52 protein-coding genes, 1 tRNA gene and 1 pseudogene (1 of these 54 running past the window's edge) are annotated in these 57,671 nt (G+C 71.8%); 38 read left to right on the top strand and 16 right to left on the bottom strand.

The genetic code is table 11. The features are described from left to right. Positions 1-530: the 5' portion of a DNA recombination protein RmuC gene (locus tag C7C45_RS05665; RefSeq protein WP_110562585.1), read on the bottom strand. The gene continues 634 nt to the left of window position 1, outside the view; only the first 530 of its 1,164 coding nucleotides appear in the window; it begins with the start codon at positions 528-530; the stop codon falls past the left edge of the window. A gap of 54 nt (positions 531-584) precedes the next feature. Here C7C45_RS05665 and C7C45_RS05660 point away from each other — a divergent pair, with 54 nt between their 5' ends. Next, a complete protein-coding gene (locus tag C7C45_RS05660) occupies positions 585-1,439 on the top strand; it encodes a hypothetical protein (protein ID WP_110562584.1) in 855 nt (284 codons plus the stop codon). Positions 1,440-1,507: 68 nt separating this feature from the next. Here the strand turns inward: C7C45_RS05660 and ppc are convergent, their stop codons facing one another. Then, positions 1,508-4,294 (bottom strand): phosphoenolpyruvate carboxylase, encoded by a 2,787-nt coding sequence (gene ppc / locus C7C45_RS05655; RefSeq protein ID WP_110562583.1) that lies wholly within the window; start codon positions 4,292-4,294, stop codon positions 1,508-1,510. A 234-nt stretch (positions 4,295-4,528) separates the two neighbouring features. Here ppc and C7C45_RS05650 point away from each other — a divergent pair, with 234 nt between their 5' ends. After that, positions 4,529-5,569 (top strand): S66 family peptidase, encoded by a 1,041-nt coding sequence (locus C7C45_RS05650; RefSeq protein ID WP_110562582.1) that lies wholly within the window; start codon positions 4,529-4,531, stop codon positions 5,567-5,569. Between the two features lie 59 nt (positions 5,570-5,628). Here C7C45_RS05650 and C7C45_RS05645 read toward each other — a convergent pair whose 3' ends face one another. Next, positions 5,629-6,540, bottom strand: a complete 912-nt coding sequence (locus C7C45_RS05645; protein WP_110562581.1) for a cyclase family protein — start codon at positions 6,538-6,540, stop codon at positions 5,629-5,631. 596 nt (positions 6,541-7,136) lie between these two features. Here C7C45_RS05645 and mfd point away from each other — a divergent pair. From mfd to C7C45_RS05625, 4 genes are all read left to right on the top strand, one after another. Next, a complete protein-coding gene (mfd, locus tag C7C45_RS05640; RefSeq protein ID WP_110562580.1) occupies positions 7,137-10,772 on the top strand; it encodes a transcription-repair coupling factor in 3,636 nt (1,211 codons plus the stop codon). 63 nt (positions 10,773-10,835) lie between these two features. Next, entirely contained in the window at positions 10,836-11,732 is an 897-nt protein-coding gene (locus tag C7C45_RS05635) for a hypothetical protein (RefSeq protein ID WP_146247272.1), read from the top strand. A 2-nt stretch (positions 11,733-11,734) separates the two neighbouring features. Continuing rightward, positions 11,735-12,733 carry a nucleoside triphosphate pyrophosphohydrolase gene (locus tag C7C45_RS05630; protein WP_110562578.1) on the top strand — a complete coding sequence of 333 codons (999 nt, stop codon included), beginning with the start codon at positions 11,735-11,737 and terminating at the stop codon, positions 12,731-12,733. 104 nt (positions 12,734-12,837) lie between these two features. Beyond that, positions 12,838-14,457, top strand: coding sequence for a DUF885 domain-containing protein (locus C7C45_RS05625; RefSeq protein WP_110562577.1), 1,620 nt, complete (start codon positions 12,838-12,840; stop codon positions 14,455-14,457). A gap of 239 nt (positions 14,458-14,696) precedes the next feature. Here the strand turns inward: C7C45_RS05625 and C7C45_RS05620 are convergent, their stop codons facing one another. Continuing rightward, a complete protein-coding gene (locus tag C7C45_RS05620; protein ID WP_110562576.1) occupies positions 14,697-15,389 on the bottom strand; it encodes a hypothetical protein in 693 nt (230 codons plus the stop codon). Between the two features lie 213 nt (positions 15,390-15,602). On the opposite strand from C7C45_RS05620, the gene eno reads away from it, so the two are divergent. Genes eno through C7C45_RS05600 form a run of 4 tightly spaced genes read left to right on the top strand, consistent with a single transcriptional unit; the run spans position 15,603 to position 18,676 of the window. Then, positions 15,603-16,886: a phosphopyruvate hydratase gene (eno, locus tag C7C45_RS05615; protein WP_110562575.1), complete on the top strand. Its 1,284-nt coding sequence runs from the start codon at positions 15,603-15,605 to the stop codon at positions 16,884-16,886. Positions 16,887-16,909: 23 nt separating this feature from the next. Beyond that, entirely contained in the window at positions 16,910-17,551 is a 642-nt protein-coding gene (locus tag C7C45_RS05610) for an FtsB family cell division protein (protein ID WP_110562607.1), read from the top strand. A 34-nt stretch (positions 17,552-17,585) separates the two neighbouring features. Beyond that, positions 17,586-18,143 (top strand): DUF501 domain-containing protein, encoded by a 558-nt coding sequence (locus C7C45_RS05605; RefSeq protein WP_110562606.1) that lies wholly within the window; start codon positions 17,586-17,588, stop codon positions 18,141-18,143. After that, a complete protein-coding gene (locus tag C7C45_RS05600) occupies positions 18,140-18,676 on the top strand; it encodes an amino-acid N-acetyltransferase (RefSeq protein ID WP_110562574.1) in 537 nt (178 codons plus the stop codon). The genes C7C45_RS05605 and C7C45_RS05600 overlap by 4 nt, the downstream gene beginning before the upstream one ends. Here C7C45_RS05600 and C7C45_RS05595 read toward each other — a convergent pair whose 3' ends face one another. Next, complete coding sequence (locus C7C45_RS05595; RefSeq protein ID WP_244200254.1) at positions 18,677-19,567, bottom strand: CE1 family esterase; 891 nt, start codon at positions 19,565-19,567, stop codon at positions 18,677-18,679. It lies immediately after the preceding gene. Positions 19,568-19,663: 96 nt separating this feature from the next. On the opposite strand from C7C45_RS05595, the gene C7C45_RS05590 reads away from it, so the two are divergent. From C7C45_RS05590 to C7C45_RS05530, 13 genes are all read left to right on the top strand, one after another. Beyond that, the gene (locus tag C7C45_RS05590; protein WP_110562572.1) at positions 19,664-20,704 is read left to right on the top strand and encodes an ArsR/SmtB family transcription factor; all 1,041 of its coding nucleotides are present in this window, start codon (positions 19,664-19,666) and stop codon (positions 20,702-20,704) included. 22 nt (positions 20,705-20,726) lie between these two features. Then, entirely contained in the window at positions 20,727-21,662 is a 936-nt protein-coding gene (locus tag C7C45_RS05585) for a Ppx/GppA phosphatase family protein (protein WP_110562571.1), read from the top strand. A 182-nt stretch (positions 21,663-21,844) separates the two neighbouring features. After that, positions 21,845-22,177, top strand: coding sequence for a PadR family transcriptional regulator (locus C7C45_RS05580; RefSeq protein WP_074316865.1), 333 nt, complete (start codon positions 21,845-21,847; stop codon positions 22,175-22,177). After that, positions 22,174-23,184 (top strand): HAAS signaling domain-containing protein, encoded by a 1,011-nt coding sequence (locus C7C45_RS05575; protein ID WP_110562570.1) that lies wholly within the window; start codon positions 22,174-22,176, stop codon positions 23,182-23,184. The genes C7C45_RS05580 and C7C45_RS05575 overlap by 4 nt, the downstream gene beginning before the upstream one ends. A 130-nt stretch (positions 23,185-23,314) precedes the next feature. Then, positions 23,315-23,872 (top strand): LppU/SCO3897 family protein, encoded by a 558-nt coding sequence (locus C7C45_RS05570; RefSeq protein WP_110562569.1) that lies wholly within the window; start codon positions 23,315-23,317, stop codon positions 23,870-23,872. Between the two features lie 197 nt (positions 23,873-24,069). Further along, complete coding sequence (locus C7C45_RS05565) at positions 24,070-24,756, top strand: dienelactone hydrolase family protein (protein WP_110562568.1); 687 nt, start codon at positions 24,070-24,072, stop codon at positions 24,754-24,756. 19 nt (positions 24,757-24,775) lie between these two features. Then, entirely contained in the window at positions 24,776-25,489 is a 714-nt protein-coding gene (locus C7C45_RS05560) for a uracil-DNA glycosylase (RefSeq protein WP_110562605.1), read from the top strand. A 21-nt stretch (positions 25,490-25,510) separates the two neighbouring features. Then, complete coding sequence (locus tag C7C45_RS05555; protein ID WP_110562567.1) at positions 25,511-26,296, top strand: DUF4129 domain-containing protein; 786 nt, start codon at positions 25,511-25,513, stop codon at positions 26,294-26,296. After that, positions 26,293-26,877, top strand: a complete 585-nt coding sequence (locus tag C7C45_RS05550; protein WP_110562566.1) for a hypothetical protein — start codon at positions 26,293-26,295, stop codon at positions 26,875-26,877. Before C7C45_RS05555 ends, C7C45_RS05550 begins: the two co-directional genes overlap by 4 nt. Next, on the top strand, positions 26,877-27,884 hold the full coding sequence (locus tag C7C45_RS05545; RefSeq protein ID WP_110562565.1) for an AAA family ATPase: 1,008 nt from the start codon (positions 26,877-26,879) through the stop codon (positions 27,882-27,884). Before C7C45_RS05550 ends, C7C45_RS05545 begins: the two co-directional genes overlap by 1 nt. Continuing rightward, positions 27,884-29,326: a DUF58 domain-containing protein gene (locus C7C45_RS05540; protein ID WP_110562564.1), complete on the top strand. Its 1,443-nt coding sequence runs from the start codon at positions 27,884-27,886 to the stop codon at positions 29,324-29,326. Before C7C45_RS05545 ends, C7C45_RS05540 begins: the two co-directional genes overlap by 1 nt. Before the next feature lie 28 nt (positions 29,327-29,354). Further along, entirely contained in the window at positions 29,355-29,915 is a 561-nt protein-coding gene (locus tag C7C45_RS05535; protein ID WP_425271115.1) for a hypothetical protein, read from the top strand. A 102-nt stretch (positions 29,916-30,017) separates the two neighbouring features. After that, the gene (locus C7C45_RS05530; protein WP_110562563.1) at positions 30,018-31,349 is read left to right on the top strand and encodes an NAD(P)/FAD-dependent oxidoreductase; all 1,332 of its coding nucleotides are present in this window, start codon (positions 30,018-30,020) and stop codon (positions 31,347-31,349) included. Between the two features lie 60 nt (positions 31,350-31,409). On the opposite strand, the gene C7C45_RS05525 is transcribed toward C7C45_RS05530, so the two are convergent. Then, positions 31,410-33,269 carry a DUF6311 domain-containing protein gene (locus tag C7C45_RS05525; protein WP_208641076.1) on the bottom strand — a complete coding sequence of 620 codons (1,860 nt, stop codon included), beginning with the start codon at positions 33,267-33,269 and terminating at the stop codon, positions 31,410-31,412. A gap of 101 nt (positions 33,270-33,370) precedes the next feature. On the opposite strand from C7C45_RS05525, the gene C7C45_RS05520 reads away from it, so the two are divergent. The 4 genes from C7C45_RS05520 (at position 33,371) to C7C45_RS05505 (ending at position 35,655) form a co-directional block, all read left to right on the top strand. After that, positions 33,371-33,454, top strand: a tRNA-Leu gene (locus tag C7C45_RS05520). Between the two features lie 104 nt (positions 33,455-33,558). Next, positions 33,559-34,374, top strand: coding sequence for a Bax inhibitor-1/YccA family protein (locus C7C45_RS05515; protein WP_110562561.1), 816 nt, complete (start codon positions 33,559-33,561; stop codon positions 34,372-34,374). Between the two features lie 155 nt (positions 34,375-34,529). Beyond that, positions 34,530-35,288 (top strand): Bax inhibitor-1/YccA family protein, encoded by a 759-nt coding sequence (locus tag C7C45_RS05510; protein WP_110562560.1) that lies wholly within the window; start codon positions 34,530-34,532, stop codon positions 35,286-35,288. Positions 35,289-35,334: 46 nt separating this feature from the next. Beyond that, positions 35,335-35,655, top strand: a complete 321-nt coding sequence (locus tag C7C45_RS05505) for a hypothetical protein (protein WP_110562603.1) — start codon at positions 35,335-35,337, stop codon at positions 35,653-35,655. Between the two features lie 38 nt (positions 35,656-35,693). On the opposite strand, the gene C7C45_RS05500 is transcribed toward C7C45_RS05505, so the two are convergent. The 3 genes and pseudogenes from C7C45_RS05500 to C7C45_RS05490 all read right to left on the bottom strand — a co-directional run. Further along, positions 35,694-36,956, bottom strand: a complete 1,263-nt coding sequence (locus C7C45_RS05500; protein ID WP_110562559.1) for an acetyl-CoA C-acetyltransferase — start codon at positions 36,954-36,956, stop codon at positions 35,694-35,696. Positions 36,957-37,033: 77 nt separating this feature from the next. Further along, positions 37,034-37,822, bottom strand: coding sequence for an SGNH/GDSL hydrolase family protein (locus tag C7C45_RS05495; RefSeq protein ID WP_425271114.1), 789 nt, complete (start codon positions 37,820-37,822; stop codon positions 37,034-37,036). Continuing rightward, positions 37,814-38,895: pseudogene (locus C7C45_RS05490) on the bottom strand (SGNH/GDSL hydrolase family protein); the annotation flags it as partial. The pseudogene C7C45_RS05490 and the gene C7C45_RS05495, both read right to left, overlap by 9 nt. A 150-nt stretch (positions 38,896-39,045) precedes the next feature. Between C7C45_RS05490 and C7C45_RS05485 the strand changes: the two are divergent. Then, on the top strand, positions 39,046-39,402 hold the full coding sequence (locus C7C45_RS05485) for a YkvA family protein (protein WP_110562556.1): 357 nt from the start codon (positions 39,046-39,048) through the stop codon (positions 39,400-39,402). A gap of 72 nt (positions 39,403-39,474) precedes the next feature. Beyond that, positions 39,475-40,845: a cystathionine beta-synthase gene (locus C7C45_RS05480; protein ID WP_110562555.1), complete on the top strand. Its 1,371-nt coding sequence runs from the start codon at positions 39,475-39,477 to the stop codon at positions 40,843-40,845. A gap of 231 nt (positions 40,846-41,076) precedes the next feature. On the opposite strand, the gene C7C45_RS05470 is transcribed toward C7C45_RS05480, so the two are convergent. The 5 genes from C7C45_RS05470 to C7C45_RS05450 all read right to left on the bottom strand — a co-directional run bounded on the left by C7C45_RS05470 (position 41,077) and on the right by C7C45_RS05450 (position 44,518). Further along, the gene (locus C7C45_RS05470) at positions 41,077-41,586 is read right to left on the bottom strand and encodes a GNAT family N-acetyltransferase (RefSeq protein WP_110562554.1); all 510 of its coding nucleotides are present in this window, start codon (positions 41,584-41,586) and stop codon (positions 41,077-41,079) included. Beyond that, on the bottom strand, positions 41,583-42,512 hold the full coding sequence (locus C7C45_RS05465; RefSeq protein WP_110562553.1) for a ribonuclease Z: 930 nt from the start codon (positions 42,510-42,512) through the stop codon (positions 41,583-41,585). Before C7C45_RS05465 ends, C7C45_RS05470 begins: the two co-directional genes overlap by 4 nt. A 324-nt stretch (positions 42,513-42,836) precedes the next feature. Further along, positions 42,837-43,199, bottom strand: coding sequence for a YciI family protein (locus C7C45_RS05460; RefSeq protein WP_110562552.1), 363 nt, complete (start codon positions 43,197-43,199; stop codon positions 42,837-42,839). A 158-nt stretch (positions 43,200-43,357) separates the two neighbouring features. Further along, positions 43,358-44,020 (bottom strand): peptide-methionine (S)-S-oxide reductase MsrA, encoded by a 663-nt coding sequence (msrA, locus tag C7C45_RS05455; RefSeq protein ID WP_110562551.1) that lies wholly within the window; start codon positions 44,018-44,020, stop codon positions 43,358-43,360. Positions 44,021-44,086: 66 nt separating this feature from the next. Continuing rightward, positions 44,087-44,518, bottom strand: a complete 432-nt coding sequence (locus C7C45_RS05450) for an HIT family protein (RefSeq protein ID WP_110562550.1) — start codon at positions 44,516-44,518, stop codon at positions 44,087-44,089. 91 nt (positions 44,519-44,609) lie between these two features. Between C7C45_RS05450 and C7C45_RS05445 the strand changes: the two genes are divergently transcribed. From C7C45_RS05445 to ilvA, 3 genes are all read left to right on the top strand, one after another. Next, entirely contained in the window at positions 44,610-45,752 is a 1,143-nt protein-coding gene (locus tag C7C45_RS05445; protein ID WP_110562549.1) for a cystathionine gamma-synthase, read from the top strand. A gap of 13 nt (positions 45,753-45,765) precedes the next feature. Further along, on the top strand, positions 45,766-47,175 hold the full coding sequence (locus C7C45_RS05440; RefSeq protein WP_110562548.1) for an amidase: 1,410 nt from the start codon (positions 45,766-45,768) through the stop codon (positions 47,173-47,175). Between the two features lie 90 nt (positions 47,176-47,265). Continuing rightward, positions 47,266-48,486: a threonine ammonia-lyase gene (gene ilvA / locus C7C45_RS05435; protein ID WP_110562547.1), complete on the top strand. Its 1,221-nt coding sequence runs from the start codon at positions 47,266-47,268 to the stop codon at positions 48,484-48,486. A gap of 61 nt (positions 48,487-48,547) precedes the next feature. Here ilvA and greA read toward each other — a convergent pair whose 3' ends face one another. Together greA and C7C45_RS05425 are read right to left on the bottom strand one after the other, a co-directional pair. After that, positions 48,548-49,045, bottom strand: a complete 498-nt coding sequence (gene greA / locus C7C45_RS05430) for a transcription elongation factor GreA (protein ID WP_110562546.1) — start codon at positions 49,043-49,045, stop codon at positions 48,548-48,550. Between the two features lie 156 nt (positions 49,046-49,201). Then, the gene (locus tag C7C45_RS05425; RefSeq protein WP_110562545.1) at positions 49,202-49,642 is read right to left on the bottom strand and encodes a DUF4307 domain-containing protein; all 441 of its coding nucleotides are present in this window, start codon (positions 49,640-49,642) and stop codon (positions 49,202-49,204) included. A 200-nt stretch (positions 49,643-49,842) separates the two neighbouring features. On the opposite strand from C7C45_RS05425, the gene mca reads away from it, so the two are divergent. From mca to purE, 6 genes are all read left to right on the top strand, one after another. Beyond that, a complete protein-coding gene (gene mca / locus C7C45_RS05420) occupies positions 49,843-50,724 on the top strand; it encodes a mycothiol conjugate amidase Mca (protein ID WP_110562602.1) in 882 nt (293 codons plus the stop codon). 48 nt (positions 50,725-50,772) lie between these two features. After that, on the top strand, positions 50,773-51,066 hold the full coding sequence (locus C7C45_RS05415) for a hypothetical protein (RefSeq protein ID WP_110562544.1): 294 nt from the start codon (positions 50,773-50,775) through the stop codon (positions 51,064-51,066). A 179-nt stretch (positions 51,067-51,245) separates the two neighbouring features. Then, a complete protein-coding gene (locus tag C7C45_RS05410) occupies positions 51,246-53,777 on the top strand; it encodes a putative bifunctional diguanylate cyclase/phosphodiesterase (protein WP_110562543.1) in 2,532 nt (843 codons plus the stop codon). A gap of 28 nt (positions 53,778-53,805) precedes the next feature. Then, positions 53,806-55,842 (top strand): thioredoxin domain-containing protein, encoded by a 2,037-nt coding sequence (locus tag C7C45_RS05405; protein WP_110562542.1) that lies wholly within the window; start codon positions 53,806-53,808, stop codon positions 55,840-55,842. Between the two features lie 111 nt (positions 55,843-55,953). Continuing rightward, on the top strand, positions 55,954-57,129 hold the full coding sequence (locus tag C7C45_RS05400; protein ID WP_110562541.1) for a 5-(carboxyamino)imidazole ribonucleotide synthase: 1,176 nt from the start codon (positions 55,954-55,956) through the stop codon (positions 57,127-57,129). A 26-nt stretch (positions 57,130-57,155) separates the two neighbouring features. Further along, positions 57,156-57,647: a 5-(carboxyamino)imidazole ribonucleotide mutase gene (gene purE, locus C7C45_RS05395; protein WP_110562601.1), complete on the top strand. Its 492-nt coding sequence runs from the start codon at positions 57,156-57,158 to the stop codon at positions 57,645-57,647. Positions 57,648-57,671 lie beyond the last annotated feature (24 nt).

Here is a 57,671-nt window from a genome sequence, read left to right as displayed (position 1 = left end):
CCGTGCAGTCGAACCACCAGATCCGGTCGGACGACCTGCTGGTCGGTGGCGGACGTGACCTGCTCGGAGAAGTCGCAGTGCTCCAGCATCCCGGCCGCCTCGACGATCCGGCGCAGCTGGTGCTCGCCCCAGCGGCCCCGCACCTGCGGCGCCCGCAGCGCCGCCACCAGTTGCTTGGTCTCGGTGCGCAACTCACCGGAGACGGCGGTCATCGAACGGACCTGCTCGCGCAGCTCGGCATACGCGTCGACCCGGTCGTGCTCCAGCTCGGCCACCCGCTGCTCGTAGCGGCGCAGGGTGTCGTGCAGCGGCGCGACCGCTCGGGCCACCGCCTCCTGGGACTGCGCGGTGGCCTCGTAGCCCAGGGCCCGCATGGACTGCTCCAGCCGGCCCTCGCCCTCCCGGGTGGCGGCCAGGGTGGCATCGAGTCGGGCGATGTCGGCAGCCGACCGGGACCGGGCCGCGAGCCAGCCCACCGCCCCGCCGGCACCGAGGCACACGATCACCAGGAGCAGGGTCGAGACGTCCATCACCGGAGCTTGCCAGACGGCTACGACGAGACACCCGGGAGTACGGTCGGAGATATGGAACTTGTGTTGTGCCTTGCCGTCGTGCTGGTCGGCGCCCTGGGTGCCGCGGCGCTCATCCGCGCCCAGGCCAGCGCCCGTCAGCGCACCCAGCTCGGCGACGCCCGCGCGGAGGCGCAACGGTGGTACGAGCGCCTCGGCGGCCAGTTGATGAACCTGCACGGCGAAGAGCCGGCGGTGCGCCAGGCACTGGCCGATGCCGGTGAGCGGTACAACGCGGCAGGTTCGCAGCTGGAGCAGGCGCGTACGCCGCACCAGTTCGGGCTGGCCCGGGAGACCGCGCTGGAGGGGCTGGCGTACATCCGGGCGGCGCGTACCGCGCTCGGCATCGACCCGGGTCCCGAGGTGCCGACGCTGGCGGCTGCCCGCGGCGTCGGGCAGCTCACCAAGGAGCGCGAGGTCGACGTGCAGGGGCAGACCTTCCGGGCGGGTCCGCAGCCCGGCCGGGAAACGCCCTACTACTACCCCGGTGGGCGTTATCAGGGTCGACCGGTGCCGGCCGGCTGGTATTCGACACCGTGGTGGAAGACGGCGCTGGGCGCCGGTGCGGGTGTGCTCGGCGGCATCCTGATCGCCGACGCGCTGTTCTCGCCCGCCTTCGCCGACCCCGGGTACGGCTACGACGCCGGCTATCAGGAGGGCTTCGGCGACGGCGCCGAGCAGGGCGGGGACGGTGGCGACCAGGACTTCGGCGGCGGCGACCAGGGCGGCGACTACGCCGGTGGGGACTACGCCGGTGGGGACTACGGCGGCGGCGATTACGCCGGTGGGGACTACGGCGGCGGCGACTTCGGTGGCGGCTTCGGTGGTGGCGACTTCGGCGGTGGGGATTTCGGCGGCGGCGACTTCTGACCGTCGTTCGCAGACCTACGGAACGGGCCCCGGTCGCAGCGACCGGGGCCCGTTCTCGTACCTGTTGGTCAGCCGGTGTTGCGCATTCCGGCGGCGATGCCGTTCACCGTGGTGAGCAGTGCCCGCTCCAGGGCGGTGCCGTCGCTCGGTGCGCGTCGGCCGCCCGGTGCGGTGGCCACCGCCCGTCCGGCGGCGCCGGACTCCCGGTACTGCCGCAGCAGTGCCACCTGAAGGTGGTGCAGCGGCTCCAGGTAGGTGTCGCGTACGGCCAGGGTGCGCTGCAGCACCGGCGAGTTCTCCAGCAGGGCAGGTGAGGCGGTCACCGCCAGCACCTCCCGCTTGGTCAGCTCGTACTCCTGCTCGATCTGCTCGAAGATCGGGTGCAGCTTCTTCGGCACCAGCGTCTCGACGTACCGGCGGGCGATGCTCAGGTCGGTCTTGGTCAACATCATCTCGACGTTCGACAGGAACGTGCGGAAGAAGTGCCAGTTGCGGTGCATCTCGGCCAGTACGTCCGCCAACCCGGCCTCGCGGGCGGCGGCCAGCCCGGAGCCGACGCCGAACCAGCCCGGCACGATCTGCCGGGTCTGCGTCCACCCGAAGACCCACGGAATGGCCCGCAGACCGGAGAGCCCCGCGCCGGTGTTCGGGCGCTTCGCCGGCCGGGAGCCGATGTTGAGCGCGCCGAGCAGCTCGGTGGGGGTGGACGCCCAGAAGTACGCCGGGAGGTCCGGGTCCTCGACGAGCGACCGGTAGGACCGGTACGCCGACTCGGAGACCACGTCCATCGTCGCGTCCCAGCGTTCCAACATCTCGGCCGGCTGCCGAGGTGCGGTGTGCAGCAGAGTCGCCTGGAGCACCGCGGCGAGGGTGAGTTCGAGGTTCTCCCGGGCCAGTGACGGCAGGGTGTACTTGTCGGAGATCACCTCACCTTGCTCGGTCACCTTGATCGCGCCGTCCAGCGTGCCGTACGGCTGCGCCAGGATCGCCTCGTGCGTCGGCCCGCCGCCACGCCCGACCGTGCCGCCCCGGCCGTGGAACAGCTGCAGGTGCACCCCGTGCCGGGCGGCCACGTCGCGCAGCGCGCGCTGCGCCCGGTGGATCGACCACTGGCTGGTGGTGATCCCGGCCTCCTTGTTGGAGTCGGAGTAGCCGAGCATGACCTCCTGCACGTCGCCTCGCGCGCTCACCAGCGCCCGGTACGCGGGCAGCGACAGCAGTTCGTCGAGGAGTTCGCCGCCGGCATTCAGCTCGGCCGGGGTCTCCAGCAGCGGCACGAACCCGATCCGTGCCCGCCTGCTGTGGACGTCCACCAGGCCGGCCTCGCGAGCCAGCACCACCGCGGCCAGCACGTCGTCGACGCCCATGGTCATCGAGATGATGTACGACTCGATGACCTCGGTGCCGAACCGGTCCTGGGCCTCTCGGATGGTGCCGAACACGTCGAACGTCTTGCGGGCGGGCTCGGAGAGCGGAGTGTCCAGGGTCGACAGCGGCCGGCGGCCGGTCAGCTCGTCGGCGAGCAGTTTGGTGCGTTCCAGCCTGGTCAGCGCCGGATAGTCGGAGACCTCACCGACGGCCTCGTAGAGCTGGGCGAGTACCGCGTGGTGCGCCTCGGCGTGCTCACGGACGTCCATGGTGGCCAGGTGCAGGCCGAACGCGGAGACCGTACGGATGGTGGAGGCCAGCCGGCCGACGGCGGTGAGCTGCCCGGAGTTGCGGGCCAGCGAGGCGCGCAGCAGGTCCAGGTCGGCGATCAGCTCGGCGGAGCCCTGGTAGTCCCGGCCCGGCACGTGCGCGGTGCCCTGGCGCAACCTCTGCCGGGTGTTGGCGAGCTTCGCCTTCACACAGCGTGCCTTGAGCCGGTACGGCTCCTCCGCGTTGACCCGGCGGAACCGCGCGGCCACCTCGGGCAGCGCGTCCAGGTCCGCGGCGAGGCTGGCGGAGAGGTCCAGGGACACCCCGCGCAGCCGGCGGGAGACCGAGACCTCGTCGATCAGGTGGTCCATCGCCTTCTCGGTGGCCGCGATGCCGTGCTCGTGCTGGATGGTCAGCACCTCGCGGGTGACCGCCGGGGTGACGAACGGGTTGCCGTCGCGGTCGCCGCCGATCCAGGTGCCGAAGCTCAGCGGCCGGGCCGTCGGTGACGTCTCCACGCCGAGCGTGCGCAGCGTGTCGGCCAGGTCGTCGAGCACCTGGGGGGCGGCCTCGGCGTACAGGTCGCGCAGGTAGTAGATGGCGTTGCGGGCCTCGTCGGTCGGGTCCGGCCGGTCGAGGCGCAGCTCGTCGGTCTGCCACATCAGGTCCAGCAGCTCGGCCAGCCGGCGGTTGGCCGGGCCCTCGTCGCTGGCGCCGTAGAGGATCGCGTTGGCGGTCTCGGTGTCCAACTCGTCGGCGATAGCCCGCAGCTTGGACAGGATCGAGCGGCGGGCCGCCTCGGTCGGGTGCGCGGTGAAGACCGGCCGGACCGCCAGCCGACGTGCCGCGTTGGCGATCTCGTCGGCCGGCACCCCGCGCTCGGCGATCATCTTGGCTGCCTGGTCCAGCCAGCCACCCTGCACCGCGCGGCGTCGGCGCAGATCCCGCGCACGGTGCACCTGTTCGGTGATGTTGGCCAGGTGGAAGTAGGTGGAGAAGGCGCGGGCCAGCTTGGTGCCGGTGGTCACGTCGAGCCCGCCGAGGCGCTGAGCGGCCGCCGGGACGTCGGAGCGGACCTGTGCGCGGATCTCCTCGACGAGGTCGAGCAGCGGGCGGCCCTCCTGGCGGGCCAGGGTCTGCCCGAGCAGGGTGCCGAGTCGGCGGATGTCGGCACGCAGCGCGGCGTCCGGGCCGTCATGGTCGTGCTGGTCGGTCACGATGCGCTCCCTTGCGTGGGTACGAAGGACAGCGCTGTCCGACTTACTGGATGGTATCCGCGCGGACCGGTGGACTGGAGGGCCCCCGGGTGATCGAGTGTCCGCAAGACGGCGTTTTCCGACGTGATCTCAGCCACCGTCCGCGGCCCGGCCCAAGGCCGAAGCGGGCCGCCTGTGGTCCGTTTTGTGAATCACCGGGCGGAAATCATTTGGCCGTGCGGCTAGCGTTCGATCATGAAGTCGCTGAACTACCCGACGAAACCGCGGCCGGGCGACCGGGTCGCGGTCGTCTCGCCGTCCGCCGGCCTGCCCGCCCTCTTCCCCCACGTGTACGAGTTGGGGCTGCGCCGGCTGCGCGAGGAGTTCGGCCTGGAGCCGGTGGAGTACCCGACCACCCGGGTCATGGGGGCGGACCCGCGTGACCGGGCCCGTGACCTGACCGCCGCGTTCGCCGACCCGAGCATCACCGCCGTTTTGGCCACGGTCGGCGGGGACGACCTGATCACGGTCACCCCGCACCTCGACGACGACGTGCTGCGGGCCAATCCGAAGCCCTACTTCGGCTACTCCGACAACACCAACGTGCTCAACCACCTGTACCGGCTGGGCATCGTCGCGTACCACGGCGGCTCGGTGCTGGTGCACCTCGGCCGGCCGGGTGCACCGCACCCGCTGACGTTCGACTCGCTGCGCGCCGCCCTGTTCGGCTCCGACTGGTACGAGCTGACCCCCGCGTCCGCCTGGGGCGACCGGCCCAACTCGTGGACCGAGCCCGAGACGCTGGAGTACGAGCCGGAGATGCTGCCCGGCGAGGGCTGGCGGTGGCAGGGGCCGCAACGGGTGGTGCGAGGGCGCACCTGGGGTGGCTGCCTGGAGATCCTGCACTGGCTGATGGCCACCGACCGGGTGCCGACCGCCGCCGAGCTGGACGGGTCCGTGCTGCTCTTCGAGACCTCCCAGGAGATGCCCAGCGCCCAGGAGGTGTTCCGGATCGTGCGGAACATGGGGGAGCGAGGGCTGCTCGCCGCCTTCCCGGCGATCGTGGTGGGCCGGCCGAAGGCGTGGGACTTCGACCGGCCACTGTCGGTGCCGGAGCGGTCGGCGTGGGGCGCGGCCCAGCGGGAGGCGGTCATCCGCGCACTCACGCCGTACAACCCGGACGCGGTGGTGGTCTTCGACGTCGACCTCGGACACACCGACCCGCAGTTGATCATCCCGTACGGCGGCGAGATCCTGGTCGACGCGGTCGACCGCCGGATCGCGGTGCGTTACTGACGCGTTCGGCGCGTGGGGGCTCCGGGATTGCACCGGGGCCTCCGGGATTGACAGCGGCCTCAGGGGTTGACGGCGGCGAAGGCGCGAACGGGGAAGGTGCCCATGCCGCTCACCATCGGTGGGGCGGCGGTGAACCGGAACCCGCTCGGCGGCAGCGCGTCCAGGCCGGTCAGGTGCTCCACGATCGGGATACCGGCGGCGAGCAGTGTGCTGTGTGCGGGACGTACGCCTCCGGCCGCCGGGCTCATGTCGTCGATGTTGATCGAGTCGATGCCGACCAGGGCCGCGCCGGCGTCGGCCAGCGCCTGGGCGGCGTCCCCGGTCAGGTACGGCGCCTCCGGCCCGCCGTACCGCTCGGTGCCGAAGTGCACATCCCACCCGGTGTGCAGCAGCACCGCCCGCCCGGCCACCTCGTACGGTGCCAGCATCAGCCGGTCCACACTGCGGGTGCCGGCCGGCACCCGGACCACCACCCCGGGTAGGTCAGCGAGCCGGTCCAGCGACACCCCGGCCAGGTCGTCGCCGCCGGCCCAGCGGTGGGCGGGAGCGTCCAGGTACGTGCCGGTGTTGGCGATCATGTTGATCCGGGCCACGTGGAACTCGGTGCCCGGCGCGTACCGCTCGCGGGATGCCGCGAAGGTCAGCCAGTCGGTGATTTCCGGTGCCGGCCAACCGGGCAGGGTGATCATCCCGTCGCTGATCACATGACTCAGCTCGACCAGCCGGCGATCGGAGCCGGACTCGTCGGCGGCGATACCCCGGCCGCCCTTGTGCGGCTCTTCGATGATCGTCTTCGCGCTGATCCGAACCTCGGCGACCATCAGCAGCCCGAGGTGCCGCACGAACAACGCCGCCAGGTCGTCGTCGGTGATCTCCGGACCGGGGATGTCCAGCCGGAACCCCTCGGTGTTCAGCCCGCCGCCGTTGGCGAAGCTCACCTCCGCGTCGAACTGTGCCCGCCACTGCACCATGACAAGACCCGACCACAAAGGTCACCTACGGTCAAGATCCACGGTCGTTCTGGTCGCCGCTGGCCCCGTCGGCGGTCGCGCGAACGCCCTCGCCAGTGGGTACGCGCCGCCCGGTCGGGGAAGATCGCGCTCGATCCAGGGAAGAGTGCGTTCCCCCGGCATCGAGGCCACTAGTTCCTGGACCGAGCATGATCTTGATGGCGATGCACGCTGGCGGCAGTGCGAGCGGCCCTCCCAGGGCGGCTACGTGTGCGCTGGCCGGCAAGATCCGCACAACATCGGGGCAGTTGCTGCCTCCCGGGTCCCGGAAGCAGCAGATTCGGGGAAGTTGCGCGGATCTTGGGACGGGCGTAAGGCGCGGGGTAGCGCGTGATGCATGCGCATGAGGCGGGCGGGGCGGCCGTGAGGCGGGCGGGGCGGCCGTGAGGCGCGCGGGGCGGCCGTTAGGTGCGTAGGACGCGGGAGGTGCGACCGCGACGCGTACCTGGGCGGAAGGGGGTGCGTGTCGGTGGACGGGGATAGGCTGGTCGTCGTGCACCCCCCGTCCGTCCTGGACGCGGGGTGATCGTCGTGCCATCCGTGGGAAGTGATCTCGCATGCTCACCGGTCTGTTCTCCGCTGCCCTGGCCGATCCCGGGCTGACCCGGGCGCGCGACCTGGCGCGCTCCGGTGCCGCCCAGGTCGACGGCCTCGACATCACCGCCCCGGCGGCGCTGCGCCCGTTCGCGGTGGCCGCCGTCGCGGCCGATTCCGACGGCGGCGGGGCCGGGCGACCGGTGCTGGCGGTGACCGCCACCACCCGCGAGGCCGACGACCTGGCCGCCGCGCTGGGCGGATTGCTGCCGGCCGAGCAGATCGTGGTCTTCCCCTCCTGGGAGACGCTGCCGCACGAGCGGCTCTCCCCACGCTCGGACACCGTGGGTCGGCGGCTGGCCGTGCTGCGCCGGTTGGCGCACCCGGAGTCGACCGACGCGCACGGCGGCACCGGGCCACTGCGGGTGGTCGTGGCCCCGGTGCGTTCGCTGCTCCAACCGCAGCTCAAGGGCCTCGGCGACCTGGAGCCGGTGCAGCTCGCCGCAGGCGAGGAGGCCGACCTGGAGGAGGTCGCCCGCCGTCTGATCGACATGGCGTACGCCCGGGTCGACCTGGTCACCAAGCGCGGCGAGTTCGCGGTGCGCGGCGGCATCCTGGACGTCTTCCCGCCCACCGACGAGCACCCGTCCCGGGTCGAGTTCTGGGGCGACGAGGTGGAGGAGATCCGCACCTTCGCGGTCGCCGACCAGCGGACCATCGAGCAGGTTCCGCTGCTCTGGGCGCCGCCCTGCCGGGAGTTGCTGCTCACCCCGTCGGTCCGCGACCGGGCCGCCGCACTCGCCGAGCAGCACCCCGAGCTGGCCGAGATCCTCGACAAGCTGGCCGAGGGCATCCCGGTGGAGGGGATGGAGTCCCTCGCTCCGGTGCTGGTCGGCCCCGACTCGCTGGAGCTGCTGCTGGACGTCATGCCGGCCGGCACCCACGTGCTGCTGTGCGACCCGGAGCGGATCCGCACCAGGGCGCACGACCTGGTGCGTACCTCGGAGGAGTTTCTGCAGGCCAGCTGGGCCGCCGCCGCGGTCGGCGGCCAGGCCCCGGTGGACGTCGGCGCCGCCGCATTCCGGACCCTCGGGGAGGTCCGCGCCACCGCGGGCAAGCTCGGCCAGCCGTGGTGGACGCTGTCCCCGTTCGGTCTCATAGAGGCGGAGACCGCCGACACGCGGCAGCCCTGGGAGGACGCACCGGAACAGGGCTCCGTCACCCCGGACGACGCCATCGCGGTGACCCTGTCCGCTCAGCCGGCCCCGCTCTACCACGGTGAGACCACGCGGGTGGTCGACGACCTCAAGCGTTGGGCCGGCGAGGGCTGGTCGATCGCGCTGGTCTTCGAGGGGCACGGCCCCGCCCAGCGGGCGGTCGAGGTGCTGCGCGACGCCGGCCTGGGCGCGCGGTTGACCGAGGAGGTGCCGACCGCGCCCGTCCCCGGCGAGTTGGTGGTCACCTGCGGGGCGCTGAGCAGCGGGTTCGTCGACGAAGCGTCCCGCTTCGTGCTGCTCACCGGCAACGATGTGACGGGTGGTCGGGGCACCTCGACCCGGGACATGCGCAAGCTGCCGAGCCGGCGGCGCAACACCATCGACCCGCTGGAGCTGAAGGCCGGCGACTTCGTGGTGCACGAGCAGCACGGCATCGGCCGCTACGTCGAGCTGGTGCAGCGCACCGTCAACGGCGCCAGTCGCGAATACCTGGTCATCGAGTACGCGGCCAGCAAGCGGGGCCAGCCTGGCGACCGTCTCTTCGTCCCCACCGACCAGCTCGACCAGCTCTCCCGCTACGTGGGCGGCGAGCAGCCGACCCTGCACAAGATGGGCGGCTCGGACTGGCAGAAGTCCAAGGCCCGGGCCCGTAAGGCGGTCCGGGAGATCGCCGCGCAGTTGATCCAGCTCTACGCCGCCCGCAAGGCGTCCAAGGGCCACTCGTTCGGCCCGGACACCCCCTGGCAGCGGGAGTTGGAGGACGCCTTCCCCTGGCAGGAGACGCCGGACCAACTCGCCGCGATCGACGAGGTCAAGCGGGACATGGAACAGACCGTCCCGATGGACCGGCTGATCTGCGGCGACGTCGGCTACGGCAAGACCGAGATCGCCGTCCGGGCGGCGTTCAAGGCGGTGCAGGACGGCAAGCAGGTGGCGGTGCTGGTGCCGACGACCCTGCTGGTGCAGCAGCACTACAACACGTTCGCCGAGCGGATGAGCCAGTTCCCGGTGCAGATCCGACAGCTGTCCCGGTTCCAGACTCCGAAGGAGACCGAGCGGACGCTGGAGATGGTCGCCGACGGCACCGTCGACATCGTCATCGGCACCCACCGGCTGTTGCAGACCGCCACCCGCTTCAAGCAGTTGGGGCTGGTGGTCGTCGACGAGGAGCAGCGCTTCGGTGTCGAGCACAAGGAACACCTGAAGACGCTGCGCGCGTCGGTCGACGTGCTGAGCATGTCGGCCACCCCGATTCCGCGCACCCTGGAGATGGCGATCACCGGCATCCGGGAGATGTCCACCATCGCCACCCCGCCGGAGGAGCGGCACCCGGTGCTCACCTTCGTGGGCGCGCAGGACGACCGGCAGGTGGCCGCCTCCATCCACCGCGAGTTGCTCCGCGACGGGCAGGTCTTCTACCTGCACAACCGGGTCGAGTCGATCGACCGGGCGGCGCGGCGACTGCGGGAGCTGGTGCCCGAGGCCCGGGTCGCGGTGGCGCACGGCCAGATGACCGAGGACGCCCTGGAGAAGGTCATGGTCGGCTTCTGGGAGAAGGAGTTCGACGTCCTGGTCTGCACCACGATCGTCGAGTCGGGCATCGACATCCCGAACGCCAACACGCTGATCGTGGAACGGGCCGACCTGCTCGGCCTGGCCCAACTGCACCAGATCCGCGGCCGGGTCGGCCGGGGCCGGGAGCGCGCGTACGCCTACTTCCTCTACCCGCCGGAGAAGCCGCTCACCGAGCACGCCCACGAGCGGTTGGCGACCATCGCCCAGCACACCGAGCTGGGCGCCGGCATGTACGTGGCGATGAAGGACCTGGAGATCCGGGGTGCCGGCAACCTGCTCGGCGGCGAGCAGTCCGGGCACATCGAGGGCGTCGGCTTCGACCTGTACGTGCGGATGGTCGGCGAGGCGGTCTCCGCGTTCAAGGGTGAGCGGGCGGAGGAAGAAACCGATGTCAAGATCGACCTGCCGGTCGACGCGCACCTGCCGCACGACTACGTGAGCGTGGAGCGGCTGCGCCTGGAGATGTACCGCAAGCTCGCCGAGGCGCGCGACGAGGAGCGGCTGCGCGAGGTGGTCGCCGAGATGACCGACCGGTACGGCGAGCCGCCCGCCCCCGTGCAGAACCTGGTGGAGGTGGCCCGGTTCCGGCTGCTGGCCCGCCGGTACGGCCTGACCGACGTGTCCATGCAGGGCAAGCACGTACGGTTCGGCCCGCTGCCCCTGCCGGACTCGAAGCAGTTGCGGCTCAAGCGCTACCACCCGGACGCCGTCTACAAGCTGGCCACCGACCAGGTCAGCGTGCCCCGGCCGACCACCCGTCGCGTCGGTGGCGAGCCGTTGCGTGACCAGGCGCTGCTCCAGTGGTGCGCGCAGTTGCTCTCCGATGTGCTGGGTGCCCCCGCCCCGCTCGCCGCCGCGGCGGGCTGAGGCGGGGCCTGGGTGAGGTGGGGGCCGTCACAGCGTGGGAGAGGGCATGAGAGAGTGACGGGCATGCGTGCTCGCCGTGTGATCGCCGCCGCCAGCGTCGCGGCCCTGGGTGTCCTTTCCCTCGCTGCCTGCGGCAGGTCCGCACCGGGCGTCGCCGCGTACGTCGGTGACACCGCCTATTCGGTGGAACGGATCGATGCGATTCACGCCGAGGCGCAGGCGAAGTACGAGACGACCGTCCGGGCGGCGTTCCAGCAGCAGAACGGGCCGTCCGCGTCCCCCTCGCCGGAGATGCTCCAGATCGGCGCGACCAAGCAGGACATGCTCAACCTGCTCGTCGGGATCGACCTGGCCAAGCGGATCATCGCGGAGAAGAAGATCCCGGTGCAGGACCAGCTCAAGGCCGAGGAGTTGGGTGAGAGCTTCGGGGCCCCCGGCACCGAGTACGCGAAACTCGCCGCCGACTGGTACGACCTCTTCCTCTCCCTCCAGGCGGGCCTGCCGCCGGCCGAGCTGACCGACGACCTGCGCGCCACCATCTACGACAAGCTGGTGGAAGGTAAGGTCGCCCCTCCCGGCTGGACGGCCGAGCAGCAGCGTGAGGCGTTCTCCGACCCGGCCATCGCCCAGCAGGTGGCGGCGGTGGTGGCCCTCAGCGCGGCCTTCCAGGAGGAGGTGAAGCGGGAGGACGTCTCCCTCAACCCTCGCTACTCCACGCTGGAAATTCCGGCCCTGCTCCAGGTGCCGAACAGCGGCTTCGGCAGGTACAACCTGCCCTACCTCGACCAGGACAGCACGGTCACTGACATCTCCACCCCGGAGCCGGTGCCGTCGGCCACCGGCTCGGACGCCGGCCCGGAGGCTGGCCCCGACGCCGGACCGGAGGCTGGCCCGGATGCCGGCCCCGGCACCGGACCGGAGGCCGGCCCCGGCCCGGGCACCGAGGGCACGGCAAGCTGAGGATGACGGCACGGATCGTCCTTCTGGTCACCTCGCCCCGGCTACCGGCCGGCCTGCTGACCTCGGCGGCGTGGGACGTCGTACGCCAGCACCCGGTGTTGACCGGCGCGGAGAGCGAGTTGGCCACGGCCGTGCGCCAGGCGGGCGCCGAGGTGACAGTCGTGGACGGGCCGGCGACGCAGCCGTTGCTGGATGCGGTGGCGACGCACGGCACTGCGGTGTGGCTGGCCGGCCCCGCGGGCGACGAGGCGCTGGCCCGCGAGTTGGGTCTGCGGTTGGCCCGGCAGCCCGGGTTGGCCGAGATGGAGTTGATGTACGGCTCGTGGGATCCGCCGGGCGCCCGGCTGCTCGACGCGGTGGCCGTGCTGGACCGCCTGGCATCCCCCGGCGGCGACCCGTGGAAGCGGGCGCAGACGCACCGTAGCCTCGCCGGTTACCTGCTGGAGGAGAGCTACGAGGCGTACGACGCGATAAGCGCCGACGACACCGACGCGTTGCGCGAGGAGCTGGGCGACGTGTTGTTGCAGGTGGTCCTGCACGCGCGGCTCGCCGAGGAGTTGCCCGAGGACGAGCGCTGGACGATCGACGACGTGGCGGGTGGCCTGGTCGACAAGATGATCCGCCGCAATCCGCACGTCTTCGCCGGCGCGGAGGTCGGCACGCTGGACGAGATCACCGAGAACTGGGAGCGGATCAAGCGCGCGGAGAAGGCACGGAGTTCGGTGCTGGACGGCGTGGCGCTGAGCCAGCCCGCCCTGGCCCTGGCCGCGCAGATCCTGGGCCGCGCCGCGCGCGCCGGCCGAGCCGTCCCGCCACCGCTGGCCGACACCCAGGTAGACCCGGAGGCACGGCTGGGCGCCAGCCTCCTGGCAACGGTCGCAGCAGCCCGCGAGGCGGGAATCGACCCCGAAGCAGCCCTCCGCCGCGCCACCCTGGCCTACGCCGAAGCCGTCCGCGCCGCCGAACCCCCACCCCCACCCCCACCCGCCAGCCCGCGTTGATCAAGAGGTTTGCGTCAAGATTCGGCTCGCACCTGACGCAAACCTCTTGATCAACGCGACCGTGCCGGGGGGCTGGACGGTGGGGTGGTCGGTAGGGTGGGCGGGTGGAGGCGTTTGAGGTACTGGCTGAGCGGGTTGTCGAAGCTTTGCTGGAGTCGCGGCCGGGGGTTGCCACCGCGGCGGGGGATCACCGGTATGACGACCGGCTGCCTAATCTGTCAGCCGACGCTGTGGCCGCCGACCGGGCGATGCTCTCCGACGCGGCCAACGCACTGTCCGAACTGGACCCGGACTCGCTCGACGTCGACGAGCAGGTGGACCACGCGCTGCTCACCTCATTCGTGGATCGGGAGCTGTTCGAGCTGACCGAGATCCGGTCGCACGAGTGGGATCCGCTGCGGCACAACCCCGGCCCGCTGCTGCATGCGCTGATGGCCCGCCCGTACGCCCCCGCGGAAGTGCGGTTGACCCAACTGGCCGGCCGGCTCGCCGCCGTACCGGATGCTCTCGCCACCGCCCGCGCGACGCTGCGGGACATGCCGCGGATCCACGCGGAGACGGCGGTCGGCCAGTTCACCGGCACGGCGGCGCTGATCCGCGACGAGCTGCCGGCGCTGCTCGCCCAGGCCCCGAGCCAGCTCGACCGGGTCGAGCCGGCCGCGACCGCGGCGATCGCCGCGTTGGAGGAGTTCGTCGCCTGGCTGCGGGTCGGCCTGGCCGCCGACACCGGCCCTGGCCGTGACCCGCGACTGGGCCGGCGCCGCTGGGAGGCCCGCCTCTGGCACACCCTGGACACCGAGCTGGGCGCCGCCGAGATCCAGCGCCGCGCCTGGGCCAACCTGGACCGGGTCACCGCCGAGATCCGCGAGGCCGCCGTCGAGCTGGTCGGCGGTCGGGCCGACGACGCGACGGTACGCCAGGCGCTGGACCTGCTCGCCGCCGAGCACCCGAACGACGGGACCATCGTCGAGCTGGCCGGAGTGACCCTGGACGAGGCCACCGACTTCGTCCGCGCACACGACCTGATCACCCTGGTCGACGACAAGTGCGTGATCCAGGAGATGCCGGAGTTCGCGCGTGGTGTGGCGGTGGCGTACTGCGACTCGCCCGGCCCGCTGGAGACGGCGGCCGTGCCGACCTTCTACTGCATCGCGCCCACCCCCTCGGACTGGCCGGCGCACAAGGTCGAGTCGTTCTACCGCGAATACAACGACCACATGATCCGCAACCTGACGGTGCACGAGGCGATGCCGGGGCACTTCCTCCAGCTCGCGCACGCCCGCCGCCACGTCGGTGGCACCCGGGTCCGGGCACTGGCCGAGTCCGGCCCGTTCATCGAGGGCTGGGCGGTGTACGCGGAGGAGCTGATGGCGGGGCTCGGCTTCGGCGGCCTGCCGGTGCGGTTGCAGCAGCTCAAGATGCAGCTGCGGATGACCATCAATGCGCTGCTCGACCAGTTGGTGCACGCCGAGGACCTGTCCGAGGCCGAGGCGATGGCGTTGATGACCGGCCGCGGCTTCCAGGAGGAGGGCGAGGCGGCCGGCAAGTGGCGCCGGGCGCAGCTCACCTCCACGCAGCTCTCCACCTACTTCGTCGGGTACAGCGAGGTCGCCGAGATCGCCGCGGCCCGCCCGGACGGAGTGTCGGTCCGCGACTGGCACGACGCCATGCTCGCCCACGACTGCCCGCCCCCGCGCCACCTGCGCACCCTGCTCGGTCTCTGAGAAAAGCACGCCCGCGCAAGGCTCGCCCCGCGCCCGCGCTCTGCGCGCTCCGCGCGCAAGGCTCGCCCCGCGCCCCGCGCCCCGCGCCCGCGCGCTCAAGATTCACACAACGTCGCCGATGTTGCTGTTTCCATCACGCCGGAAGCAGCAACATCGGCGACCCTGTGCTGATCTTGAGGGCAGCGGCGCAGAGGGCAGCGGCGCCGCCGCGCCGCGCGCGGCTCAGCGCTGTCCGGCGGTCACGAGCCGCCGGGGCGACGGTCCACGACACCGGCGCCGGCGGGCGGATCGAACGCCCTCGTGTCGATCGTCTCGGAGTAGCGGCTCAGCGCCAGGTCCATCGGCTTGCCGTCGACGGACCCCGTGAAGCTGCCGAGCACGCCCTCGGTGGTCACGCAGGCGGTGAAGTCGCCGGGTGAGCCCTGCACCTCGACGCAGGCGGCGTGGTGCCCGGCGACGGTGGTGTCGCTCTGCTTGATGACCGCCTGCGGGTCGAGCGCGGCGGCGCTCAGCAGCCCGACCACCACCGGTGGTGTGACCAGGCCCTGCCGGTTGGCCTCGCCGAAGAGCGTCACGGTGGGCTTGCTGCCCGGGGTGGGCGGGGCGACCAGCGTGCACTCCGGGCGGGCGCCGGTTGTCGTACACCGGGTGATGGCCTCCGGGGTGACGGTGAGCCGCCCGCCCGGGTAGGTGTACGCGGACCGGGCCGGGTCCTGCGCCTGCACGATCGCGGCGCTCTGGCCGCCGGGGAGCTGGTAGTCGGCCGAGTAGGTCAACTCCAGCGCCCGGTCGAGACGGGCGGCGAGGTCGTTGACGAGTTCCGAGCGACCCATGGCGACTCCGGCGTCCTCGAATGTCTGACAGCCGGTGACCGTGAGCGACGCGATGACCGACACGGCGAGCATGCGGAGGGTGGTCGAGGCGGCGGGCATGGCGAACAGCCTGGTGGATCTGGTCCGCGCAGCGCAAACCCGTTGCCGGTTGACGCCCGGAAATCCGGGAATGTCCGTCAGTGCGGGGCGACTCGGGTGCGCGGGCGACGCCGTGTCCGTTCCTGCGGCCCGATACGCTGCGTTCAACACCTGCCTCAGCCGCACCGTCGCGGCCCACCCACGGACCGGATCACAACAACGAGGAGCGACTTAGTGGCAACCATCGAGGGAATCGTCGCCCGGGAGATTCTCGACTCGCGGGGCAACCCGACGGTCGAGGTCGAGGTCGGTCTGGACGACGGCACGGTCGCCCGTGCCGCCGTGCCGTCCGGTGCCTCCACCGGCGCCTTCGAGGCGATCGAGCTGCGCGACGGTGACGCCGACCGCTACCAGGGCAAGGGCGTGGAGAAGGCGGTCTCCAACGTCGAAGACAAGATCGTCGACCAGATCATCGGGTACGAGGCCAGCGAGCAGCGCCTGATCGACCAGAAGATGCTCGACATCGACGGCACCGACAGCAAGTCGGAGCTGGGTGCGAACGCCATCCTCGGCGTCTCCCTGGCCGTGGCGAAGGCCGCCGCCGGCAGCGCCGAGCTGAGCCTCTTCCGCTACCTGGGCGGCCCGAACGCGCACCTCCTGCCGGTGCCGATGATGAACATCCTCAACGGTGGCGCGCACGCCGACTCGAACGTCGACATCCAGGAATTCATGGTCGCACCGATCGGCGCGCCCACCTTCCGTGAGGCGCTGCGCTCGGGCGCGGAGGTCTACCACGCGCTGAAGTCGGTGCTGAAGAAGAAGGGCCTGTCGACGGGGCTCGGTGACGAGGGTGGCTTCGCACCGAACCTGCCGACCAACGCGGCAGCCCTGGACCTCATCGCCGAGGCCGTCGAGAAGGCCGGTTACCGGCTCGGCACCGACATCGTGTTCGCGCTCGACGTGGCGGCCACGGAGTTCTTCGACAACGGCACCTACACCTTCGAGGGTGCCGCGAAGTCCGCCGAGGACATGAGCAACTACTACACCAAGCTGGCCGGGGACTACCCGATCGTGTCGATCGAGGACCCGCTGGCGGAGGACGACTGGAGCGGCTGGCAGACGCTGACCGCCTCGATCGGCGACCGGGTGCAGATCGTCGGTGACGACCTGTTCGTGACCAACCCGCAGCGCATCGCCCGCGGCATCGCCGAGAAGTCGGCCAACGCGGTCTTGGTCAAGGTCAACCAGATCGGTTCGCTGACGGAGACCCTGGACGCGGTGGACCTGGCCCACCGGGCCGGCTTCAAGTGCATGATGAGCCACCGCTCCGGCGAGACCGAGGACACCACCATCGCCGACCTGGCGGTGGCCACCGGCTGCGGCCAGATCAAGACCGGCGCACCGGCCCGCTCGGACCGCGTCGCGAAGTACAACCAGCTGCTCCGGATCGAGGAGGAGCTGGGCGACGCGGCGCGCTACGCCGGCGCTGGCGCGTTCCCGCGCTACCGTTCGGCCTGAAGCCTCGGGGGAGGGGTGTGACGATGCAGCAGCGCCGCACACCGGGTGGTCAGCGTCCCGCCCGCCGGCCGGGTCAGTCCGGCCGGCCGGGTGGTGGCCGGGCCACCCGGGGATCGGTCCGCGACACCGGCGTACGCGCCGAGCCGCGTGGCGCCGCTGGTCGGGCGCCGGGCGCGGCCCGGGGCGCCGAGGGCGTCCGCTCCGCGAATCGTCCTGCCGCCGCTCGGCGTACTGCCGCCGGTGGTGCGGTCAAGCGGCTCGCCGCACCCCACCCACGTCGCTTCACCGGTCGGGCGACCGTGCTGTTCGCGGTCCTGATCGCGCTCGCGCTGGCCTACACGTACCCGGTCCGGGTCTACCTGGACCAGCAGGCCGACATCGAGCGGATGGAATCGGCCCAGGCGGTGCAGCAGGCGGAGATCGCCAAGCTCGCCGCCGAGGCCGCCAACTGGCAAGACGACGAATACATCAAGACGCAGGCTCGGGAGCGGTTCTTCATGGGCCCCCCGGGCGAGAAGATGATGGTGGTGCTGCACGACCCGGAGGGCGCCGCCCGGGACGCCGGGAAGTCGGCCGGTTCGGCCGCCCCGGCCGGGCCGTCGACCTGGTACGACACGCTCTGGTCGAGCGTGCGGGCGGCGGACAGCCAGCAGCCGGGCAAGTGATCCACCGATCAGCACACCAGGAGAGATGGGCACCGTGACTGTCGTACCACCGTCGGAGCCGGCGGCGGATTCCGTACCCCTGCCGCAGCGTGAGCCGGCCACCGAGGCCGACCTGGCCGCGGTGGCCGCGCAGCTCGGCCGGACGCCCCGCGGCACCCGGGCGGTGGCCCACCGATGCCCGTGCGGTCTCCCGGACGCGGTGGAGACGACTCCCCGCCTCTCCGACGGCACCCCGTTCCCGACGCTCTACTACCTGACCTGCCCCCGGGCCACCGCGGCGTGCAGCCGGCTGGAGTCGGCGGGGCTGATGAAGGAGATGGCGGACCGGCTGACGACGGATCCCGAGTTGGCCGCGCACTATCGGGCCGCGCACGAGGACTACCTCGCCCGTCGGGAGGCGATCGGTGCGGTGCCGGAGATCGCCGGTATCTCGGCCGGCGGGATGCCGGGTCGGGTGAAGTGCCTGCACGTGCACCTGGGGCACGCGTTGGGTGCCGGCCCCGGGGTGAACCCGTTCGGTGACGAGACGTTGGAGCTGGTCGAGCCCTGGTGGACGGCCGGGCCGTGCGTGGATGTGCCGGCGGGCGAATGAGCGCGCAGGCCGAGTCGTCGGCTCCCGAGAGTCAGGTCCTGGTGCGGCGGGCCCGCACCGGGGATGTGCGCGGCATCCGGCGGCTGATCGACACGTACGCCGACGACCGGCGGCTGCTGAGCAAGGCCACCGTCACCCTCTACGAGCAGGTGCAGGAGTTCCGGGTGGCGGTCCGCCCGTCCGACGGCACCGTGGTGGGCTGCGGCGCGCTGCACGTGATGTGGGAGGACCTGGCCGAGATCCGTACGGTGGCGGTGGATCCGTCCTGCCGGGGCCGGCGGATCGGGCATCGGCTGGTGGGCGAGCTGATCGACGCGGCCCGCGAGTTGGGTGTGGCACGGATCTTCGTGCTCACCTTCGAGACGCAGTTCTTCGGCGCGTTCGGTTTCCAGGAGATCGACGGCGCGCCGGTGCCGCAACCGGTGTACGAGCAGTTGCTGCGCTCGTATGACGAGGGTGTCGCGGAGTTCCTGGACCTGGAGCGGGTCAAGCCGAACACGCTGGGCAACACCCGGATGCTGCTGCGGCTGTAGTCAGGCCTTGCGGGGGTGGGCGGCAAAGAACTCCCACATCAGGTCGGTGGCGGACACGCCTGCGGAGGATGCGGCGAGCTGGCCGGTTTTTGCCCCCGGCCAACTGTGGCCCATGTCGGCGATCGTGTAGACGCTGACCTCGCTGCCGTCCGCGCAGCCCGCCACCGTGTGCGTCACACCCGCCACACCGGACGCCTTCGGGCTGGGTCGGCAGGTGAGCCGCTGCTGCCAGGTCTTGATGCCCGTCTGGAAGGTGGAGGCGTGCTGGTCCTGGCCGCCGATGAAGGTGATCACGGAGACCGGGCTCTTCGGCACGTAACTGTCGGCGGTGGTCAGTTTCCCGCTGTAACCACCGCTGACCACCCCGATCGCGGCGAACGTGCCAGTGGTCTCCACCGCCGCCCGGAAGCTCATTTCGCCGCCGTTCGAGATGCCGGTGAGGAAGACCCGGTTGGGGTCGGCGTGCCAGGTCTGCACCAGGTGGTCGGTGAGGGCGGTGAGGAAACCGACGTCGTCCGCGCTGCCGCAGCAGACCAGCGCGTTGAAGCCGCCGTCCACCCCGTCGGGGTAGGCGACCAGCACGTTGTCCTTGTCAGCTCTGGCTTCCAGGCCGGCCAGCTCCCGCATGGAGGTGGCGGAGCCGGGGTAGTAGTGCAGCGCGATGATCAGCGCGGCCGCTCGGCTCGGGTCGTACCCGGGTGGGGCGTGCAGCAGGTAGGTGCGGTCGAGCCCGTTGTGGCTCAGGGTGAGGTCGTGGTCGCCGGCAGCCGGGCGTTCGCTCGACGCGGAGGGTTCCGCCGATGGGGCCGACGAGGGCCGCCCCCGTTCACCACAGGCCGCCGCGACGATCATGAGGCAGAGCCCCGTCAACACTGCCACCGTTCGCCGCACGTCGGCCTCCCCCGTCGACCCCGCGTCCACACTGGAGGTGGTCCGCCGACGGATCAACCCTTTCGGTCCTGGGCGAAGGCAGGCAGGCTGTCGGTCATGCTTCGCCTCCAGCTCGGGCCGGCGGACCTCTGTCGGGTGCGATTCGCCGACCGGTTGCACCCGGTCGGCACCGCGCTGCTCGCGGGGCAGTGGCTGCGGGACCCGACGGTCGCGGCGATGGCGCCGGCGTTGGCCGAGCAAGCAGCGGCGGTCGAGCGGGCGGGCGCCGCGCAGGCCGCCACCGCGACGCTGCGGCACCTGCTGCCCGCCCGGGGGCGTCTGCCGGACTTCGTCACCCCCTTCTCCGGCCTGGAATCGGTCGAGGCTGGTCTGGAGGCGATTCGGGCCACCCCGGCTCGGCGGATCCGCGCCGAGGCCACCGCGGCGTACGCGAACGCGGCGGCCACCCCGCTGCGGCGACGGTTCGCGGCCGCTGACCCGGAGGTGTTGGACCTGTTCGGCGAGGCTGTCCGCACCTGGTTCGACACGGTCCTGACCCCGCACTGGCCCGATCTGGTCTGCGCGTACCGCCAGCAGGTGACCTGTGCCAGCCAGCGGCTGGCGCAGCATGGCCTGGGCGGCCTCTTCGCGGGGTTGCACCCGGCGATCCGATGGCGGGAGCCGGTGTTGGAGGTGCGGACGTGGTGGGGCGGAGACCTGCCCGGCACGGGCCACGGCCTCATCCTGCTGCCGTCCCCGTTGGCCGGGCCCCGACCTCGGGTGCTGGCCGAGCCGGGTCGTCCGATCCTGCTCGTCTATCCGGTGGTGATGGGTGCACATGGGGCTGCCGCCGGAGGCGATTCCCTCGGTCGACTGCTCGGCGTCACCCGGGCGTTGGTGCTGCACCGGTTGGCGGCCGACGGCGGGTTGACCACCACCGTGTTGTCCCGGGCCGTCGGAATCAGTCTCTCCTCGGCCTCGGAGCACGCCACCGCGTTGCGCTCCGCCGGCCTGGTGGCCAGCGAGCGCGAGGGTGGGGCCGTGCGGCATCACCTGACCGCGCTCGGCGCGGAGTTGTTGCGGGGCTCGTCGGGCGACTCGACCGAGGGGTGGCTGCCGCCCGACCAAGCCGCAGGCTGGCCGTCCGTCCTGCCGTAAGGTTGCTGCCGTGACAACGCGTGTGGCGGCCATCGACTGCGGGACCAACTCGATCCGACTGCTGGTCGCCGACCTGCCCGAGGAGTCGGCCGGGCCGCAGGCGCCGCTTGTCGACCTGACCCGACGGATGGAGATCGTCCGGCTCGGGCAGGGGGTGGACCGCACCGGCCGGCTGGCACCGGAGGCGATCGAACGGACCCGGGTGGCGCTGGCGTCGTACGCCGCCGACATCGAGAAGTTGGGCGCCGAGCGGGTGCGGATGTGCGCCACCTCGGCCTCGCGGGACGCCGCCAACGCGGCCGACTTCACCGAGATGGTGCTGCGCACCCTCGGCGTCGCGCCCGAGGTGGTCACCGGCGACGAGGAGGCCCGGTTGTCGTTCACCGGTGCCGTGCGTGGGCTGCCGGCCGACGCGAAGGAGCCGTTCCTGGTCGTCGACATCGGCGGCGGTTCCACCGAGTTCGTGGTCGGTGACCGGGCCGGTGGGGTGCGCGCGGCAGTCTCGGTGGACATCGGCTGTGTCCGGATGACCGAGCGGCACCTGCCCGGCGACCCGCCGACGTCCGAGCAGGTCGCGGCGGCGCAGGCCGACATCGCCGCCGCCGTCGACCGCGCGCTCGCTGTGGTGCCCGGCCGCGAGGCGGCCACCCTGGTCGGCCTCGCCGGGTCGGTCACCACCGTGGTCGCCATCGCTGAGGGCCTGCGGGAGTACGAGCCGGAGCGCATCCACCACGCCCGGGTGTCGTACGAGGCGGTCGCCCAGGTGACGGCGGACCTGCTGGGTCAGACCCGTGCGCAGCGGTTGGCGAACCCGGTGATGCACCCGGGTCGGGCCGACGTGATCGGCGCGGGCGCGCTGGTGCTCCGCGTGATCATGGAGCGAGCGGGGATGCCATCGGTGGTCGCCTCGGAGCACGACATCCTCGACGGCATCGCGTGGAGCCTGCAGCCGGCCTAGAGCTCGGCGCATGACCCTGATCGACTCCAACTCGCCGCCATGGCGGTATCCGGCCAACCGGATACCGCACTATCGGCGATCCCGCGTCGATCTCCAGCCGGAGTGCGGGGCTGGGATCGACTCCGGGGCTGTCCGGCGCGTTTCGTTGACGGTATTTCGCATTGCACAGTAGTGTGCATAGCGTGGACACCACACAGTTGCTGAAGGGCGTGCTCGATCTGGCCGTCCTGGCCGTGCTCCGCGAGGAGGACGGCTACGGTTACGACATCCTGCGCCGGTTGCGCGAGGCCGGCCTGGAGGAGGTCGGCGACGCCTCGGTCTACGGGACGCTGCGCCGCCTCTTCGCCGCCGGCCTGCTCACCACGTACGTCGTGCCGAGCGAATCCGGGCCGCACCGCAAGTACTACTCACTCAACGCGGCGGGGCGTGACCAGTTGACCCGCTCCGGCAAGCTCTGGCGCTCGTTCGCCACGACCATGGACAGTCTGCTCGACGATCGGGGGATGGCGGCATGACCGTCACGGAGCAGGAGATCACCGACTATGTGGCGCGGGTCCGGGCCGCTCTGGCCGACCTGCCGCCCACCCAGCGCGACGAACTGACCGAGGATCTCGGCGATCACCTCACCGAGGTCGCCGCCGAGGCGGAGGGCACCCTCGTCGAGCGGCTGGGCGAGCCCGAGACGTACGCCGCCGAGCTGCGTGCCGCCGCCGGCGCCGCCCCGGGTGGTGGGCGCAATCTCGACCAGCGGGTCGCGTCCGCGGTGGGCCGGGTCCGCACCCGGCTGCGCGCGCTCGACGTCCGGCTCGGCCCACCCCTGGGGTACGCGACGGCCAGCGACTTCCTTCGGTTGCTCCGCCCCGGCTGGTGGGTGGTGCGTGGCTATCTGGCGGCGATGCTGGTCACGGTGATCACCACCGGTGGCAGTTTCGGGCTGCTGCCGAGGTTCGGTGGCGAGTTGCTCGCCGGCCTGATCATGCTGGTCGGCTTCGTGCTCGCCTCCATCTGGATCGGCCGCCGTTCCGCCCGGCTGACCCGCTGGCCGCGCTCGGCGGTGCAGGTCGGCAGCGCGGTGCTGGTGGTCTTCGCGTTCGCCGCGCTGATGCAGGCCGAGGACCGGATGCGCTACGGCGACTACGGCTACGACCAGACCTCGGTCGACAGTCAGTACGACCGGGTCCGGGACGTCTTCGTCTACGACAGTGAGGGCCGGCTGGTGGAGAACGCCCGGCTCTTCGACCAGAACGGTGATCCGATCCGCCTCGGCTACCCGGACTGCTCGCACGACCCCTACGGCAATGCCAAGACGATGTTGCGGGCGTACCCGTACTGCCCGGAGCAGGCCCCCTTCGCGCCCCGCGCCCCGGGCGCGACCGTCCCCTCCGAACCGCCCACCGCCGTGCCGGGTGTGACCGGCACTCCGGACCCGACCACCACCCCGACCCCGAGCGGAGCGGCCACCGACCAGCCCGCGGCCGGCCCGACCGCGACCGCCGCGCCGACCCCCAGCGCGACGAGTTGAGTGACGGTGTGAATTGGATCATGCGGACGAAACTGGGAAATAGCTGAACGGACGAGGCGAGCGGGACGGCACCGTAAATCAATGATCGTTACGGTGTCGTCTGCTCATCAACCCCTCGGAAGGAACCCCCGTGTCAGAGCAGGTCGCACCGCCCACCGCGCCCGACGCCGCACCAACTGAGCCGGCCGTCGAGACGCCACAGGCGGCGGAGCCGAAGCCGGCCGAGCCACCGGCGGCAGGGTCACAGCCGGCCGAGTCGCAGCCGGCAGGTTCGCAGCCGGCCGAGCAGGAGGCGAAGAAGCCCGGTGCGAAGAAGGCCCTCAAGATCGCCGGCGCGGTCCTCGTATTCGTCGTCGTCGCCGGCCTGAAGTTCGGTGTCGCGTCAGCGATCGGCAACTACTTCAACAAGGACGAGACCGCTGACGCGAAGGCGGGCGACTGCATCGCCGAGTTGCCGGAGGTCACGGGCACCGAGCAGGAGAAGGTCGATGGCGCCAAGGTCGTCGAGTGCACCTCCACCGACGCCGCGTACAGCGTGGTCGGTCGGGTGAACGATCAGACCGAGGCCCAGGCCAACGCCGACACCACCTGCGAGCAGTACTTCAAGGAGGACGAGCAGGGGTACATCTACTCCAGCATCGAGCCGGGCAAGACGGGCTACGTGCTCTGTCTGACCAAGAAGGCCTGACCGGAGCGGCAGATCAGCATCGGCGGCGGCGGGGACCTACCCGCCGCCGTCGGCGTACCCGGAGTCACCGGCGGGCGAACAGGAGGTGAATGCCACTGTTCCGGCGTCTTCCCGGGGGCGGCGCGGCATGGCAGGCTACCGGCACTAGGACCACTGGGCGACCAGCCAACGATGACTGACCGCTAGGAGGACGGCCCATGGGCGAAATGGTGAGCTACCGCAGCAACGGCGGCACGAGCGAGGGGTATCTCGCGATACCCGCCAGCGGCATGGCCAGCCCCGCTGTCATCGTCATCCAAGAATGGTGGGGCCTGGTTCCGCACATCCGGTCGGTGGCGGACCGGTTCGCCGAGGCCGGCTTCGTCGCGCTCGCCCCGGACTTCTATCACGGTGAGACGACGAGCGAGCCGGACGAGGCACAGCGGTTGCTGATGGCGATGCGGATGGACGACGCGGCGAAGGACATCGCCGGCGCCGCCGACTATCTCGCGGGGCGGCCGGAGGTCACCGGCAAGGTCGGTGCCGTGGGCTTCTGCGCGGGCGGCAGCCTTGCCCTCTGGTCGGCCACCATCTCCGAACGGATCGTCGCCACCGTCGGCTTCTATCCCGTGTTGCCCTGGGAGTCGATGCGCCCCGACTGGGTCGACTACGCCGGCAAGGCCGCGGTCATCCACTGCTCCGAAGAGGACGGCACCGCGGCCGCCGAGGGCATCCAAACCGCCCGTCGGGCCATCGAGGAGGCCGGCGGCGACTGCCACCTCTACGACTATCCGGGCACCTCGCACGCCTTCTTCAACGACGACCGGCCGGAGGCGTTCGACCAGCGCGCCGCCGCCAGCGCCTGGGCCCGCACCCTCGAACTCTTCCGGGCCAAGCTTGGCTGAGTCGCGTACCCCCGAGCAGGTGGTCGCGCGCGCAGCGCGGGCGGCCGACCTGGCTCGCCTCGACGCGGCGGTGAGCGACTGTTTCGCCTGCCCCCGGCTGGTCCGGTGGCGGGAAGAGGTCGCCCGCACCCGCCGGGCCGCATTCCGCGACCAGGAATACTGGGGCCGGCCGGTGCCCGGCTTCGGCACCGGCGACGCCCGGATCGCCATCCTCGGCCTGGCACCCGCCGCGCACGGCGGCAACCGCACCGGACGGATCTTCACCGGCGACCGGTCCGGTGACGTGCTGTTCGCCGCGCTGCACCGGGCCGGGCTGGCCAACCAACCGACAAGCGTCGCCGCCGACGACGGGCTCGCCCTGCGGGATCTGCGGATCTTCTCGGCCGTCCGGTGTGCGCCTCCGGACAACAAGCCGACCCCGGAGGAACGGGACACCTGCGCGCCCTGGCTGCACCGCGAGGTCACGCTGATCCGGCCCACGCTGCGCGTCGTGGTCGCGCTTGGCGCATTCGCCTGGGCAGCGTGGTGGCCGGTGCTACGCCAGGTGTACGGGCAGCGCCCGCCCAGCCCGCGACCGGCGTTCGGTCATGGGGCACACTGGTCCGGCACGGACGCTCCGGACTTGTTGGGCTGCTACCACGTCAGCCAGCAGAACACCTTTACGGGGCGGCTGACACCAGAGATGCTGGACGACGTCTTCGGCCAGGCCAAACAGCTGGCCGGAGTGGACTGAGACACGCGTGGGGCGGTGGCGATGACAGACGGAACACGCCCGCCCACACCGTCTGAGGCCGCCGAGCCGGGGGTGTTGCGCCCGGCGCTCGGCCTGCTTCGCCGGTGGTGGCCGGTGGGCGCGGTCGCCGCGCTGCTTGTTGGTGCCGCGCTGTCGGCAGCCCACTCATCGATCGGGGCCAGCCGGATCCCGCCAGCGGAAAACGTTCCGTGGGTGCCCGAGTACCCGACCGCCGAGCCGCCGCCGTCGATTCCGATCGAGCCGCGCAACGCCGGTGAGGTCACCCAGGCGCACATTCCACAGTGGATCTCGACCGTGGCGATCGTACTGCTCGGTCTCGCAATCCTCGCCGCGCTCGGTTACCTCGCCTGGATCGTGCTGCGGGGCTTCCGACGTCGCCGGGCCATCCGTTCGCTGCCCGCGCACCGGGCCCGGCGTACGGCCGAGGGCACTGCCCGCGACGTGGTCGCCGCCCTCGACGCCGGCCTGGTGGAGCTCGACGACACCGACACCGACCCCCGGGTGGCGGTGATCGCCTGCTGGGTGCGCCTGGAGGAGGCCGCCGCGACGGCCGGTGTGCCGAGACTTACCGGGGACACGCCCACCGACCTGGTCAGCCGGCTCCTGCGCGGTGACCCGGAGGCCGGGGTGCCGGCGATCGCCAGCACCGACGTGCTGGGCGAGTTCGCGCACGTCTACCGGGAAGCCCGGTACGCCACCCGCCCGGTCGGCGAGCGCACCCGAGACCAGGCCCGGGCCGCGCTGCGCCGGCTGCGCGGCGAACTGTCAGCGGTGGTGGCCACATGAGCAGCACCAGCATCGACGATCTGCTCACCTTCGAGGAGGAGGCGGCGCCGACGGGCCCGCAGGCGCGGCGCTCCCGGGTCGGCCCGGTGCTGCGCTCGCTCGCGTGGGCCGCCGGCGTGGTCGCGGTGCTGGTCGTCGGCCTCCGCGCGGTCGGCCTCCAGGTGTCGCTGCCCGTACTCGTCGCCGGGGTGCTCGCCGTGCTGGCGATCCGCCGGGTCACCGCCCTGCTCGCGCCGCCACCCCCGCCGCCGGCGGGTGGCCGGGCCGCGACGGGCGAGGAGGACGGCAGCTACAACTGGGGTGCACGGGACGCGCTGCGTTCCGCGATCAATCGCTGGGAATGGCCGCTGGACTGGTCCAACACCCGACCCGAACGTTTCACCGAGGTGGTCCTGCCCCGGATCGGTGAACTCGCCGACGAGCGGATGCGCCTGAAGCACGGCGTCACCCGTGAATCGGATCCGGCCCGCGCCCGTGCCCTGCTGGGCGACCGGCTGTGGACGTTCCTGGAGACCCCGCCCCGTCGCACCCCGTCGCCGCGCGACCTCGCGGTGATCGTCGCCGAACTGGAGAAAATCTGATGAACGACGTGGACCGGAGCATTGCCCCCGCCGAGGTCGGCCAGTTGGCTCGGGCGGTCCTGGACGCGGTCGGCACCGTCGTGGTCGGCAAGCGGGACGCGTTGGAGTTGGTCCTCGCCGGCATCCTCGCGGGCGGCCACGTGCTGCTGGAGGACCTGCCCGGGCTGGGCAAGACGCTCACCGCACGATCGTTCGCCCAGGCGCTCGGGTTGGATTTCCGGCGGTTGCAGTTCACCCCCGACCTGCTCCCCGCCGACGTCACCGGCTCGTTCCTCTACGACCAGCGCAACGGCGACTTCACCTTCCGGGCCGGTCCGGTCTTCACCAATCTGCTCCTCGCCGACGAGATCAACCGGACGCCGCCGAAGACCCAGTCCGCGTTGCTGGAGGCGATGCAGGAGAAGCAGGTTTCGGTGGAGGGCGTGACCTACAAGCTGGACGAGCCGTTCCACGTGCTGGCCACCGCCAACCCGATCGAGTACGAGGGCACGTACCCGCTGCCCGAGGCGCAACTGGACCGATTCCTCCTGCGGGTCTCCTTCGGTTACCCCCAGCACGAAGAGGAGTGGGAGGTGCTGCGCCGCCGGATGAGCCGCCGCCGCGAGGAGGCGGACATCAAGGCGGTTGTCGACGCGTCCACGCTCCGGGCCATGCAGGCCGCACTGGAGGACGTGGTGGTGGAGGACTCCATCGGCCGTTACATCGTGTCCCTCACCGCGGCCACCCGTGAGCACCCGTCGGTGCTGGTCGGAGCCTCGCCTCGCGGTTCGCTGGCGCTGCTGCTGCTGGCCCGGGTCCGCGCGGTGTTCGGCGGACGGGACTACGTGGTGCCGGAGGACGTCAAGGAGGTGGCGGCGCCCGCCCTGGCCCACCGGATCACGCTGCGCCCGGAGATGTGGTTGCGTCGCGTCGACCCGGCGTTCGTCGTCGGCGAGGTGCTGGAGGCCACCCCCGCCCCGGCCAGTGGCGCGCTACCCAGCTACGCGGCAGGCGGGCCGCGGCACTGATGACGGGACCGACCGTGCCGAGAGCCACCGAGCCGGAAGCGGCTGCCGGCTGGGCGCCCACCCCGGCGCTCGGCCGGGCGGTGCTGCTCGCCGGCCTGCTGCTGGTGGCAGGGGTGCTGCTGGGGCGGGTCGACCTGATCGTGCTGGCCGCCCCGTTCGCGCTGGGCACCGCGTACGCGCTGCGCCGACGGCCCACGGCGCTGCCGCGGGTGTGGATCACCCCGGGTGACGACGGGCCGCTGGTCGAGGGCGGCGAGGTGACCGCCGCGGTGAGCGTCGGCAACCCGGACACGGTCGACTACGACCTGGTGGTGCTGCGTTCCCGCGTGTCGCCGTGGCTGCGCGTGGACCGGGCCGGCTTCGCCCACGACGAATCCGTCGACGAGGTGCCACCTACCACCACGAGGCCGACCGGCGGAGAGACGCCGGCCAGTGGCACGGCCCGTTCCATCGCCGACCGGCCGTTCGTGACGTCGGTGCCCACCGGTGCGGCGGTGGACCTGGAACTGTCCGGCCGTGCCCTGCGCTGGGGCCGGCACCCGGTCGGCCCGGCCGGTGCCCGGGTCGCCACGGCGGGTGGCCTGCTGGTCTCCCGGGCGGTGATCACCGAGCCGGTCCGGGTGCGGGTGTACCCGCGTACCGAGCCGTTCGAGGCGGTGGAGGCCATGCCCCGCGCCGCCGGCCTGGTCGGGGCGCACCACTCCCGCCGACCCGGCGAGGGCGGCGAGCTGGCCGGCGTACGGATCTTCGGCCCCGGGGACCGGCTGCGCCGCATCGACTGGAGGGTGTCGTTGCGCGCCCGGCAACTGCACGTGGCCGCCACTCTCTCCGACCGCGACGCGGAGGTGGTGGTGCTGCTCGACGTGCTCGCCGAGGCTGGCCGCTCCGGCGGGGTGAGCGGCGCCGCCTCGGTGCTGGACACCACCGTCCGGGCCACCGCCGCGATCGCCGAGCACTACCTGCACCGCGGCGACCGGGTGTCCCTGCTGGAGTACGGGCCGGCAGCTCGCCGGCTGCGGCCGGCCGCCGGGCGTCGGCAGTACCTGACGGTCCTGGAGTGGCTTCTCGACGTCCGTGTCCAGTCTTCCTCGCACGAGCCGTACGACCAGGTGTTCGGCCCGCAGTTGCTCTCCTCGGACGCGTTGGTGGTGGTGCTCACCCCGCTGCTGGACGAACGGTCGGCGCAGATGCTCGCCCGGCTGACCCGTGCCGGGCGGTTCGTGGTGGCCGTCGACACGTTGCCGACCGAGTTGGCGCCGCCGAAGGACCAGGCCTGGGCCGAGGTGGCGTACCGGCTGTGGCGCCTGGATCGCGAAGTCATGATCGGCCAGCTCCGGGAACACGGCGTACCGGTGGTGCGCTGGGCCGGCGCCGGCAGTCTGGACCAGGTGTTGCGGGACGTGGCCCGGCTGGCGACGGCACCAAGGGTCGGTGGCCGGTGAGAGTCGCGAACGGGGGTAGGTGCAGATGATCGACGCTGTCACCGGGCGGGTCCGGGCGGCCCAGAACGCTGTCGGTCGGATCAGCGTCGCCCCGTTGTTGGTTCGGGCCGGGATCTTCGGCACCGTCTTCGCCGGGTTCGTCCTGGCTTTCCCCGCCGAGGTGCTTCCCGGGCGGCCAGTCCTGTTTCTAGCGGGCGCCGCACTGCTTCCCGCTTTCGGCCCCCGCCGGGTCTGGGCGACCTTCACGGCGTTGGTCACGGTCGGCGGCTGGCTGCTCGCCACGGACGGGTACGGCCGCCCGGTCGCGCTCTGGCGGCTGCTCGCCATCGCCGCCCTGCTCTACCTGGGGCACACCCTCTGCGCGCTGGCCGCGCTGCTGCCCTACGACGCGGTGGTGGACCCCGAGCTGATCACCCGGTGGTTGCTGCGGTCGGGGGCCGTCCTGCTGGGCACCGCAGTGCTGGGGGTGCTGTTGTTGCAGGCCGCGGGCGTCGGCGGGGGAGCCGGATATCAGTGGGTGACAGTGCTGGGGCTGTTGGTGGCGGTGGGGACGGCGGCGTTGCTGGGCTGGCTCCTGCGGCGCCGGTGACGCCTGTGAAATGAGAGTTACGCAGGTCACAGGGGTTGTGCTCCGTCACAGATGGGGGGCGCGAGCGGGATTACCTGAGCCGGCCGGGGAAAGATAGACAACGTGAATCCGAAGCGGATCCTTGTGGTTGGTGCCGGGCACGTCGGTCTGTATGCCGCGCTGCGCCTGTCGAAGAAGCTCAGCTCCCGTGAGGCTGAGGTCATGGTGGTGGATCCCCAGCCACACATGACCTATCAGCCGTTCCTGCCGGAGGCGGCGGCGGGCAACATCTCCCCGCGGCACTCTGTGGTGCCGCTGCGGCGGGAGTTGCGGCGGTGCAAGATGGTGGCCGGCACGGTCACGCGAATCGAGCACGACCGCAAGGTGGCCACTGTTCAGCCGATCAGCGGCCCGGCCCGGGAGATCACGTACGACCACGTGATCGTGGCACCGGGTTCGGTCTCCCGCACCCTGCCGATTCCCGGCCTGCACGAGCAGGGCATCGGGTTCAAGACCATCGGCGAGGCGATCTACCTGCGCAACCACGTGCTGGACCGTCTCGACGTGGCAGCGGCCACGCCGGATGCGGAGGTCCGCCGTTCGGCGTTGACCTTCACGTTCGTCGGCGGTGGGTACGCCGGCATCGAGGCGCTCGCCGAGATGGAGGACATGGCTCGCGACGCCCTGCGGTACTACCCCGAGCTCAAGCAGGACGAGGTTCGCTGGGTGCTGGTCGAGGCCACCCAGCGGGTGCTGCCCGAGGTCGACCGGGACATGGGCGCCTACACCGTGCAGCAGTTGACGAAGCGCAACATGGACATTCGGCTGGACACCCGGCTCGAGTCCTGCGTCGACGGGGTGGTCAAGCTCTCCGACGGTGACAGCTTCCGGTCCGACACGATCGTGTGGACGGCCGGCGTGAAGCCGTCCCCGATGTTGGACTCGACCGACTTCCCGCGCGACGACCGTCGGCGGGTCACCTGCCTGCCCACTCTCCAGATCGTCGACGGTGACCAGGTGGTCGAGGGTGCGTGGAGCGCCGGCGACTGCGCCGCCGTGCCGGACCTCACCAAGGAGCCGGGCAACTTCTGCTCGCCGAGCGCGCAGCACGCGGTGCGCCAGGCCTCCCGGATGGCCGACAACATCGTGGCCGTGCTCCGGGGCCGTGAGCCGGTGGACTACAAGCACAAGCACGCCGGCAGCGTCGCGAGCCTCGGCCTGCACAAGGGTGTGGCCCAGGTGTACGGGATCAAGATGACCGGCTGGCCGGCCTGGGTCATGCACCGGGCGTACCACATGAGCCGGATCCCGTCGTTCAACCGCAAGGTCCGCGTGGTGGTGGACTGGTCGTTGGCGTTCTTCCTCAAGCGTGAGGTGGTTGCCCTGGGGCAGCTGCACGACCCGCGCGAGGAGTTCGTCGAGGCTTCCCAGCCGGTGAGCGCGCCCCGCGTCTGACGTAGCCCCGCCCGCCCCTGCCCCGCCGAACCGCGGAGTGGGGGCGGCGGCGTTTGTCGGTCAGACCCGCCAGATCCAGGCGTCGGCCAGGCGGGTCGCGGGGCCGTAGAGCTGTTCCAGGGTGGCGCGGAGGCTGTCGGCGTGCGGGGCGTCGTCGGTCAACGCCACGCAGGAGGCACCCCAGAAGTCCGCGTCCCGGGCGGCCTGACGGCGTTGTTCATCGCCGATGGCCGGTTGGTCACCGCGCCGGGCGACATCCGCCAGCAGAGCGGAGGTCGGCTGCTTGTAGGTACCCATCGCGGCGGTGCCGCCCCGCCCGTAGGGGCCGATGAAGAACCCCTCGGGTAGACCGAAAGCGGCGTTGGCGGCGGTCGGCCAGCGCATCGGCCAGGGTTCCTTGGGCGTGGGCAGCGGCACCGGAACCAGCACCCCGCCGGGGCGTACGCACTGCCGCCAGTGGCCGCCGCTGATGAACTCCGGCACGGCGGGTCGTTCGGCGGTCGGCAGGGGGGTCGGGAAGATCGGCAGCAGCGCCGCGCCGACGGCCAGTGGCACCAGCCGCCGCGCCCGACCGGTGCTGCGCAGAGCCCGGTCGACCGCCAGCACCAGCAGCGTCGCGACGATCGGCAACAGTGCCAGCGCGAACCGCATCGGCAACGCGCCATCCACCACCGGTAGCCCGCCGATCAGGGCGTACGGGCCGGGGAGCGCCGTCTTGGTGCCGCCGAGCACCACCTCGGGGCCGAGCGACAGCGCACCCATCACCAGGCCCGCCACGACGCAGGCGAAGACCAACCGGCGTCGCCCGACCCAGATCGCGCAGACCACGGCCACCAGCAGCAGGGGCCAGCCGAGGAAGGTGTTGTATTCGGCCGGACCGGTGGTCAGCCGGGCGGATTCGGTGCTGCCGGCCACCGACAGCGGGGAGACCGTCCACCAACTGCTCAGGTCGGCGGAGAAGTAGGCCGGGGTGAACATGCCGTCGGCAACCCCCTGCGGCCCGGCGAACTGGAACCAGAGCGGGTAGCCGAGCACCAGCAGGGCGAGCCCGGCGGCGATCGCCAGCCCGCCGGCGAACCCGGGCAGCGCCCGGCGGGCCAGGTCCCGGTCCACCACGGCGTAGCCGATCGCCATCACCAGCAGCGTGACGGCGGCGAGGAAGAGCACCTCCTCGCCGATGAAGACCTGCACGGTGACCGCGGCGGCCAGCCCTGCCGCGGAGGTGAACATCCGTCGGCGATCCGGCCCGGCGGGCCGGGTACGACCGGTCTCGTCGGGTGCCACCGGCCCCGGGTCGGCTGCCCGCAGCAGGCGGACCACCAGCCAGACGATCACCGGCACCAGCCACTGGGCGGTCATGTGCAGGTGGCTGTTGGTCTGCGAGACCATGCCCGGGCCGAACCCGCACAACCCGCCGCCGAGCGCTGCGGCGAACCGGCGGGTGCGCAGCGTGCGGTGGAACAGCAGGTACCAGGCGACGGCCGTGCCGGCGAGGTTGGCGGCGGCCAGCAGCGCGAACGTGACCGGCGCACCCAGCAGCAGGGTGACCGGCGCGAAGACGATGCCGAGGGCGATCACCGACGTGTTGGCCATCAGATTGACGCCGTCGGGCGCGTTGAGTCGGTCGGTGAGCAGGTTGAAGTCGCCGAGCAGCGCGCGGGCGTCGACCGCCAGGAACCACTCGTACAGGGTCTGGTCCTCCGGGTTGAGTGCCAGGATGCGGCCACTCGGGTCGGGCCACAACCCGTGGGTGAGCCAGCCGGCCAGCATCACGCAGATCAGCGCGACTAGTAGATCCGCACGGTGTCGGCTGACGGCGGCCAGCAGACGGGTGGCCCGTGGTCGGCTCTTGACCCGACCGGCGAGGCGGAAAGCCTGCTCAGGGGCGGCGTCGGGGGCCGTGGGGGCTGCGCTGCTCACGGCATCGACCCTAATGTGGCCAGCCCTGCTGGGTACGTCGGGTCGCCGCTAACCGGCTACGGTGACACTGCACCGTGCGTGTCGGCGCGCCGGTGCCACCCGCCCGGGTGGTGGAAAGGCAGACACGGCCGCCTTAAAAGCGGCTGCCGAAAGGCGTGCGGGTTCGACCCCCGCCCCGGGCACCAGTCACCTCGACGCATTCTCATTCGTGATCACCAGGACTTGGTTGCGCCGTTTACTCTTGGAGGGCACGTTCACGTGCAAACGACCCCCTGAGGGAGGCCAGACAGTGAAGACCTCGAACCCGGTGCTCGCCCGGCTCGGCCAGGCGGCCGAGCGGGAGCGCTCCGCCGGGTACGCCCCGGCCGGTCCGTACGGACAGCCCGGCATTCCCCAGCAGTACCCGTCCCAGGCCGGTTACCCGGCCGCGCCGCCCACCGTGGCGCCGATGACGGTCGACGATGTCGTCGTCAAGACCGTCGCTCTGCTTGGCATCCTCGGCATCACCGCCGCGGCCGCCTGGGTGCTCGTGCCCGACGCGCTGGTCAGCACCGCCTGGATCGGCGCGCTGGCGGTCACGCTGGTGCTCGGCCTGATCATCTCGTTCTCCCGGATGGCCAACCCGGCGCTGGTCATCGCGTACGCGGTCGTCGAGGGCGTCCTGGTCGGCATGATCAGCAAGGCGTTCGAGTCGGCGTACGACGGCATCGTGCTCCAGGCTGCCGTGGCGAGCTTCGGCATCTTCTTCGTGATGACCATGCTCTACAAGGCGAAGTTCATCCGGGCCACCCCGGTCTTCGTCAAGGGCATGACCGCGGTGATCACCGGCCTCTTCGCCGTCATGTTGATCAACCTGGTGCTGGCGCTGTTCGGCATCAACACCGGTCTGCGCGACGGCAGCCCGCTGGCGATCGGCTTCAGCCTGGTCTGCATCGTGGTCGCCTCGCTGAGCTTCGTGCTCAGCTTCAAGGAGATCGAGGACGGCGTCCGGATGGGCCTGCCGCAGCGCTACTCCTGGGTGGCCGCGTTCGGCATCCTGGTCAGCCTGGTCTGGCTCTACATCGAGATCCTGCGCCTGCTGAGCTACTTCCAGGGCGACGACTGACCTCGTCCGCACTGTCGACCGGCGCCCGTTCCCGCTCTGGCGGGGGCGGGCGCCGTCGTCAGCGCCGTTTTCCCGCCGCCGCCGGGCCACCCGGGGGAGAGTGACTGCGAGGCTTTGACACAAGCCCTGGGGGTACGCGGGCGAAGGAGGCAGCGGTGCGCAGTAACAACCCGGTGCTCAACCGGCTGGACGAGACCGGCCGGGTGGAGGCCCGGGTGCTCGGCGCCCGTGACGTCGAGCCGATGACCGTCGACGACGTGGTGACCCGTACCGTCGGGCTGCTGCTGGTCACCGGCGCGGCGGCGGTGGTGTCCTGGGCGGTGATCCCCGACGCGGTGTGGCTCGGCGCCGCGCTGGCCGGCAGCGCCCTCGCCTCCATCGCGTTGGTCTTGGTCATCTCGTTGCGGGGGATCACCAACCCGGCGCCGATTGTCGGCTACGCCGTGCTCCAGGGTCTGCTGCTGGGGGTGGCGAGTCGCACCTTCGAGCAGGTCTACCCGGGCATCGTGGTGCAGGCGGTGGCCGGCACCTTCGGCGTCTTCCTCGGCATGGCGGCGCTCTACCGGGCCCGGGTGATCCGGGCGACGCCCCGGCTGGCTCGGCTGGTGATCGGCACGTTGCTCGGCATCGCCGTGCTCAGCGTGGTCAACCTGGTGTCGTACCTGATCTCCGGACGACCGGGTCTGGCGGTCTACAGCGTCAGTGGGGAGGTCGGTTGGGTGCCGTACGCCTTCTCGGTGGTGGCCATCATCGCCGGGGCGTTCAGCTTCATCCTCGACTTCGACCTCGTCGAGCGTTCGGTGCGCGACGGTCGACCCCGCCGGTACGCGTGGCTGAGCGCGTTCGGCCTGCTCACCGGGTTGGTGTTCCTCTACTGGCAGATCCTGCGGCTGCTCAGCTACCTACGCCGTTGACCGGCCCGCCGTGGCGGTGCCGGTGCCGGCCGTAGACTCGGCGGCGATGAGCGCAGCGGAGTTGGATCAGGCCGTGCAGTTGCTGGTCCGTCAGGTCGGGCACTGGCAGCCGCCGCGGTGGGCAGCGGTCGCGACCGCCGGCAACGTGTCCCGTGCCGACCTGGTGCACCGGTTGGTGCAGGAGATCGCCAACCTGGCCGCTGACGCCGAGGGTGAGCCCCGGCGGGTGGTGCCCCGGCTCGACAACGACCTGGCGTTGCCCGACCAGTTGCGGGTCGTGGCGGCCGATCTGGTGGCCGCCGGCCCGGGGGCCGAGACGCTGGCGCGGGCCGCCGCCGAGGTGACGGCGACCCGCAGCGCGCTCTGACGTCGACCCGGCGAGCGTCGCGGCCGGTAGGCCCAGGCTCAGCTGAGTCGTTCGAGCACCATGGCCATGCCCTGGCCGCCGCCCACGCACATGGTCTCCAGGCCGATGGTCTTGTCGTGCCATTCCAGGGCGTTGAGCAGGGTGCCGGTGATCCGGGCGCCGGTCATGCCGAACGGGTGACCGACCGCGATCGCACCACCCATCACGTTCAGCTTCTCCTCCGGGATGCCCAACTCGCGGTAGGAGGGGATGACCTGCGCGGCGAACGCCTCGTTGATCTCGACAAGGTCGACGTCGTCGATGGTCATGCCGGCCCGGCGCAGCGCCTGCCGGGACGCCTCGACCGGCCCGAGACCCATGATCTCCGGCGACAGGGCGGTCACCCCGGTGGAGACGATCCGGGCCAGCGGGGTGAGGCCGAGTTCCTCGGCCCGCTGGGCGCTCATCACCACCACGGCGGCCGCGCCGTCGTTGAGCGGGCAGCAGTTGCCCGCGGTGATCCGGCCGTCCGGGCGGAACACCGGCTTCAGTCCGGCGACCGCGTCGAGGGTGACGCCGGCGCGGGGACCGTCGTCGCTGCTCACCACGGTGCCGTTCGGCGTGGTGACCGGGGTGATCTCCCGGGCCCAGAAGCCGTCGGCGATGGCTTTCTCGGCGAGGTTCTGGCTGCGTACGCCGAACTCGTCCATGTCGGCGCGGGTCACGTCGTACACCTGGGCCAGGTTTTCCGCGGTCTGCCCCATGGTCAGGTAGATGTCGGGCAGCTCACCGGCCTCGCGCGGGTCGGTCCACGCCTCGGCGCCGCCCTGCGCGCGGCGCTTCGAGCGCTCACCGGCCGCCCCGAAGCGGGGATTCTCCCAGCCGCCGCCGACCAGGGCCTGCGCCTCGGGTGGCAGCCCGTCGGAGCTGCCCCGGGCGTAACGGGAAACCATCTCCACACCGGCGGAAACGAACACGTCGCCCTCGCCGGCCCGGATCGCGTGCATCGCCATCCGGGTGGTCTGCAACGACGAGGCGCAGTAGCGGGTCAGCGTGGCGCCGGGCACAGTGTCCAGACCGAGGAGGGTGGAAACCACCCGGGCCATGTTGAAGCCCTGCTCGCCGCCGGGCAGGCCGCACCCGAGGTAGAGGTCGTCGATCGTGGTCGGGTCGAGCTGGGGGATCTTGTCCAGGGCGGCCTGGACGATGGTCGCGGCGAGGTCGTCGGGGCGGACGTCGCGCAGGGACCCCTTGTGCGCCCGGCCGATGGGGGAGCGGGCGGTGGCGACGATGACGGCGTCGCGGGACGACTCAATCGGCATGGGCCAACGTTAACCCGCCGGTAACATGGCGCGGAAGAAGCCGGCGCGGCGGGAAATGTCACCCCGGTCGGGGTGATCTAGCGTCGGGTCGCGACCGTCGCCGCGGCGGCGATGGCCGGCAGCAGCGCATGCGCCCACACCCGGTAGCCGTCGGCGGAGGGGTGGAAGCCGTCGTGGCAGAGCGTCCCCGCGTCGGCGCGGAACACCGGCCCGGTCTCGGTGGCGAGGTCGACCACCGAGCCGCCCGCGTCCAGCACGGCCGTCGTCTGTGCACGGGCCATCCGACGCCCGGACCAGCCGACCACCTGGCGTAGCGGAGGCGCGATCGCACGAACCGCGCCGAGATCGGGGCAGGTGCCCACCACCACCTCGACCCGTGCCTCGCGCAGCCGGTGCACCGCCGCGCCCAGATAGGCCGAAGCGTCGGACGGTCGGCGCAGACCGGTGGCGTCGTTCGCGCCGATCAGGATCAGCGCCACGTCCGGTCGTTCACCGAGCAGGGCCCGGGCGACCTGGGTGGCCAGGTCCGTCGAGCGGGACCCGGAGACGCCGACGCTGGACAGGTGCACGCGCCGGCCGGTCGGGCCCTCGGCGAGCAGGTTGGCCAACTGCCCGCCGATGGTGTCCTCGAGACGGTCGACACCCACCCCCAGGGCCGACGAGTCGCCGAGCAGCACCAGCCGCAGCGGCGGAGCGCCCGATCGGCCGATCGTGGCCCGCAGGGCCAGCCCCAGCTCCGGTTGGGCGTAGCGTCGGTGCCGGGCGACGAACGCCTCACCGGCCAGCACGGCGGCGCCTCCCACGGTGCCGGCCAGCAGCGAGAGTGCCGCCGCCCGACCCAGCCGGCCGGCGAGGCCGGCGGTCACGCCCCGCTCGCTGCGCTCGTTCATGCCAGTCCCTCCACTGTCGAGGTGTCCGGGGCGGACCCGTGCTCCGGCACCGCGCCGACACCGAAGAACGCCCGGCGGCGCAACTGCGCCCACCGGCCGGCCGGCCCCCGGTCGTGGCCCCGGACCTGGGTGCCGCTCACCTCCGTGCCCGCGTGCCGGGCCGCCTCCTGGGCGGCCTCTGCCAGCGACCGTACGCCCTCGCCCCGAGTCGGTGTGGCCCGTCGTTCCTGCCCTGCGCCGAGCGCGGACAACATCGTCGGCAGGAGCGCGGCGGCGGCCATCGCGTAACCCTCGGCGGAGGGGTGGAACCGGTCCCAGGCGAACATGCGGGTCGGCTCGGCGGCGAACCGAGGGCCGAGCAGATCACCGAGGGAGACCGTCCAACCGCCCGCCTCGACCACCGCTACCGTCTGAGCTGCGGCGAGCTGGCGGCTCCACCGGTGCGCCAGCCAGCGCAGAGGCGGCTGGATCGGGCGGATCGCGCCCAGGTCGGGGCAGGTGCCGACGACCACCTCGCAGCCAGCGTCGCGCAGACTGTGCACCGCCTCGACGAGGTAGCGCACCGCCAACCCGCGAGGGGTGCGGTTGGTGATGTCGTTGCCACCGATGAGGATCACCGCGATGTCGGGTCGGCACTCCAACGCCGCCTCCACCTGGTGGCGGAGCGCCGCGGAGATCGCGCCCACCACCGCGAAGCGATGCACCTGCACCGGCCGGTGCAGTCGACGGGACAGGCCGGTGGCGAGCAGCCCGCCGGGTGTCTCCCGGCGGCGGTGCACGCCGTAGCCGGCGGCCGAGGAGTCACCGAGCACGACCATGGTGAGCGCTGGGCCGGGGAACTTCGCGCCGTAGATCCCGTCGCAGCGCGGTGGCGGCGCCTCGGCCATCGGGATGGTGCGTCGGGCCTGCCGGGCCTGGCCGAGCAGCACCCCGCCGGTCGCCACCGCGGCCACCGCGGTGACACCCGTCCCGATCGCCGCCAGCCGGGCGAACCGCCGGGCCTGTCGCCAGCGTTCGCCACCGGGTACGACGGAATCAGCCACCCCCATACCGCGACATTATCGCGCCGCCCCGACACGCCGCTGTCGTCGTGACGGCACGCGGGTGCCTGGAAACCGACGCACCGGGGTATCTGTGCGGGAGAGGCCGGCCGGCTTGCGTCGACCCGCCACGCTGATCCGGCGGAGAGGAGCGCGACGATGGGGAAGACACTGAAGCGCAGCGCGGCGTTCACGGCCCTGGCGCGGGCCCTGGCGGCCGGGGCTCGCGGTGGGCCGTCGCTGGGCACGCGGTTGGCCGCGCTGCCCCGGATGATCCGGGCCACCACCAGAGGGGAGTACGACGGCGGCCTCCGGCTGGCCCTGATGACCGCGGCGACGGCGTACATCGTGTCGCCGATCGACCTGCTCCCGGAGATCCCGCTGGCCATCTTCGGGTTGGCCGACGATGCGGTCATGATCACCTGGTTGGCCGGCAGCGTGCTCGCCGAAACCGATCGCTTCCTGGAGTGGGAGACCCGCCGCAGCTCTGTCATCCCCGGGCGGCTGGTGCCCTGACGGCACGTACGCTGGGCGGCGAGGAAACGTCTGCCCGGCCGCCATCGCCGGCGCCGCAACGAAGGGCACACCGTGCAGTACTACGACAACGTCGTCGACATGATCGGCAACACCCCGCTGGTACGCCTGCGTAGCGTCACCGAGGGCATCCAGGCCACCGTGCTCGCCAAGGTGGAGTACCTCAACCCGGGCGGCTCGGTGAAGGACCGGATCGCGCTGCGGATGGTGGAGGACGCCGAGGCCGCCGGCCTGCTCAAGCCCGGCGGCACCATCGTCGAGCCGACCAGCGGCAACACCGGTGTCGGGCTGGCCCTGGTGGCCCAGCTCAAGGGCTACAAGTGCGTTTTCGTCTGCCCCGACAAGGTCAGCCAGGACAAGCAGGACGTGCTCCGGGCGTACGGCGCCGAGGTGGTGGTGTGCCCGACCGCAGTCGCCCCGGAGGACCCGCGCTCGTACTACAACGTCTCCGACCGGCTGACCCGGGAGATTCCCGGCGCCTGGAAGCCCAACCAGTACAGCAACCCGGCCAACCCGCGCTCGCACTACGAGACCACCGGCCCGGAGCTGTGGAAGCAGACCGAAGGCGGGTTGACCCACTTCGTTGCGGGCGTCGGCACCGGCGGCACCATCTCCGGCATCGGCCGGTACCTCAAGGAGGCCTCCGAGGGGCGGGTGCGGGTCATCGGCGCCGACCCGGAGGGCTCGGTCTACTCCGGCGGCACCGGCCGGCCGTACCTGGTGGAGGGCGTCGGCGAGGACTTCTGGCCGGAGACGTACGACCAGGGTGTTGCCGACGAGATCGTCGAGGTCTCCGACAAGGCGTCCTTCGAGATGACCCGACGGCTGGCCCGTGAGGAGGGGCTGCTGGTCGGTGGCTCCTGCGGGATGGCGGTGGTCGCCGCGCTGGAGGTCGCCCGCAAGGCCGGCCCCGAGGACGTGGTGGTGGTGCTGCTGCCGGACGGCGGCCGGGGCTACCTTTCCAAGATCTTCAACGACTCGTGGATGGCCCGGTACGGCTTCCTCGACAACTCCGGCGCGGAGCCGACGGTGGCCGACGCGCTGGCCAGCAAGCCGGGCGGGCTACCCGAGCTGGTGCACGTGCACCCCACCGAGACGGTCCGTGACGCGATCGACTACATGCGCGAGTACGGCGTCTCGCAACTGCCGGTGCTCAAGGCCGAGCCGCCCGTGGTGACCGGCGAGGTGGCCGGCTCGATCGCCGAGCGGGACCTGCTCGACGCGTTGTTCACCGGCCAGGCGCACCTGCACGACACGATCGAGCGGCACATGGGCGACCCACTGCCGATGATCGGCGGCGGTCAGCCGGTGAGCGAGGCCGTGGGCCTGCTGGAGAAGTCCGACGCGGCGCTGGTCCTGGTCGACGGCAAGCCCAAGGGCGTCCTAACCCGCCAAGACCTCCTGGCCCACCTAGGCGCCAACTAAACCGCGCCCCGCCCCGCCCTGCCCCCACCCCGCCCTGCCCCCACCCCGCCCCGCCCCTACCCCTACCCCCGCCCCGCCGATCTTGCACTTGCTGTCGCGTGAAGGTCGCTGTTGCGGCGCTTTGTCGCTGCAGAAAGTGCAAGATCGGCGAGGCGAGGCGGGGCGGGGCGAGGCGAGGCGGGGTGGGGCGAGGCGGGGCGGGGCGGGGCGGGGCGGGGCGGGTGGGGTGGGTTAGAGGTTTCGGGTGTAGCGGAGTTGTCGGGTTGGCGCCGAGCCGATCGTCTCGTCTCGTTCGTCGCCCGTGGGCGTCCAGCCGCCGCGCTCGTAGAAGGCGCGAGCGTGGGCGTTGTCCCGGAGCACCCACAGCACAGCGCGTCGCCAGGCCCGTGCCCGCATGGCGTCCAACGCGTCGACCATCAGCGCGCGGCCGGTGCCGCGGCCCTGCTCGGCCGGGTCGAGATGGATCGCGTTGAGCAGCCCGGTGGCCGGGTCGTCCTCGTCGTCCGGGCCCAGGTGGCTGAACCCGACCAACTCCCCGGCCCGCTCGGCCACGGTCATCCGGTGGGTGTCGCGCTCCCACTGCCACCGCTCGACCCAGTACCGGCCCATCGCCTCCGGCGTCGGGTCGGCCAGCGCCTCGGCCGGCAGGAAGGCGGAGTACGCGGCGACCCGGGAGCGCTGGTGCAGGGCACCCACCGCCATCAGATCGGCATCGGTCGCGGGGCGGAGCGTGACGGTCACCCGGCCGAGGCTACCCGGCGGGGTGGGAGCTGCACCGTGGTCAGGTCCTCGGCGATGATCAGGTCACCGTCGAAGTGCGCGCGTGCCTCGTCGTGGAACCGGCGCGGGTCGCTGTAGCGCTGGGAGAAGTGGGTGAGCACGAGCCGGCGTACCCCGGACTCGGTCGCCACCCGGGCGGCCTGCGCCGCGGTCAGGTGGCCGACCTCGGCGGCGAGCGCGGCCTCCGACTCCAGGAAGGTCGACTCGATGACCAGCAGGTCGGCGTGCTCGGCGAGGGCGTACACCCCGTCGCAGAGGCCGGTGTCCATCACGAACGCGAACCGCTGCCCGGGCCGGGGCACGCTCACCTCGTCGCGGGTGACGCGGCGTCCGTTGAGGTCCAGGTGCCCGACGCGGATCAGCTCGCCGACGGCCGGCCCGGCGATGCCGTACGCGGTCAGCTTCTCCGGCAGCATCCGGTGGCCGTCCGGCTCGACCAGCCGGTACCCGTACGTCTCGATGGGGTGTCGCAGCCGGCGTGCCTCCAGCGTGCCGCAGCCCAGGGTGATCCGCTGCCCGTCCGCCTCGATGGGCTCGACCCGCAGCTCGGCGGTCTCGTAGAAGGAGGTGGCGTGCCGGAGCCGGGCAAAATACTCGGCGCCGCCGGCGGGAAAGTGCACGGCCACCGGGTGCGCCACCCGGTCCAGGGAGAGCCGCTGGATGGTGCCGGGCAGGCCGAGGCAGTGGTCGCCGTGGAAGTGGGTGACGCAGATCCGGGTCAGGTCGGTGGCGGTGACAGTGGTGTGCAGGAGCTGACGCTGGCTGCCCTCACCCGGGTCGAAGAGGATCACCTCGTCGTCCCAGCGCAGCACGTACCCGTTGTGGTTGCGCTGGCGGGTCGGCGCCTGGCTGGCCGTCCCCAGCACCACCAGCTCGCGCATGGACATCGCCGCTCCCCCGGATATGGAGCGACCCCCGGGGCGCTCCGCGCTGGTGCGCGGGCCGGCTGGACTTGGCCGGCACCCCGGGGGTCGGGTGGCTGTCGTGGATTCGCCGCACCGCTGCCACACGGTCTCGACGATGGTGCTGGTGCCCGCCTTAGGGCGGACCGATCACTGTCGAGGACAGCGGCTAGCTGACAGCCACCTCACGAGTCCGATTGCTATACAAGTCTGGACCACCTCCTTTCACGTGTACGGCCACGTTATCGAGCCTCGCCGGGCTCGGCAACGGATTTCGATCACAGGGCCAAACGGGAATGCCCGGCCGCCTCACTCGTCAGCGGGTTGCGGCAGGTGGCCGAACCGTCGGACCTCCTGTGGCCAGCCGCATGCTTCCGCGAGCTTGCCGGCCCACATCCGGGCCGTTTCCTCGTCGGCCACGTCCACCACGGTCAGCCCGCCCAGCCACTCCTTGGTTTCGACGTAGGGCCCGTCGGTGAACCTCAACGTGCCGCTCGTGGCGTCGGCACTGGAGACGGGGCCGTCCTCTTCCAGGCCCCCGGCGAACACGTACGCCCCGGCCGCCTTGATCTCGTCCACGACCGCCGCGGCCAGTGGCCCGCGCCCGCGAAACCACTCCTCAGTATGGTCGCCCACCCACTGCTGGTTGAAGTAGATGAGGTATTCGGCCATGTCTGCTCCCTCGTCCCGGGCGGACCCTTGTCTGCCTCCATCTTCGCTACGAACGGCGCCGGGCGGATACGACACTCGGGCCGGAAATGACCCCAACACCGAACAAGGCCACTGGGTTCGAAACCCAGTGGCCTTGCCAGTTAACGCAATGGCGGTGGTCAGCCGCCGACTCGTGCGACGCCGACCGGGCAGCTCAGCCCGTTCGGGCCGTGGTTGCAGTAACCGTTCGGGTTCTTCGTCGGGGCCAGGTACTGCTGGTGATAGTCCTCGGCGAAGTAGTAGCTGTCGAGCGGAGCGATCTCGGTGGTGATCTCACCCTTGCCGGCTCGCGTCACGATCGGCTGGAAGGCATCCCGGGACGACTCGGCGATGGCCCGCTGCTCGTCGGTGGTCGTGTAGATCGCCGACCGGTACTGGGTGCCCACGTCGTTGCCCTGGCGCATGCCCTGGGTCGGGTCGTGGTTCTCCCAGAAGACCTTCAGCAGGTCCTCATAGGTGATCTTGCTGGGGTCGTACACCACCTGGACGACCTCGGCGTGCCCGGTCCGACCGGAACACGTCTCCTCGTACGTCGGGTTCCTGGTGATGCCACCGGCGTAGCCGGCGGAGGTGGTGTAAACGCCGGGCAGCGTCCAGAACAGCCGCTCGGCTCCCCAGAAACAGCCCATGCCGAAGACGGCGACCTGCAGCCCCTCGGGGAACGGGCCCTTCAGCTGGGTGCCCAGCACCTCGTGCCGGTCAGCGACGGGCATGGCGATCTGGCGGCCCGGGAGGGCCTGGTCGGGCGAAATCATCTCGGCGTTCATACGGCGCAAGAACACGGTGGGGATCTCCTCTCGTACCTCTCCCAGCGTGTAACACCGGTGGGTTCAGCTTCCTTACCCGCGTCAGCGTGAGTCAGACCCCATCGGAAGGGCGGCGGCAACCTGGTCGGCGTACGTCTGGGCCTGGGTGTCGTCGTCGTACCGCGTGCGCGGCCAGAAGAACCCGCGCAGCCCGTCCCCCTTGGTCCGGGGTACCACGTGCGTGTGCAGGTGGGGCACCGATTGGGACACCTTGTTGTTCATCGCCACGAACGTCCCACCGGCCCCGAGACCGGTCTCCACGGCCACCGCCACCCGCCGCACCAGCGCGAAGTAGCCGGGCAGCAGATCGGAGGGCAACTCGGCCAGGGTCACCAGATGGACCCGGGGCACCACCAGCACGTGCCCCCTGAACACCGGCCGGGTGTCCAGGAAGGCGACCCCGTCCGGGGTGTCGGCCACCCGGAACGCCGGCACCTCGCCCGCGACGATCCCGCAGAACACGCACCCGCTCATCGACCCAGGCTATGTCGGCGTTCCCGCAACGGCAGTCGCGGGAGCGCGGGTTCCGTTCCAGCCCTCGAGACGGGGCACTAGCCTCACCAGAATGAGTCACGGCTTCGAAACGCTCGCCATCCACGCCGGTCAGGACCCTGAGGCCCGTACCGGCGCGGTGATTCCGCCGATCTACCAGACCAGCACGTACGCGCAGGACGCCGTCGGCGCTCCCCGCCTCGGCTACGAGTACAGCCGGTCGGGCAACCCGACCCGCGACGCGCTCCAGGAGTGCCTCGCGGCGCTGGAGGGCGGGTCGGTGGCGCTCGCCTTCGCCAGCGGCCTGGCGGCCGAGGACACCCTGCTGCGGGCCGTGTGCCAGCCGGGCGACCACGTGGTGATCCCGGACGACGCGTACGGCGGCACGTACCGGCTGTTCGCCCGCGTCGCCCAGCGCTGGGGCCTGGAGTTCACCCCGGCCAAGGTCTCCGACCCGGCCGCGATCCGGGCGGCCGTGCAGCCCGGTCGCACGAAGATCGTCTGGCTGGAGACGCCGACGAACCCGCTGCTCGGCATCGCCGACATCGCCGCCCTGGCCGCCGTGGCACACGACGCGGGCGCGCTGCTGGTGGTGGACAACACCTTCGCCTCGCCGTACCTGCAGCAGCCGATCGCGCACGGCGCGGACGTGGTGGTGCACTCCACCACCAAGTACATCGGTGGGCACTCCGACGTGGTCGGCGGCGCGCTCGTCGTCGCGGACAGCGCGCTCGGCGAGGAACTGCGCTACCACCAGAACGCGATGGGCGCGATCAACGGCCCGTTCGACGCCTGGCTCACCCTGCGGGGCATCAAGACCCTCGGGGTACGCATGGACCGGCACTGCGACAACGCCGAGCGGCTCGCCGCGTACCTCGACGGGCACGCGAGGGTGGCCGAGGTGATCTACCCCGGGCTGCCCTCGCACCCTGGTCACGAGGTGGCCGCCAAGCAGATGCGCCGGTTCGGCGGCATGATCTCGTTCCGTGCCGCCGGCGGTGAGGAGCACGCCGTGGAGATCTGCAACCGCGCCAGACTCTTCGTGCTCGCCGAGTCGCTGGGCGGCGTGGAATCCCTGATCGAGCACCCGGGTCGGATGACACACGCAAGTGCTGCCGGCTCGCCGCTTGAAGTTCCCGGCGATCTCGTGCGACTGTCTGTCGGCATCGAGACGGTCGACGACCTACTCGCTGATCTGGAGCAGGCGCTGGGCTGACCGCTGGGGGAGGATGGCCGTGCAGGACATCATGGCGACCTGGGTCGGGGCGACCGCCAAACAGATCGCCCGGGGCGTGCGCCGGGGTGACGTGTCGGCCACCCAGGTCGTCGCCGACCACCTCGAGTACATCGGCCGTGCCGATCGTGAGCTGGCCGCGTTCCGTGCCGTGCGCGGCGGCGAGGCGATCACCGAGGCGGAGAAGGTCGACGAGCAGGAGGACCTGGCGAACCTGCCGCTGGCCGGGGTGCCGGTGGCGGTCAAGGAGAACACTCCGGTCGCCGGGCTGCCCACCTGGAACGGATCGGCGGCCGCGCGCACCGACGTCGCGGAGGCTGACCACGAGGTGGTGCGTCGGTTGCGCGGTGCCGGCGCGGTGATCCTCGGTGTGACCCGGATGCCCGAGCTGGGGCTGTGGGCACTCACCGACGACGACAGCGCGGTGACCCGCAATCCGTGGGACAGCACGCGTACCCCTGGCGGATCCTCCGGCGGCGCCGCCGCCGCGGTGGCCGCCGGGCTGGTGCCGATCGCGCACGGCAACGACGGTCTCGGCTCGATCCGCATCCCCGCGGCCTGCTGCGGTCTGGTCGGGCTCAAGCCCGGTCGGGGCGTGGTGCCCTGCCAGCTCGGCGCGGACGACTGGTTCGGCCTCACCGAGCACGGCATGTTGACCAGCACCGTCGCCGACGCGGCGGTCGGTTTCTCGGTGCTCGCCGGTCGGCGTCCCGAGAAGCTGGTCCCGCCGCAGCGGCTACGGGTGGGCGTCTCGCTGCGCTCCCCGGTGCGCGGCGTCGCACCGGACGCGCCCAACCGGGACGCCGTCGCCGCCGCCGGCCGGCTGCTCGCCGCTGCCGGGCACGACACGGTGCCGGCCGATCCGGTCTATCCCACCGCGCTGGGCCTGCGGGGCATCGCCACCTGGTTCGCCGCCGCCGCCACCGACGTCCGGGCCTCCGGGTTGGACCGGCGAGGTCTGCAGCGGCGTACCCGGCGGCACGTCGCGCTCGGCGAGTGGGCGCAGCGTCGCGGCTACGTACGGGAGGCCGACCGGGCCGCCTGGCGGCAACGGTCGGTGGACTTCTTCACCGACCACTCGGTCGACCTGCTGCTCACCCCGGCGCTGGCCACCGCGCCGCCGGAGGCGGCACGCTGGTCCGACCGGTCCTGGCGGGCGAACATGACAGCCAACATCCGGTACGCCCCGTACGCCGCACCGTGGAACATCGCCGGCCTGCCGGCGGTCGTGGTGCCGGTCGGCCGCCGCCCGGACGGCCTGCCGGTCGCCGTGCAGATGGTCGGCCCGCCGGGCTCGGAGCTGCTGCTGCTCGGTGTGGCCGGCCAGTTCGAGATGGCCGCCCCGTGGGCACGGCACGCCCCCGGCTACCCCCGGGTCGGAACGGGATCACCGGCCGCTGCTTGATCGTTACGGGCTGCGTACCCGGCTAGGCCACCCCTGGCGACCCCCGGTGTCGCCGCTGAGGGCTCCGAAGGCGGGTGGCACGATCGGGGCATGACGGAACTGGTCGGTCTCGACGACGTGCGGGCTGCACGGGAGTTGCTCGCTGGTGTCATCCGCACCACCCCGGTGGAGCCCTCCCGCCCGCTCAGCGCGGCACTGGGCGGGCCGACCTGGCTCAAGTGCGAGAACGTGCAGCGCGCCGGCTCCTACAAGGTGCGGGGCGCGTACGTGCGGATCTCCCGGCTGTCGGCGGCCGAGCGGGAGCGCGGCGTGGTCGCGGCGAGCGCGGGCAACCACGCGCAGGGCGTCGCCCTCGCCGCCGGTCTGGTCGGCACGCACGCCACCGTCTTCATGCCGGTCAACGCGCCGCTGCCGAAGGTGGCCGCCACCAAGGGGTACGGCGCGCAGGTCGAGTTGGCCGGCAACACCGTCGACGAGTCGCTGGTCGCCGCGCACACGTACGCGGAGCGCACCGGCGCTGTGTTGATCCACCCGTTCGACCACCCCGATGTGATCGCCGGTCAGGGCACGGTGGCGTTGGAGATCCTCGAACAGTGCCCGGAGGTGAAGACGATCATCACCGGGGTCGGTGGTGGCGGCCTGATCTCGGGCATGGCGGTGGTCGCGAAGGCGTTGCGACCGGACGTCCGGATCATCGGCGTCCAGGCAGCCGGCGCGGCGGCGTTCCCGCCCTCGCTGGTGGCCGGTGAGCCGGTCCGGCTGCCCACCTTCTCCACGATCGCCGACGGCATCGCGGTCGGTCGGCCCGGGGAGATCACCTTCAACCACGTGCGCAAGCTGGTCGACGAGATCGTGACGGTCTCCGAGGAAGACATCTCCCGGGCCCTGTTGATGCTGCTGGAGCGCGGCAAGCAGGTGGTCGAGCCGGCCGGGGCGGTGGGTGTCGCCGCGTTGCTGGCCGGCGTGGTCGAGGTGGAGACGCCGGTGGTCGCGGTGCTCTCCGGCGGCAACATCGACCCGCTGCTGATGATGCGGGTGATCGAGCACGGTCTGGCCGCCGCGGGTCGCTACCTCCGGGTGACCGTGCGTTGCTCGGACCGGCCAGGGCAACTCGCGTCGTTGCTCAGCCAGATCGCCGAGCACCGGGCGAACGTGGTGGACGTCGAGCACCAGCGGGCCAACCCGCACCTCAGCCTCGGCGAGGTGGAGGTGGCGCTGTCGGTGGAGACCCGGGGCGTGGAGCACTCGGACACGCTGATCAGCGCGTTGCGGGCCAGCGGCTACCAGGTGGTCTTCGCCGCCGAGGCGTGACACCGGTGGTGCCACGCCTCGGAAGCGGAGCCGCTGAGTGGTGCCGTGCGGCCGGCGACGATCAGCCGGAGAACGGCTCGAAGCTGACCACTGTCACCTTGATGTCGGCGCCGCTCGGTGCCGTGTAGGTGCAGGTCTGCCCAGGTCGGCCGCCCAGGATCGCCTTGCCGAGCGCCGACTCGGGGCTGTAGACGGTCAGGTCGGTGGTGGCCGCGATCTCCCGCGAACCGAGCAGGAAGGTCTCGGTGTCGTTGGCGTCGTCGTCGAAGTAGATCGTCACGACCATGCCCGGCGACACCGCGTCCGCCGTCGGCGCCTCGCCAACCTTCGCGGTGCGCAGCAGCTCCTGCAGGTAGCGGATGCGACCCTCGGCCTTGCCCTGCTCCTCGCGGGCGGCGTGGTAGCCGCCGTTCTCCCGCAGGTCGCCCTCCTCGCGCCGAGCGTTGATCTCGGCGGCGATGGCCGGGCGGTTGGCGATGTGCTCGTCGAGCTCGGCCTGGAGGCGGTCGTGCGCGTCCTGCGACAGCCAGGTGGCGGGCGCCTCGTTGCCAGTGGACACAGGCGTTCTCCTCAGTTGTGCGTGGCTGGCTGACAGGTGAACTACCAAGTTACCAGTGCGGTACGACACAGCGTGTCGGCCATCACCGCCGGTGTCCGGATCCGACACCGGGGGTAGGCGCGTTCCGAACCTCGTCCCCGGAGCCGTTTGGGCAGCTCAGGACGGAGGTTGGCAGCGCAGGACCTCGCCGATGAACGGCCGCTCGGTGGTGGCCAGGCGGTGCCGGGCCGTGATGTGCCGGTTGCCCGGCTCGGCGGTCACGGTGATCTGGTCACGGGCCACCTCGGCACCCGCGTGGGTTCGGGCCCGCAGCACGCAGACCGCCGATCCGCCCGCCGGAACGGTCACCCGGAAGTCCACCACCACCTGACTGTCCGTGATGTCGGTGTACGTGATCACCTGGGCGTCGTAGACCGGATCGCCGTACTGGCGGTAGAGCCGGAACGAGATCACGGTCAGCGTCGACACGAGCGCCACCAGTACCAGCGCGGCCAGCAGCGTACGACGGCGTTTACCGCCGGACGCCCGGCGACGGCCGTAGCGTCCGGCCGGAAATACCGGAGCGCCTGCTGAAATTGTGGCGTGCGTCTCGGTCACCGGCGGGTATCTCCTGGCGTTGTTGTCGGCGGCATCGGCAAGAATGACAGAGTCCATCTTCCCACCCGGTCCAGCGGCAGGAATGGCAGGTCACTCCCTGCGGGGCTGGCCGGCGACAGGGTGCGGTGAGGAACGATCCCGGCGGTCAGCCGGTCGAGCCCGGTCGGTCCACCGGCCGGCACAGACGAGGAGTGCCGAAGTTGGCAGAGCAGCTGCGTCTCATGGCCGTGCACGCGCATCCCGACGACGAGTCGAGCAAGGGTGCGGCGACCATGGCCAAGTACGTCGCCGAGGGCGTGGATGTCCTGGTCGTGACGTGCACCGGCGGGGAGCGCGGCAGCGTGCTCAACCCCAAGCTCGATCGCCCCGACGTCTGGGCCAACATCGGCGAGATTCGTCGCGCCGAGATGGACGCCGCCCGGGCGATCCTCGGCGTCGAGCAGGCCTGGCTCGGCTTCGTCGACTCCGGGCTGCCCGAGGGTGACCCGCTGCCGCCGCTGCCCGAGGGCTGTTTCGCCCTGCAGGACGTCGAAGTGGCCGCCGGTCCACTGGTGCGCCTGATGCGCGAGTTCCGTCCGCACGTGGTCACCACGTACGACGAAGAGGGCGGCTACCCGCACCCGGACCACATCATGTGCCACAAGGTGACGGTGGCCGCGTTCGAGGCCGCCGGTGACCCGGAGCGCTTCCCGGAGCTGGGCGCGCCCTGGCAGCCGCTGAAGCTCTACTACGACATCGGCTTCTCCAAGGCCAAGATCATGGCCCTGCACGAGGGCATGCTGGCCGCGGGCAAGGAGTCGCCGTACGAGGAGTGGCTCAAGCGCTGGGAGGACCGGCCGGACAAGGGCCCGCGGATCACCACGCGGGTGGAGTGCTCCGAATACTTCCCGGTCCGCGACGACGCGCTGCGCGCCCACGCCACCCAGGTCGACCCGGACGGCTTCTGGTTCCACGTCCCGATGGAGCTGCAGCGCCGCGCCTGGCCGACCGAGGACTTCGAACTGGCCCGCTCACTTGTCGACAGCCCGCTGCCCGAGTCCGATCTCTTCGCGGGAGTGCGGGAGACGGCGCACGCACGCTGATCCCGGTCGGGGCTACGCTGGTTACCAATCGCACATCGGAGGAACGTCATGCTGACCGCTGCCCAGGTGCTCGCGGAGAACAACTTCGGGGACACCCGCACGGGTGGTCTGGCCGGGCCGATGGGCCTCTTCCTCATCCTGCTGCTGGCCGCCGCGACCGTCCTGCTGATCCGCAACATGAACTCTCGGCTGCGCCGCCTGCCTGACCGGTTCCCGCAGCAGGCGGGGCGGGTCGATCCGACCAGGGCCGATGCTGCAGTCGTCGATCCGACAGACGGGACCGGAGGGCATGATTCATCCACGCCCGGTCCCAATGGTCACCAGCAGCACCGGAACGGGTAGTCAGCGCGTGATTCACGCCGAACCGGTTGGTCGCCCCCTGTTGCGGCCACCCGGTTTGGCTTAGCCTTCCGCCGGGGGGACCAAAAGTCCCCGAGCCGTGTGCGGAAGGGGGCGCCGATGACCAGCACAGCACCGGCCGCCCGCCGCGACGTCGGTCGGTCGGCTGACGGGGGAGGTCGATGACCTCCGGGCCGGCCGGCGACCCATTCGACCGGCTCGGGGTGCGCGGCACGCCGGGCCGTCTGCTGGTGCTCACCGCCGCCGTCACCCTGACCGCCCTGGTCGCCTCCGCGGTCGGGTTGACCCTCCCGGCCAGGCTGCCGGCCGACGACCCCCTCGGCGGTCCGGCCCGATTCGGCATCGCTGTCGCCGTCCTCGCTCTCGCCCAACTCGCCCGGCTGCGGTTCCGCTCAGCGGCGGGCATGGTCAGCATCACCTGGGGCGAGGCCGCGCTGATCGTGTGCCTCTATCTGACGCCGGCCGGCTGGTTGCCGTCCGCCACGCTGCTCGGCACCGGCCTGGCCTGGACGCTGCTCTCACTGCACAACGACCGCCGTCCGGCCCTGGAGATCGTCCGGATCGCCGCGTCGCTGGCCGCCGCGTCGGCACTGGCCGTCTCCGTGGCCACCGCGCTCGGCCGGCCGTTGCTCGCCCCGCCCACCCCGATGCTGGCGCTGGCCGTGATCGCCGGGTCGGTGACCTACCTCCTGGTGACCGCCTGGCTCGGTGGGGTGACTCTGGGCCTGCGGCACGGGCTGCCCATCGGGCCACCGCTGCTCGCCGCGCTGCGCGGCAAGATCCTGATGTTCGTCGGCAACGTGGCGGTCGGTCTCGTGGTGGTGGCGCTGCTGGAGCTCGACGCACGCTGGTTGCTGTTGCTGCCGCCGCTGCTCTGGCTGCTGCAGCAGACCTACCGCTACCGGCTGCGCTCCGACCAGGAGCGCCGCACCTGGCGAGCCTTCGCCGAAGCCACGGCAGCCCTCAATCAGCTCGACGAGCGAGGCGTGGCGAGCGCGGCGGTCACCGGAGCGCTGACGCTGTTCAACGCCGAACTTGTCGACGTCGACGTGGCTCGGAGCGACGGCCGGTGGCATCGGTACCGAGGCGACGCCGGCGGCCAACTCGTCGACCGTGAGACGGGCTCACCGGACCGGTCGGAGCCGGACGAGCACGAACTGAGCCGGGAACTGTCGGTCGGTGCCGCCCCGGTCGGTCGGCTGCGGGTCCGGTTCCCCCGCGCCGCCCCGCCCAACGCCCGGGAACGCGACGCGGTGGCCGCATTCGGCGACGCGCTCGCCGCCGCGCTGCACGACGCCGCAACTCACCGCGAGCTGCGGCTGGTCACCGCTCGTTCGTCGTACGAGGCGGTGCACGACCCGCTCACCGGGCTGGCCAACCGGGCGGCGATGCTCGGCAAGGGTGATCAGTCGCTGCGGCATCTCGCGCACGATCACCCGGTGGCGCTGCTGCTGCTGGACATCAACCAGTTCAAGGAGGTCAACGACACCCTCGGTCACGCCGCGGGCGATCAGTTGCTGCGGCTGACCGCGGACCGGCTCAGCGCCCTGGTCCGTCCCGGCGACCTGCTCGGCCGGCTCGGCGGCGACGAGTTCGCTCTGCTGCTCACCGCGGTGCCGGTGCTCGGTGACCGGGTCGCCCCGATGGCCCACGCACTGCGTCAGGCCCGCGAGATCGCCGAGCGGCTGGCCGCGCCGACCGAGGTGGCCGGCGTCCGGATGTCGATCGAGGTCTCCGTCGGGGTGGTGGTGGCCGACGCTGGCACCGCCGACCTGACCGAGTTGCTACGTCGGGCTGACATCGCGATGTACCAGGCCAAGGAGGGTGGCGGCAACGTCGCCGCGTACGACGGCACCCGCGACGCGGCCAGCACCGATCAGCTCGCCCTGCTGGCCGAGCTACGCGAGGCGCTGAAGGTCGACGATCAGCTGGTGCTGGCGTTGCAACCGGCGGTCGACCTGGCCACCGGTGCGCCCACCGGCGTCGAGGCGTTGATCCGCTGGCAGCATCCCCGACGTGGATGGCTGAGCCCGGGCGACTTCATCCGTCCGGTGGAGAACAGCGAGCAACTGGGCACCTTCACCCGCTACGTCCTGGACAAGGCCCTCAGCGTGGCCGCCGGCTGGGCCCGGGAAGGTCTGGACGTCCCGATCTCGGTCAACCTGTCGGCGCGCAGCCTGCTCGACCCCCGGTTGCCGGCGGAGATCGCCGAGGCGCTGCGCCGCCACCAGGTGCCACCGCACCGGCTCGTCCTGGAGATCACCGAGACGGTGGTGATGAGTGAGCTGGAGGTCATCGACGAGGTGCTGGCCACGCTCCGGTCGATGGGCGTGCAGCTCGCGGTCGATGACTTCGGCACCGGCTTCTCGTCGCTGACCTTCCTCACCCGGATCGCGGTGGACGAGTTGAAGGTGGACCGCTCCTTCGTGATCCGGATGGCCGACTCCCCGGAGGCCGCGGCGATCGTACGGACGACCGTGGGCCTCGCCCACGAGTTGGGGCTGCGGGTGGTCGCCGAAGGGGTGGAGACCGCCGAGCAGCGGATGGCCCTGGCCGAGCTGGGTTGCACCTCCGCGCAGGGTTACCACTTCTTCAAGCCGATGCCGGCGGACAAGATCGGCGCGGTGCTGGGGTCGCTCCGCGACTCGGCGGAGTCGAACGTGTTCCGGCTCCGCGCCGACGGCGCCTCCTGACCGCACCCGGAGGCACTATGGTCGTCGGGTGAACCGACTCGTCGACGCCACCAGTCCGTACCTGCTCCAGCACGCCGGTAACCCGGTCGACTGGTGGCCCTGGTCCGACGCGGCGTTCGCCGAGGCGAAACGGCGGGACGTCCCGGTGCTCATCTCGGTTGGGTATTCGAGTTGTCACTGGTGTCATGTCATGGCGCACGAATCGTTCGAGAACGAGCAGGTCGGCGCCCTGATGAACGACAACTTCGTGTCGATCAAGGTGGATCGTGAGGAGCGCCCGGACGTGGACGCGGTCTACATGACCGCGACCCAGGCGATGACCGGCCAGGGTGGCTGGCCGATGACCGTCTTCGCCACCCCGGACGGCACCCCGTTCTTCTGCGGCACCTACTTTCCGCGGCCCAACTTCGTCCAGTTGCTCCAGTCGGTCACCACGGCCTGGCGGGAGCAGCGCGAGGCGGTGGTGCGCCAGGGCGCCGCGGTGGTCGAGGCGATCGGTGGCGCGCAGGCCGTGGGTGGCCCCACCGCCCCGCTGGACGCCCCGCTGCTCGACGCCGCCGCCGCCAAGCTGGCCAGCGAGTACGACGCCACGAACGGCGGCTTCGGGGGCGCCCCGAAGTTCCCACCGCACATGAACCTGCTCTTCCTGCTGCGCCACCACCAGCGCACCGGCGACCCGACCAGCCTGGAGATCACCCGGCACACCGCCGAGGCGATGGCCCGGGGCGGCATCTACGACCAGCTCGCCGGTGGCTTCGCCCGGTACTCGGTGGACGCGCACTGGACGGTGCCGCACTTCGAGAAGATGCTCTACGACAACGCGTTGCTGCTGCGGGTCTACACCCAGCTGTGGCGGCTCACCGGTGACCCACTGGCCCGCCGGGTCGCTCGGGACACCGTCCGGTTCCTCGCCGACGAGTTGCACCGGCCGGGGGAGGGGTTCGCCTCCGCCCTGGACGCCGACACCGAGGGCGTCGAGGGGCTCACCTACGCCTGGACGCCCGCTCAACTCGTCGAGGCGCTGGGCGAGGAGGACGGCCGGTTCGCCGCCGACCTGTTCACCGTCACCGACGAGGGCACCTTCGAGCACGGCATGAGCGTGCTGCGGCTCGCCCGGGACGTCGACGACGCCGCACCCGAGGTCCGCGCCCGCTGGCAGCAGGTGGTCGGGCGATTGCTCAACGCCCGGGACACCCGCCCACAGCCGGCCCGCGACGACAAGGTGGTGGCCGCCTGGAACGGCCTGGCGATCACCGCCATCGCCGAGTTCCAGCAGGTCGCCGCCCTGTACGTGTCCCCGCAGGACGAGGACGCCAACCTGATGGACGGCGTGACCATCGTCGCCGACGGTGCGATGCGCCAGGCCGCCGAGCACCTGGCCGCCGTGCACCTGGTGGACGGCCGGCTGCGCCGGGTCTCCCGGGACGGCAGGGTCGGCGAACCGGCCGGCGTCCTGGAGGACTACGGCTGTGTGGCCGAGGCCTTCTGCGCACTGCACCAGCTCACCGGCGAGGGCCGGTGGCTCACCCTGGCCGGTGAGCTGCTGGACACCGCGTTGGCGCACTTCGCCGCGCCCGGTGGCACCTTCTACGACACCGCCGACGACGCGGAACGGCTGGTCGCCCGCCCGGCTGACCCGACCGACAACGCCACCCCGTCCGGCCGGTCGGCCCTGATCGCCGGGCTGGTGGCGTACGCGGCGCTGACCGGGGAGACGCGCTACCGGGAGGCCGCCGAGGCGGCGCTCGCCACCGTCGCGCCGATCGTCGGGCAGCACCCCCGGTTCGCCGGGTACTCGGCCATGGTCGGCGAGGCGCTGCTCTCCGGGCCGTACGAGATCGCCGTGGCGACCGACGACCCGGCGGGCGACCCCCTGGTGGCCGCCGCCCGTCGCCATGCCCCGCCCGGGGCGGTGGTCGTCGCCGGACGTCCGGACCAGCCCGGTGTGCCGTTGCTCGCCGACCGGGCGCTGGTCGACGGGCGGTCCGCCGCGTACGTCTGCCGGGGTTTCGTCTGCCAGCGGCCGGTCACCTCGGTCGAGGAGTTGATCGCCGAGCTCGGCTGAGCGCACCGTAGCTGCCCACGCCGCACGCCGGGTGACCGCTGCGGCGCTTCCGGGGCGGGTCGCCGGCCCTCCGGATGGGCCTGCCGGTGGCCCGGATAGGCTGGCCGCGCTATGGATTCCCGTACCGGACTGCCTGTTGTCGGCATGGTGGGTGGCGGCCAGTTGGCCCGGATGACCCATCAGGCCGCGATCGCCCTCGGCCAGTCACTGCGTGTGCTCGCGACCGCCCCCGACGACGGTGCGGCGCTCGTCGCTGCCGACGTGCAGTACGGCGATCACACCGACCTGGCCGCCCTGCGTACCTTCGCGAAGGGCTGCGACGTGGTCACCTTCGACCACGAGCACGTGCCCAACGAGCACATCCGCACGCTGGCGGCGGAAGGGGTGACCCTGTACCCGCCGGCGGACGCGCTGCTGCACGCCCAGGACAAGCAGGTCATGCGGGAACGCCTGACCGAGCTGGGTGCGCCCAACCCGGCCTGGCGACCGGTCGGTGAGCCCGCCGACCTTGTCGACTTCGGCGAGCAGGTCGGCTGGCCGGTGGTGCTCAAGGCGGCGCGGGGTGGCTACGACGGCCGGGGCGTCTGGATGGTCGACGACGCCGCCCAAGCCGCCGAGTTGGCAGCCACGCTGCTCGCCGGTGGCACCCGGCTGATCGTCGAGGAGCGGGTGCCGTTGCGCCGGGAGTTGGCCGTGCAGGTGGCCCGGTCGCCGTTCGGTCAGGTGGCCGCGTACCCGGTGGTCGAGACGGTGCAGCGGGACGGCATCAACGTGGAGGTGCTGGCCCCGGCGCCCGGCCTGGACGAGGAGCTGGCGGTCGCCGCCCAGCAGCTCGCCATCGACCTGGCCACCGCGCTCGGTGTGATCGGCCTGCTGGCCGTGGAGCTCTTCGAGGTGCGCGACGACGCCGGCCGGCCCGCGATCGTGGTCAACGAGCTGGCGATGCGCCCCCACAACTCCGGGCACTGGACCATCGAGGGTGCCCGCACCTCGCAGTTCGAGCAGCACCTGCGGGCAGTGCTGGACTACCCGATGGGCGACACCGCGCTGAGCGCGCCGATAGTGGTGATGGCGAACGTGCTCGGCGGCGAGCCGGGCGGAATGTCGATCGACGAGCGGCTGCACCACCTGTTCGCCGCCGAACCGGGCGCCAAGGTGCACCTCTACGGCAAGCAGGTGCGGCCCGGCCGGAAGATCGGGCACGTCACGGTGCTCGGCGACGACCTGGACGACGTACGGGCGCGGGCCGCACGGGCCGCGCGCTGGCTGCGCGAGGGGCACGAGTGACCCCCTCGGTCGAGAAGGAGATCCCAGTGAGCACGGTCGGTCTGATCATGGGCAGCGACTCGGACTGGCCGACCATGCGCGCCGCCGCGGAGGTGCTGGACGACTTCGGTGTGGCGTACGAGGTGCGAGTGATCTCGGCGCACCGGACCCCGGTCGCGATGATCGAGTACGGCCGCGACGCCGCCGACCGCGGTCTCAAAGTGATCATCGCCGGGGCTGGCGGTGCCGCCGCGCTGCCGGGCATGGTCGCCTCGGTGACGCCGCTGCCGGTGATCGGGGTGCCGGTGCCACTGAAGCACCTCGACGGCATGGACTCGCTGCTGTCCATCGTGCAGATGCCGGCCGGGGTTCCGGTCGCCACCGTGTCGATCGGCAACGCCCGCAACGCGGGCCTGCTCGCCGTGCGGATCCTCGGCGCCACCGATGAGAGCCTGCGCGCCAAGATGACGACCTACCAGCAAGACCTGGAAAAGCTGGTCGCCACCAAAGAAGCAGCCCTCCAAGCAACCCTCCCCTAACGCCCCGCGCCCCGCCCCGCCCCG

Source organism: Micromonospora arborensis (genome assembly GCF_003205615.1).
Lineage (GTDB): Bacteria > Actinomycetota > Actinomycetes > Mycobacteriales > Micromonosporaceae > Micromonospora > Micromonospora arborensis.
Note: the sequence above shows the minus strand (reverse complement) of the source record. Positions and strands in the feature narration are given on the sequence as shown.

Bases quoted from the DNA above. Each gene is read 5' to 3' on its own strand.
- C7C45_RS05565 (WP_110562568.1), top strand. From the start codon at position 24,070: ATGGGCGAAATGGTGAGCTACCGCAGCAACGGCGGCACGAGCGAGGGG.
- C7C45_RS05410 (WP_110562543.1), top strand. From the start codon at position 51,246: ATGACCTCCGGGCCGGCCGGCGACCCATTCGACCGGCTCGGGGTGCGC.
- C7C45_RS05445 (WP_110562549.1), top strand. From the start codon at position 44,610: ATGAGTCACGGCTTCGAAACGCTCGCCATCCACGCCGGTCAGGACCCT.
- C7C45_RS05450 (WP_110562550.1), bottom strand. From the start codon at position 44,518: ATGAGCGGGTGCGTGTTCTGCGGGATCGTCGCGGGCGAGGTGCCGGCG.
- C7C45_RS05635 (WP_146247272.1), top strand. From the start codon at position 10,836: ATGCGTGCTCGCCGTGTGATCGCCGCCGCCAGCGTCGCGGCCCTGGGT.
- C7C45_RS05620 (WP_110562576.1), bottom strand. From the start codon at position 15,389: ATGCCCGCCGCCTCGACCACCCTCCGCATGCTCGCCGTGTCGGTCATC.
- C7C45_RS05630 (WP_110562578.1), top strand. From the start codon at position 11,735: ATGACGGCACGGATCGTCCTTCTGGTCACCTCGCCCCGGCTACCGGCC.
- C7C45_RS05500 (WP_110562559.1), bottom strand. From the start codon at position 36,956: ATGCCGATTGAGTCGTCCCGCGACGCCGTCATCGTCGCCACCGCCCGC.
- C7C45_RS05610 (WP_110562607.1), top strand. From the start codon at position 16,910: ATGCAGCAGCGCCGCACACCGGGTGGTCAGCGTCCCGCCCGCCGGCCG.
- C7C45_RS05460 (WP_110562552.1), bottom strand. From the start codon at position 43,199: ATGGCCGAATACCTCATCTACTTCAACCAGCAGTGGGTGGGCGACCAT.
- C7C45_RS05545 (WP_110562565.1), top strand. From the start codon at position 26,877: ATGAACGACGTGGACCGGAGCATTGCCCCCGCCGAGGTCGGCCAGTTG.
- C7C45_RS05485 (WP_110562556.1), top strand. From the start codon at position 39,046: ATGGGGAAGACACTGAAGCGCAGCGCGGCGTTCACGGCCCTGGCGCGG.
- C7C45_RS05660 (WP_110562584.1), top strand. From the start codon at position 585: ATGGAACTTGTGTTGTGCCTTGCCGTCGTGCTGGTCGGCGCCCTGGGT.
- C7C45_RS05575 (WP_110562570.1), top strand. From the start codon at position 22,174: ATGACCGTCACGGAGCAGGAGATCACCGACTATGTGGCGCGGGTCCGG.
- C7C45_RS05415 (WP_110562544.1), top strand. From the start codon at position 50,773: ATGCTGACCGCTGCCCAGGTGCTCGCGGAGAACAACTTCGGGGACACC.
- C7C45_RS05505 (WP_110562603.1), top strand. From the start codon at position 35,335: ATGAGCGCAGCGGAGTTGGATCAGGCCGTGCAGTTGCTGGTCCGTCAG.
- C7C45_RS05465 (WP_110562553.1), bottom strand. From the start codon at position 42,512: ATGTCCATGCGCGAGCTGGTGGTGCTGGGGACGGCCAGCCAGGCGCCG.
- C7C45_RS05540 (WP_110562564.1), top strand. From the start codon at position 27,884: ATGACGGGACCGACCGTGCCGAGAGCCACCGAGCCGGAAGCGGCTGCC.
- C7C45_RS05600 (WP_110562574.1), top strand. From the start codon at position 18,140: ATGAGCGCGCAGGCCGAGTCGTCGGCTCCCGAGAGTCAGGTCCTGGTG.
- C7C45_RS05400 (WP_110562541.1), top strand. From the start codon at position 55,954: ATGGATTCCCGTACCGGACTGCCTGTTGTCGGCATGGTGGGTGGCGGC.
- C7C45_RS05550 (WP_110562566.1), top strand. From the start codon at position 26,293: ATGAGCAGCACCAGCATCGACGATCTGCTCACCTTCGAGGAGGAGGCG.
- C7C45_RS05590 (WP_110562572.1), top strand. From the start codon at position 19,664: ATGCTTCGCCTCCAGCTCGGGCCGGCGGACCTCTGTCGGGTGCGATTC.
- ilvA (WP_110562547.1), top strand. From the start codon at position 47,266: ATGACGGAACTGGTCGGTCTCGACGACGTGCGGGCTGCACGGGAGTTG.
- C7C45_RS05645 (WP_110562581.1), bottom strand. From the start codon at position 6,540: ATGGTGCAGTGGCGGGCACAGTTCGACGCGGAGGTGAGCTTCGCCAAC.
- C7C45_RS05650 (WP_110562582.1), top strand. From the start codon at position 4,529: ATGAAGTCGCTGAACTACCCGACGAAACCGCGGCCGGGCGACCGGGTC.
- C7C45_RS05555 (WP_110562567.1), top strand. From the start codon at position 25,511: ATGACAGACGGAACACGCCCGCCCACACCGTCTGAGGCCGCCGAGCCG.
- mfd (WP_110562580.1), top strand. From the start codon at position 7,137: ATGCTCACCGGTCTGTTCTCCGCTGCCCTGGCCGATCCCGGGCTGACC.
- C7C45_RS05440 (WP_110562548.1), top strand. From the start codon at position 45,766: ATGGCCGTGCAGGACATCATGGCGACCTGGGTCGGGGCGACCGCCAAA.